Annotated in this window: 67 protein-coding genes, 1 pseudogene and 1 riboswitch (2 of these 69 running past the window's edge); of the genes and pseudogenes, 54 read left to right on the top strand and 14 right to left on the bottom strand. The window is 34.3% G+C overall.

What is annotated here, in order from left to right:
- From QJV49_RS12605 to whiA, 5 genes are all read left to right on the top strand, one after another.
- A protein-coding gene (locus QJV49_RS12605) for a fructose-specific PTS transporter subunit EIIC (RefSeq protein ID WP_225512166.1) crosses the window boundary here: on the top strand, positions 1-498 show its final stretch. It extends 1407 nt beyond the left edge of the window; only the last 498 of its 1905 coding nucleotides appear in the window; its start codon lies beyond the left edge, outside the window; the stop codon is at positions 496-498.
- 85 nt (positions 499-583) lie between these two features.
- Positions 584-2029 carry a cardiolipin synthase gene (gene cls, locus QJV49_RS12610; protein ID WP_225512165.1) on the top strand — a complete coding sequence of 482 codons (1446 nt, stop codon included), beginning with the start codon at positions 584-586 and terminating at the stop codon, positions 2027-2029.
- 79 nt (positions 2030-2108) lie between these two features.
- Positions 2109-2996: an RNase adapter RapZ gene (gene rapZ, locus QJV49_RS12615; RefSeq protein ID WP_225512164.1), complete on the top strand. Its 888-nt coding sequence runs from the start codon at positions 2109-2111 to the stop codon at positions 2994-2996.
- Positions 2993-3976, top strand: coding sequence for a YvcK family protein (gene yvcK / locus QJV49_RS12620; protein WP_225512163.1), 984 nt, complete (start codon positions 2993-2995; stop codon positions 3974-3976). The genes rapZ and yvcK overlap by 4 nt, the downstream gene beginning before the upstream one ends.
- Before the next feature lie 54 nt (positions 3977-4030).
- A complete protein-coding gene (gene whiA / locus QJV49_RS12625) occupies positions 4031-4948 on the top strand; it encodes a DNA-binding protein WhiA (RefSeq protein ID WP_225512162.1) in 918 nt (305 codons plus the stop codon).
- Between the two features lie 50 nt (positions 4949-4998).
- Here the strand turns inward: whiA and QJV49_RS12630 are convergent, their stop codons facing one another.
- Complete coding sequence (locus tag QJV49_RS12630) at positions 4999-5556, bottom strand: TetR/AcrR family transcriptional regulator (RefSeq protein WP_225512161.1); 558 nt, start codon at positions 5554-5556, stop codon at positions 4999-5001.
- A 155-nt stretch (positions 5557-5711) separates the two neighbouring features.
- Between QJV49_RS12630 and QJV49_RS12635 the strand changes: the two genes are divergently transcribed.
- The 4 genes from QJV49_RS12635 (at position 5712) to QJV49_RS12650 (ending at position 9667) form a co-directional block, all read left to right on the top strand.
- On the top strand, positions 5712-6590 hold the full coding sequence (locus QJV49_RS12635; protein ID WP_225512160.1) for an ABC transporter ATP-binding protein: 879 nt from the start codon (positions 5712-5714) through the stop codon (positions 6588-6590).
- A 10-nt stretch (positions 6591-6600) separates the two neighbouring features.
- On the top strand, positions 6601-8223 hold the full coding sequence (locus tag QJV49_RS12640) for an ABC transporter permease (RefSeq protein WP_225512159.1): 1623 nt from the start codon (positions 6601-6603) through the stop codon (positions 8221-8223).
- 141 nt (positions 8224-8364) lie between these two features.
- Entirely contained in the window at positions 8365-8736 is a 372-nt protein-coding gene (locus QJV49_RS12645) for a hypothetical protein (RefSeq protein WP_225512158.1), read from the top strand.
- A gap of 142 nt (positions 8737-8878) precedes the next feature.
- Positions 8879-9667 (top strand): formate/nitrite transporter family protein, encoded by a 789-nt coding sequence (locus QJV49_RS12650; protein ID WP_225512157.1) that lies wholly within the window; start codon positions 8879-8881, stop codon positions 9665-9667.
- 37 nt (positions 9668-9704) lie between these two features.
- Here the strand turns inward: QJV49_RS12650 and QJV49_RS12655 are convergent, their stop codons facing one another.
- Entirely contained in the window at positions 9705-10235 is a 531-nt protein-coding gene (locus tag QJV49_RS12655) for a DUF402 domain-containing protein (protein ID WP_003130958.1), read from the bottom strand.
- Positions 10236-10399: 164 nt separating this feature from the next.
- Entirely contained in the window at positions 10400-11305 is a 906-nt protein-coding gene (locus tag QJV49_RS12660) for a metallophosphoesterase (protein WP_225512156.1), read from the bottom strand.
- Positions 11306-11422: 117 nt separating this feature from the next.
- Here QJV49_RS12660 and prfB point away from each other — a divergent pair, with 117 nt between their 5' ends.
- From prfB to ftsX, 3 genes are all read left to right on the top strand, one after another.
- Complete coding sequence (gene prfB / locus QJV49_RS12665) at positions 11423-12520, top strand: peptide chain release factor 2 (protein ID WP_225512155.1); 1098 nt, start codon at positions 11423-11425, stop codon at positions 12518-12520.
- A 329-nt stretch (positions 12521-12849) separates the two neighbouring features.
- The gene (gene ftsE / locus QJV49_RS12670; protein WP_225512154.1) at positions 12850-13542 is read left to right on the top strand and encodes a cell division ATP-binding protein FtsE; all 693 of its coding nucleotides are present in this window, start codon (positions 12850-12852) and stop codon (positions 13540-13542) included.
- On the top strand, positions 13535-14470 hold the full coding sequence (gene ftsX, locus QJV49_RS12675; protein WP_225512153.1) for a permease-like cell division protein FtsX: 936 nt from the start codon (positions 13535-13537) through the stop codon (positions 14468-14470). Before ftsE ends, ftsX begins: the two co-directional genes overlap by 8 nt.
- Before the next feature lie 103 nt (positions 14471-14573).
- On the opposite strand, the gene nrdF is transcribed toward ftsX, so the two are convergent.
- The 5 genes from nrdF to plsY form a co-directional block, all read right to left on the bottom strand.
- The gene (gene nrdF, locus QJV49_RS12680) at positions 14574-15551 is read right to left on the bottom strand and encodes a class 1b ribonucleoside-diphosphate reductase subunit beta (protein ID WP_012897610.1); all 978 of its coding nucleotides are present in this window, start codon (positions 15549-15551) and stop codon (positions 14574-14576) included.
- 349 nt (positions 15552-15900) lie between these two features.
- Complete coding sequence (gene nrdE, locus QJV49_RS12685; RefSeq protein ID WP_225512152.1) at positions 15901-18069, bottom strand: class 1b ribonucleoside-diphosphate reductase subunit alpha; 2169 nt, start codon at positions 18067-18069, stop codon at positions 15901-15903.
- A 136-nt stretch (positions 18070-18205) separates the two neighbouring features.
- Positions 18206-18628, bottom strand: coding sequence for a class Ib ribonucleoside-diphosphate reductase assembly flavoprotein NrdI (gene nrdI, locus QJV49_RS12690; protein ID WP_225512151.1), 423 nt, complete (start codon positions 18626-18628; stop codon positions 18206-18208).
- A 1-nt stretch (position 18629) separates the two neighbouring features.
- A complete protein-coding gene (locus QJV49_RS12695; RefSeq protein WP_012897612.1) occupies positions 18630-18848 on the bottom strand; it encodes a redoxin NrdH in 219 nt (72 codons plus the stop codon).
- Positions 18849-19021: 173 nt separating this feature from the next.
- The gene (gene plsY / locus QJV49_RS12700) at positions 19022-19660 is read right to left on the bottom strand and encodes a glycerol-3-phosphate 1-O-acyltransferase PlsY (protein ID WP_225512150.1); all 639 of its coding nucleotides are present in this window, start codon (positions 19658-19660) and stop codon (positions 19022-19024) included.
- 276 nt (positions 19661-19936) lie between these two features.
- On the opposite strand from plsY, the gene parE reads away from it, so the two are divergent.
- From parE to parC, 5 genes are all read left to right on the top strand, one after another.
- Entirely contained in the window at positions 19937-21871 is a 1935-nt protein-coding gene (gene parE / locus QJV49_RS12705) for a DNA topoisomerase IV subunit B (protein WP_225512149.1), read from the top strand.
- Between the two features lie 92 nt (positions 21872-21963).
- A complete protein-coding gene (locus tag QJV49_RS12710; RefSeq protein WP_225512148.1) occupies positions 21964-22503 on the top strand; it encodes an isochorismatase family cysteine hydrolase in 540 nt (179 codons plus the stop codon).
- Positions 22496-23329 carry a PolC-type DNA polymerase III gene (locus QJV49_RS12715; RefSeq protein WP_225512147.1) on the top strand — a complete coding sequence of 278 codons (834 nt, stop codon included), beginning with the start codon at positions 22496-22498 and terminating at the stop codon, positions 23327-23329. Before QJV49_RS12710 ends, QJV49_RS12715 begins: the two co-directional genes overlap by 8 nt.
- On the top strand, positions 23326-23775 hold the full coding sequence (locus QJV49_RS12720; RefSeq protein WP_225512146.1) for a GNAT family N-acetyltransferase: 450 nt from the start codon (positions 23326-23328) through the stop codon (positions 23773-23775). Before QJV49_RS12715 ends, QJV49_RS12720 begins: the two co-directional genes overlap by 4 nt.
- 273 nt (positions 23776-24048) lie before the next feature.
- Entirely contained in the window at positions 24049-26523 is a 2475-nt protein-coding gene (gene parC, locus QJV49_RS12725) for a DNA topoisomerase IV subunit A (RefSeq protein ID WP_225512145.1), read from the top strand.
- Between the two features lie 25 nt (positions 26524-26548).
- Here the strand turns inward: parC and QJV49_RS12730 are convergent, their stop codons facing one another.
- Positions 26549-27454 (bottom strand): magnesium transporter CorA family protein, encoded by a 906-nt coding sequence (locus QJV49_RS12730; RefSeq protein ID WP_021464772.1) that lies wholly within the window; start codon positions 27452-27454, stop codon positions 26549-26551.
- A gap of 215 nt (positions 27455-27669) precedes the next feature.
- Here QJV49_RS12730 and QJV49_RS12735 point away from each other — a divergent pair, with 215 nt between their 5' ends.
- The 22 genes from QJV49_RS12735 (at position 27670) to radC (ending at position 46037) form a co-directional block, all read left to right on the top strand.
- Positions 27670-28641, top strand: coding sequence for a KxYKxGKxW signal peptide domain-containing protein (locus QJV49_RS12735; RefSeq protein WP_225512144.1), 972 nt, complete (start codon positions 27670-27672; stop codon positions 28639-28641).
- Positions 28641-28958 (top strand): hypothetical protein, encoded by a 318-nt coding sequence (locus QJV49_RS12740; protein ID WP_225512143.1) that lies wholly within the window; start codon positions 28641-28643, stop codon positions 28956-28958. Before QJV49_RS12735 ends, QJV49_RS12740 begins: the two co-directional genes overlap by 1 nt.
- Positions 28958-29551: a hypothetical protein gene (locus tag QJV49_RS12745; protein WP_225512142.1), complete on the top strand. Its 594-nt coding sequence runs from the start codon at positions 28958-28960 to the stop codon at positions 29549-29551. Before QJV49_RS12740 ends, QJV49_RS12745 begins: the two co-directional genes overlap by 1 nt.
- Positions 29552-29667: 116 nt before the next feature.
- Positions 29668-30132, top strand: a complete 465-nt coding sequence (locus QJV49_RS12750) for a hypothetical protein (protein ID WP_225512141.1) — start codon at positions 29668-29670, stop codon at positions 30130-30132.
- 66 nt (positions 30133-30198) lie between these two features.
- Positions 30199-30831, top strand: coding sequence for a hypothetical protein (locus QJV49_RS12755; protein WP_281449139.1), 633 nt, complete (start codon positions 30199-30201; stop codon positions 30829-30831).
- The gene (locus tag QJV49_RS12760; protein WP_225512139.1) at positions 30828-31022 is read left to right on the top strand and encodes a hypothetical protein; all 195 of its coding nucleotides are present in this window, start codon (positions 30828-30830) and stop codon (positions 31020-31022) included. Before QJV49_RS12755 ends, QJV49_RS12760 begins: the two co-directional genes overlap by 4 nt.
- Positions 31023-31030: 8 nt before the next feature.
- Positions 31031-31165 (top strand): hypothetical protein, encoded by a 135-nt coding sequence (locus QJV49_RS12765; protein ID WP_255597728.1) that lies wholly within the window; start codon positions 31031-31033, stop codon positions 31163-31165.
- 158 nt (positions 31166-31323) lie between these two features.
- A riboswitch (FMN riboswitch) is annotated at positions 31324-31440 on the top strand.
- 182 nt (positions 31441-31622) lie between these two features.
- Positions 31623-32711: a bifunctional diaminohydroxyphosphoribosylaminopyrimidine deaminase/5-amino-6-(5-phosphoribosylamino)uracil reductase RibD gene (gene ribD / locus QJV49_RS12770; RefSeq protein WP_225512138.1), complete on the top strand. Its 1089-nt coding sequence runs from the start codon at positions 31623-31625 to the stop codon at positions 32709-32711.
- Positions 32711-33361 carry a riboflavin synthase gene (locus tag QJV49_RS12775; RefSeq protein WP_225512137.1) on the top strand — a complete coding sequence of 217 codons (651 nt, stop codon included), beginning with the start codon at positions 32711-32713 and terminating at the stop codon, positions 33359-33361. The genes ribD and QJV49_RS12775 overlap by 1 nt, the downstream gene beginning before the upstream one ends.
- Positions 33362-33369: 8 nt before the next feature.
- Positions 33370-34566 (top strand): bifunctional 3,4-dihydroxy-2-butanone-4-phosphate synthase/GTP cyclohydrolase II, encoded by a 1197-nt coding sequence (locus QJV49_RS12780; protein WP_225512136.1) that lies wholly within the window; start codon positions 33370-33372, stop codon positions 34564-34566.
- 27 nt (positions 34567-34593) lie between these two features.
- A complete protein-coding gene (gene ribE, locus QJV49_RS12785; protein ID WP_225512135.1) occupies positions 34594-35058 on the top strand; it encodes a 6,7-dimethyl-8-ribityllumazine synthase in 465 nt (154 codons plus the stop codon).
- A gap of 102 nt (positions 35059-35160) precedes the next feature.
- Positions 35161-35613 carry a signal peptidase II gene (lspA, locus tag QJV49_RS12790; protein WP_012897620.1) on the top strand — a complete coding sequence of 151 codons (453 nt, stop codon included), beginning with the start codon at positions 35161-35163 and terminating at the stop codon, positions 35611-35613.
- A 60-nt stretch (positions 35614-35673) separates the two neighbouring features.
- Positions 35674-36579 carry an RluA family pseudouridine synthase gene (locus QJV49_RS12795; protein ID WP_225512134.1) on the top strand — a complete coding sequence of 302 codons (906 nt, stop codon included), beginning with the start codon at positions 35674-35676 and terminating at the stop codon, positions 36577-36579.
- A gap of 147 nt (positions 36580-36726) precedes the next feature.
- Positions 36727-37170 (top strand): divergent PAP2 family protein, encoded by a 444-nt coding sequence (locus QJV49_RS12800; protein WP_225512133.1) that lies wholly within the window; start codon positions 36727-36729, stop codon positions 37168-37170.
- A 138-nt stretch (positions 37171-37308) separates the two neighbouring features.
- A complete protein-coding gene (locus tag QJV49_RS12805) occupies positions 37309-38931 on the top strand; it encodes a glycosyltransferase family 39 protein (protein WP_259744243.1) in 1623 nt (540 codons plus the stop codon).
- 2 nt (positions 38932-38933) lie between these two features.
- Positions 38934-39890, top strand: coding sequence for a glycosyltransferase family 2 protein (locus tag QJV49_RS12810; RefSeq protein ID WP_225512132.1), 957 nt, complete (start codon positions 38934-38936; stop codon positions 39888-39890).
- Positions 39891-40015: 125 nt separating this feature from the next.
- Positions 40016-40702 carry a response regulator transcription factor gene (locus QJV49_RS12815; protein ID WP_023164051.1) on the top strand — a complete coding sequence of 229 codons (687 nt, stop codon included), beginning with the start codon at positions 40016-40018 and terminating at the stop codon, positions 40700-40702.
- A gap of 19 nt (positions 40703-40721) precedes the next feature.
- On the top strand, positions 40722-41237 hold the full coding sequence (locus QJV49_RS12820) for a DUF2127 domain-containing protein (RefSeq protein ID WP_058203693.1): 516 nt from the start codon (positions 40722-40724) through the stop codon (positions 41235-41237).
- Between the two features lie 3 nt (positions 41238-41240).
- Positions 41241-42566: a cell wall metabolism sensor histidine kinase WalK gene (locus tag QJV49_RS12825; protein ID WP_225512131.1), complete on the top strand. Its 1326-nt coding sequence runs from the start codon at positions 41241-41243 to the stop codon at positions 42564-42566.
- A gap of 6 nt (positions 42567-42572) precedes the next feature.
- Positions 42573-43229, top strand: a complete 657-nt coding sequence (locus tag QJV49_RS12830; RefSeq protein ID WP_225512130.1) for a phosphatase PAP2 family protein — start codon at positions 42573-42575, stop codon at positions 43227-43229.
- Positions 43230-43408: 179 nt separating this feature from the next.
- Positions 43409-45226 carry a glutamine--fructose-6-phosphate transaminase (isomerizing) gene (gene glmS / locus QJV49_RS12835; RefSeq protein WP_225512129.1) on the top strand — a complete coding sequence of 606 codons (1818 nt, stop codon included), beginning with the start codon at positions 43409-43411 and terminating at the stop codon, positions 45224-45226.
- A gap of 130 nt (positions 45227-45356) precedes the next feature.
- Entirely contained in the window at positions 45357-46037 is a 681-nt protein-coding gene (radC, locus tag QJV49_RS12840) for a DNA repair protein RadC (protein ID WP_225512128.1), read from the top strand.
- Between the two features lie 198 nt (positions 46038-46235).
- On the opposite strand, the gene QJV49_RS12845 is transcribed toward radC, so the two are convergent.
- The 4 genes and pseudogenes from QJV49_RS12845 to QJV49_RS12855 form a co-directional block, all read right to left on the bottom strand.
- The gene (locus QJV49_RS12845; protein WP_225512127.1) at positions 46236-47360 is read right to left on the bottom strand and encodes a site-specific integrase; all 1125 of its coding nucleotides are present in this window, start codon (positions 47358-47360) and stop codon (positions 46236-46238) included.
- A 121-nt stretch (positions 47361-47481) separates the two neighbouring features.
- Positions 47482-48330, bottom strand: a complete 849-nt coding sequence (locus QJV49_RS13210; RefSeq protein ID WP_309568400.1) for an SAP domain-containing protein — start codon at positions 48328-48330, stop codon at positions 47482-47484.
- Between the two features lie 93 nt (positions 48331-48423).
- Positions 48424-48621 (bottom strand): annotated as a pseudogene (locus tag QJV49_RS12850) (hypothetical protein); the annotation flags it as partial.
- 59 nt (positions 48622-48680) lie between these two features.
- Entirely contained in the window at positions 48681-49427 is a 747-nt protein-coding gene (locus QJV49_RS12855; RefSeq protein ID WP_225512125.1) for an XRE family transcriptional regulator, read from the bottom strand.
- 191 nt (positions 49428-49618) lie between these two features.
- Between QJV49_RS12855 and QJV49_RS12860 the strand changes: the two genes are divergently transcribed.
- The 4 genes from QJV49_RS12860 (at position 49619) to QJV49_RS12875 (ending at position 51275) form a co-directional block, all read left to right on the top strand.
- Positions 49619-49846, top strand: coding sequence for a hypothetical protein (locus QJV49_RS12860; RefSeq protein ID WP_225512124.1), 228 nt, complete (start codon positions 49619-49621; stop codon positions 49844-49846).
- A gap of 29 nt (positions 49847-49875) precedes the next feature.
- On the top strand, positions 49876-50601 hold the full coding sequence (locus QJV49_RS12865) for an ORF6N domain-containing protein (RefSeq protein WP_225512123.1): 726 nt from the start codon (positions 49876-49878) through the stop codon (positions 50599-50601).
- 12 nt (positions 50602-50613) lie between these two features.
- On the top strand, positions 50614-50949 hold the full coding sequence (locus QJV49_RS12870; protein WP_225512122.1) for a DUF771 domain-containing protein: 336 nt from the start codon (positions 50614-50616) through the stop codon (positions 50947-50949).
- 140 nt (positions 50950-51089) lie between these two features.
- Positions 51090-51275: a hypothetical protein gene (locus tag QJV49_RS12875; protein ID WP_225512121.1), complete on the top strand. Its 186-nt coding sequence runs from the start codon at positions 51090-51092 to the stop codon at positions 51273-51275.
- On the opposite strand, the gene QJV49_RS12880 is transcribed toward QJV49_RS12875, so the two are convergent.
- Positions 51266-51547, bottom strand: coding sequence for a hypothetical protein (locus tag QJV49_RS12880; protein WP_225512120.1), 282 nt, complete (start codon positions 51545-51547; stop codon positions 51266-51268). The genes QJV49_RS12875 and QJV49_RS12880 overlap by 10 nt on opposite strands.
- A gap of 149 nt (positions 51548-51696) precedes the next feature.
- Between QJV49_RS12880 and QJV49_RS12885 the strand changes: the two genes are divergently transcribed.
- From QJV49_RS12885 to QJV49_RS12935, 11 genes are all read left to right on the top strand, one after another.
- Positions 51697-51897: a helix-turn-helix transcriptional regulator gene (locus QJV49_RS12885; RefSeq protein ID WP_003132896.1), complete on the top strand. Its 201-nt coding sequence runs from the start codon at positions 51697-51699 to the stop codon at positions 51895-51897.
- Entirely contained in the window at positions 51897-52112 is a 216-nt protein-coding gene (locus tag QJV49_RS12890; RefSeq protein ID WP_225512119.1) for a DUF1408 domain-containing protein, read from the top strand. The genes QJV49_RS12885 and QJV49_RS12890 overlap by 1 nt, the downstream gene beginning before the upstream one ends.
- Before the next feature lie 114 nt (positions 52113-52226).
- Complete coding sequence (locus tag QJV49_RS12895) at positions 52227-52577, top strand: hypothetical protein (RefSeq protein ID WP_225512118.1); 351 nt, start codon at positions 52227-52229, stop codon at positions 52575-52577.
- A gap of 14 nt (positions 52578-52591) precedes the next feature.
- Complete coding sequence (locus tag QJV49_RS12900; RefSeq protein WP_225512117.1) at positions 52592-52987, top strand: hypothetical protein; 396 nt, start codon at positions 52592-52594, stop codon at positions 52985-52987.
- Positions 52988-52997: 10 nt separating this feature from the next.
- Entirely contained in the window at positions 52998-53702 is a 705-nt protein-coding gene (locus QJV49_RS12905) for an AAA family ATPase (protein ID WP_058205094.1), read from the top strand.
- Complete coding sequence (locus QJV49_RS12910; protein WP_225512116.1) at positions 53702-54223, top strand: single-stranded DNA-binding protein; 522 nt, start codon at positions 53702-53704, stop codon at positions 54221-54223. The genes QJV49_RS12905 and QJV49_RS12910 overlap by 1 nt, the downstream gene beginning before the upstream one ends.
- Positions 54224-54355: 132 nt before the next feature.
- Positions 54356-54682, top strand: coding sequence for an HNH endonuclease (locus tag QJV49_RS12915; RefSeq protein WP_281449140.1), 327 nt, complete (start codon positions 54356-54358; stop codon positions 54680-54682).
- The gene (locus QJV49_RS12920) at positions 54682-55428 is read left to right on the top strand and encodes a conserved phage C-terminal domain-containing protein (RefSeq protein WP_225513220.1); all 747 of its coding nucleotides are present in this window, start codon (positions 54682-54684) and stop codon (positions 55426-55428) included. The genes QJV49_RS12915 and QJV49_RS12920 overlap by 1 nt, the downstream gene beginning before the upstream one ends.
- A 9-nt stretch (positions 55429-55437) precedes the next feature.
- Entirely contained in the window at positions 55438-56328 is an 891-nt protein-coding gene (locus QJV49_RS12925; protein ID WP_225513219.1) for an ATP-binding protein, read from the top strand.
- Positions 56329-56336: 8 nt separating this feature from the next.
- On the top strand, positions 56337-56504 hold the full coding sequence (locus QJV49_RS12930) for a hypothetical protein (RefSeq protein ID WP_281449141.1): 168 nt from the start codon (positions 56337-56339) through the stop codon (positions 56502-56504).
- Positions 56491-56581: the start of a DNA cytosine methyltransferase gene (locus QJV49_RS12935; RefSeq protein WP_225513157.1), read on the top strand. The gene runs 1112 nt beyond the window's last position; only the first 91 of its 1203 coding nucleotides appear in the window; it begins with the start codon at positions 56491-56493; its stop codon lies off the right edge, out of view. Before QJV49_RS12930 ends, QJV49_RS12935 begins: the two co-directional genes overlap by 14 nt.

Below are 56581 nucleotides of genomic sequence, written 5' to 3' on the forward strand. Positions count from 1 at the left end.
CTTGTACTTGGTTTGGTTGTTGGTGGAATGATGGCTATTGACCTTGGTGGTCCAATAAACAAAGCTGCTTATATCTTTGCAACTGGTACTTTAGCAGCAACTGTTTCAACGGGAGGTTCAGTAACAATGGCTGCCGTTATGGCTGGTGGGATGGTTCCACCACTCGCAACTACAGTAGCTGTAATCTTGTTTAAAAATAAATTTACCAAAGAAGAACGCAATGCTGGTTTGACAAACATTGTTATGGGGCTTTCATTCATCACTGAAGGGTCAATTCCATTTGGTGCATCTGACCCCGCACGCGCAATTCCATCATTTATGATTGGAGCAGCAGTAGCCGGTGGTTTGACTGGTATGGCCAATATTAAATTGATGGCACCACATGGTGGCGTCTTCGTACTTGCTTTGACAAATAATCCGTTACTTTATCTCTTGTTCATCTTGATTGGAGCAATTGTTTCAGGCGTATTATTTGGAGCTTTGAAAAAAGCAAAATAAAGATGAATGAGAATAATAAGAGCGGTTTAATACCGCTTTTTTTGATATAATAGAAGGAGTAAACTAGGGGATTGGAAAACATTATATGAGTTTTATTGCACTTTTTGAGCTGGCGCTTTTTTTCCTTAATGTTATTTTATCCTTTGTCATTATTTTTAGGGAAAGAAAGTCAACAGCGGCAACTTGGTCATGGCTTTTTGTAGTTAATTTATTGCCTATCATAGGCTTTATTTTATATTTACTTATTGGACGTGGCATTTCACATTATCGAATTTTTAAAGACCGAAAAAGGTTTCAGCTAGGTTTTGAAAAACAATTAGAACATGCTGAAAAATCTTACACAGATCGATTATTCATTAAAAAAATGAGAAAAAATCATGTGTTTGGTCAGCTGATTCATATGCTTTATGTTGAAGAAAAATCAATTATTTCAACAAATACTGGTGTTAAAATTTTCAACGATGGACGTCAGAAATTTAACGCTTTGATTGATGATATTAATAAAGCAAAACACCATGTTCACATGGAGTATTATATTTTCCGGATGGATCGTATGGGGCATGAAATCTATGAGGCTTTACTTGCAGCTGCAAAGCGTGGAGTCGAAGTTAAACTTTTAATTGACGCTTGGGGTTCAAATAAAACTAAAATGTCTTGTTTCAAAGAGCTTCAAGAAGCTGGAGGACATGTGGCTCAATTTTTCCCATTAATTATGCCATTAGTTAATCCGAGAACAAACTACCGTTTGCACCGTAAAATCGTTGTGATTGATGGTGTAATCAGCTATACGGGAGGTTTTAATGTCGGTGATGAATATGCTTCAATTACGAAAAAATTCGGATATTGGCGTGACAATCATTTGCGATTGACAGGTGATATTGTTTATAGCCTACAGCATCGTTTTATTTTAGACTGGAATTCTCAACATCACTTTGAGGTAACCGAGGGAGAACCTTATTTTCCAGATTCGATTAATGAGGGTCATGTAGCGACTCAACTTGTGACTTCTGGTCCAGATGAAGATAAGGAACAAATCAAGTTAACTTATATGAAGATGATTTCTGGTGCAGAGCGAGAGATTATTATTCAAACCCCTTATTATATTCCTTCTGATGCTTTACATGAATCTATAAAATTAGCATTATTATCGGGTGTACAGGTTAAATTATTGATTCCAAACAAGCCAGATCATCCGCTGGTCTACTGGGCAACTTATTTCCATGCCGCTGATTTAGTTAAATATGGCGCAAAGGTCTATACTTACGAAAATGGATTTGTTCATTCTAAAACATTAATTATTGATGGAGAGTATGCCTCAGTTGGTTCGGGTAATTTAGATTATCGAAGTTTGCAATTATGTTTTGAAGCCAATGTTGTTATCTATGATTATGATATTTCTCAAAAATTAAGAAATGATTTTATGAAGGATTTGAAATTGAGTCACCCATTGACTTTGGAGCGTTATGAAGAACGTTCTAAGTTGGTTCGTTTTAAAGAAGGTTTGGCACGTTTAATTGCACCAATGCTCTGATACCTATTATTAAAAATTGAAGTAGTAAGATTTATTGAAGAAAAAATTTAAAAGAGTAAGATGAAAATGGAGGAAAGAGATGGAGAATAAACTCAATATTGTGATTATTACAGGTATGTCTGGGGCAGGTAAAACGGTTGCCATTCAATCCTTTGAGGACATGGGTTATTTCACAGTAGATAATATGCCACCAAATTTAATTGAAAAATTTGTCGGCCTTTTGAATACACCAGATAATAAGATCGATAAAGTTGCCTTGGTTGTCGATATGCGTTCACGCGCTTTCTTTGAAGATATTCAAAGTATTGTAACAGAATTGACGGATAACGGGTCTGTTAATTTCAAACTTTTATTTTTAGATGCAAATGATACTGAATTGGTTTCAAGATATAAGGAAACTAGAAGAAGTCATCCTCTTGCTATTGATGGTAGGACACTTGATGGAATTACTAAAGAACGTGAGATTTTAGCTGATTTAAAAAATCTTTCAGAAGTGGTTATTGATACAAGTGAATTGACTCCAAGAAATCTTCGGGCAAGAATTTTACAAAAATTTGCTTCTAGTACAGAATCTACGTTCAGAATTGAAGTTATGTCATTTGGATTTAAGTATGGTTTGCCTTTAGATGCCGATTTAGTCTTTGATGTCCGTTTCTTACCAAATCCACATTATATTGCTGAATTGCGTGATAAAAATGGAACCGATAAAGAAGTCTATGATTATGTTATGGAGCATCCGCAATCGGAAGAATTTTATCAAAATTTGATGAAAATGTTAGTTCCAATTCTTCCAGCTTATAAAAAAGAAGGTAAATCAGTTTTAACAATCGCTTTTGGTTGTACGGGAGGTCAACACCGGTCGGTTGCTTTTGCTGAAAGAGTCTCTGCGGCTTTGAAGGATAAATGGCATCTCAATGTCAGTCATAGAGATAAAGACCGTAGAAAGGAAACAGTAAATCGTTCATGAGCAATCCAAAAGTTGTAGTTATTGGTGGAGGAACTGGAATTCCAGTTGTCTTAAAAGCACTTCGTAAAGAAAAAATTGATTTAACGGCTATTGTAACTGTGGCAGACGATGGTGGGTCTTCTGGGCGAATTCGTTCAGCGGTGAATATTGCACCGCCAGGTGATTTGCGTAATGTATTGATTGCCATGTCAGATATGCCCAAGTTTTATGCTGATATTTTACAATATCGTTTTGATAAATCTGATGGTGAATTAGCTGGTCATCCTCTTGGCAATCTAATTATTGCAGCCGTTTCTGAAATGCAGGGTTCAACTTATCGTGCGATTCAAACATTAGCTCAATTTTTTCATGTGGAAGGGAAAATTTATCCTTCATCTGATGCCGCGTTGACCCTACATGCTGTTTTTAAAGATGAGCATGAGGTAACAGGGGAAAGTCATATTGCTAGCTATAAGGGATTGATTGACCATGTTTATTTAACCCAAACAGCTAGTGGTGATAGTCCGATTGCTTCCAAAAATGTAGTTAAATCAATTATGGAAGCAGATACCATTGTCTTGGGCCCTGGCTCACTTTTTACTTCAATATTACCTAATATTGTTATTCCAGAAATCTGTGAGGCCCTTTGGAAAACTTCGGCTAAAATTGTCTATGTCTGCAATATCATGACTCAGCGTGGCGAAACAGAACACTTTTCAGATGCTGATCATGTGCGAGTGTTAAATGAACATATTGGTACAAAAGTAATTGATACCGTCTTGGTGAATATTCAAGAAGTTCCTGAAGAATATATGAATACAAATAAATTTGATGAGTATCTGGTTCAAGTTGAGCATGATTTTGAGGCATTAAAAGCAGAAGAGGTCAACGTTATTTCTAATAACTTCCTTGAACTTCGTGATGGTGGAGCGTTTCACAATGGCGAAGCTGTTGCTAAAGAAATTGTCGCGATTTCACAAAGACAAGAGTTTAGACATTAAAAAGATTTGACAGAAAGAACAGAACAGGAAAAAATATCCTGAATAGAAAGAATTATGAGTTTCACAAGTGATGTAAAAAAAGAATTAACGAGTAATTTAGCAACAACCGGATCGCTTCTTGCACTTGTTAGGATGAATGGCTCTGTAGGAATTTTTAATGGATTAACTTTATCGATTACAACGGAAAATGCTGGGACAGCTAAATATATTTATCAAATGCTAGGAGAGCTTTACGATATTCATGCTGAAATTCGTGTCCATCAAAAGACAACTCTCTCGAAAAATCGTGTTTATACGGTTTTTATTACTGAGGGGGCAAGTGAATTATTAGATGAATTAAGTTTAGCAGATTCGTTAATGTTGGATAATGGTGTGCCAGATTTTGTTAAAAATGATGAATTTATCAAAAAGGACTATTTACGAGGAGCTTTTTTATCGGCAGGCTCTTTGCATAATCCTGAAAAAGGTGAGTATCAGTTATCAATTGCTAGTGTATATCAGGAACATGCGGAAGACTTACAAGAAATTTTTCGAGATTTTGGTTTAAATGCGCGTGTTATTGAAAGAAAAAATAGATGGATTCTCTATTTATCAAAAGCTGAAGAAATAATGGATTTCTTGACTTTGATTGGAGCGATGAAGGCAAGATTGAAATTTGAAGAGGCGAAGATTATGCGTGAAATGCGTGGTTTAGCTAATCGGCAGTCAAATTTTGAAAATGCTAATATTGCTAAATCAGTTATGGCGGCTCAAGAAGCAATTAATGCTATTCAATTTCTTAATGAGAGAAAAGAGTTAGAACAACTTCCAGAGAATTTAAAGGAAATTGCTCGTGTACGTCTAGAAAATCCTGAAGCAACAATTAAAGAGTTGGGAGAGTTGCTTGAACCACCTTTAGGGAAGTCTGGAGTAAATCATCGACTTAGAAAACTTGTTGAACAAGCTAATGAGTTAAGAAACATTGAGAATTAAATAAAAAATTAGCTAGATATTCTAGCTAGTTTTTTATTTGGTTATATATCTTATTTCCAACCATTGAGGAAAAAGCGAGAAATGATTTCGGATTTTTCTAAGAGTAAAGTCAATGATAAACCTTTTATTCCCGAATTGAAAATATTAAGAATTAAGAAAAAATCTTCTTGGCTATATTTCTTAGAAATTTTTCCTTCGGATTGTCCTTTTTGGAATAGTGTCAGATAAATTTGATTTTGTAAGGAGCGGGTGTCATCATCTAACAATTCTGGACTATTAGTATATTGTGTCATCATATTTTCTGAATAGATGGGCTGATAATGCTCAAGTCGGTGAACTTTTAGTTGGAGAATTGCTTGATAAGTCTGATTAAAATCCAGATTGTTTTCAAAAAGAGCTTTAATTTCCGAAGATAATTGATTGAGATCTTGTCTAATGACTTGGTTAATCAATTGATTTTTACTGTGAAAATATTTAAAAAGCGTCACTTTTGATACACCAGCTTTTTGGGCAATTTCATCAACGGTAATTTCTCTAATTGTTTTTTGGTTTAATAAGTGAAAAGTGGTTTCTAGAATCGCTTTTTTCTTTTTTTCTGTTTGATTCATAAAAGTTCCTTTCAACTTGATTGGATCGGGTATTTACTATCAAAAATTATAGCTTTTTTCTTGAACTATTTCAAATGTAAGCGTACAATATGAACTATAAGTAATGATTCAGTACATTTTATGATAATAGAGCATAAAATTCAGGAGGAAGAAAGATGGATAAGCTAGTTGAGGTAAAAGGACTTCAAAAAAACTTTGGTCAATTTCAAGCATTAAAAGATGTTACTTTTGAGGTAAATGCTGGAGAAGTTCTTGGATATATTGGCCCTAATGGTGCTGGAAAATCAACAACAATTCGAATTTTGCTTGGAATCATTCGAGCGACACAAGGAAAAGTTCAAATTTTTGGTAAGGATGTCTGGCAAGATTCAATTGAGATTCACAAAAAAATTGCTTATGTTCCAGGGGATGTTTACCTTTGGCCCAATTTATCCGGCGGAGAAACGATTGATTTATTTTTAAAACTTCATGGAGCAATCAATGAAGAAAAACGAGACCAATTAATTAAAAAGTTTGATTTAAATCCTAAGAAAAAAGTTCGCTCTTATTCTAAAGGAAATCGACAAAAGATTGCGCTCATTGCTGCTTTAGCAACTGAGGCTGAACTCTATATCTTTGATGAGCCAACGAGTGGTCTGGATCCGCTTATGGAAGCCGTTTTTCAAGAAGAAGTAAAAGCACTAAAAGCTGCTGGCAAAGCAATTATTTTATCAAGTCATATCTTATCAGAAGTTGAAAAATTAGCTGATAGAGTAGCTGTTATCCGAAAAGGAGAGATTGTTGAAACAGGTACACTTGATGACTTGCGACATTTGACCAGATATCAGTATAAAGTTGAGACGGAGAGAGAAGCTGTTGGCTTAAAAGAATTATCTTCTGTTCATGATTTACAAATTAAAGAGAACGAAGCGACTTTTCAAGCCGATTCTGATGCAATAGATGAGATTTTAAAAACGCTTTTGCTTTATGGAGTGAAGAAACTTGAAGCCACACCGCCAACACTTGAAGACTTGTTTATGCGACATTATCAATAGGAGGCTTATTATGAAACAACCACTTTATAATACAGGAGTTTTATTTAAGACTTTGATAAAAAGGGATTGGCTTAAGTTAATTTTCTGGATTTTAGCCATGCTTGCCTTTGCTGCTTCGGGTGCAGGGAAAATGGAAGTGGTCTCGAATCCAAAAACTGCTGGAACTCTTTATACAATGTTTGTCAAAAATCCAGCAATGGTCGGACTATTTGGTCCCACTCCAATAACTCATCCAGTCAATTATAGTTTAGGTCCTATATTTGGTCAAACAATGACTTTAATTACAGGACTCACTTTTGCTATCATTTCGATTATTTATGTTGTTAATCGAAGCAGAAAAGAAGAGGATGATGGAATTACAGAACTTTTCCGGTCTTACTCTATTGGAAAAATAGCAAATACAACTGCTTTGGTTATTGAACTTTTGTTATTACATTTAATACTGGCCGTCCTCTTGTCTCTTTCGATACAAGCTCAAGATGTCGCTGGGTTGAATCATTTAGAAAGTAATTTTCTATTTGCTTTCACAACAAGTGCTCAGGGTTTCCTTTGGGGAATGTTTGCTTTACTTTTCGGTCAAATTTTCTCTGAAGCAAGTACAACTAAAGGGATGACATTCGGTTTACTGGGTTTGTTCTATATTGTTCGAATGCTAACTGATGTAACAAGTCTTTCCATAGGTTGGTTCAATCCTCTGTCTTGGTCTTATCTAGCTTTTCCTTATGTTAAAGGTCATGAAAATTGGTTAGCTGTCTTTTTAACTTTTATTTTAGCTTTTCTACTTTTAGGAATATCCTATATCCTAGAGCTTAAAAGAGATGTGGGAGCGGGTTATTTTCCTGAAAGAAAGGCGCGACTTCGTGGGAAAAAGGGACATTTTGGATTTCCTGGTCTCGTTTTGAATCTTGAAAAAAAGATGATTATCGGTTGGCTTTTGGCAAGTTTTGTTCTGGGCTTAGTTTATGGTTCAATGTTTGGGCAAATGGACCACTTTATTTCAAGTAATAAAACCGTTAAGGAGCTTTTTGTTGGGAATGAAACAGCAGCGAGTGCGATTAGAGGAAACTTCATGGTCACTCTGTTTTCGATATTGTCAATCTTAATCGCAGCGTTTGGTGTCATTTTACTGACAAAAATGGTGAGTGAGGAAAGAAAAAATCGTCTCGAAGCTCTTTATGCTTTACCACTTTCACGACTAAAAGTGTATTCAACTTATTTACTGACAGCTATTCTGTCAGTAATTTTTGCTCAGTTTTTGGCGCTTTTGGGGATATTTATTGAACAGTTGGGCAATAAAAATACTTTGAGCTTCTTAGAAATTATGAAATCTGGCATGATTTGGCTTGTGGCTGTCATATTTGTTCTAGCTATACTTAGTCTGTTACTTGGGCTTGTTCCTCGTTTGGCAGAATTAATTTGGGTATATCTTGGTTTCTTACTTTTTATGACTTATCTTGGAAAATTATTATCTTTGCCAAAATGGCTTGAAAATTTAAGCATTTATAACTACATTCCTAAATTGCCAGTTGAGAAAATGAACCTTTCTACCGTTTTATTTATATTGATTTTATCTGTCTTATTAATTTCACTTGGTTTTGGTGCTTATAAAAGACGTGATTTAATCAGGGGATAAAACAATGAAAAAAACTATCATAATTGGTAGTTTTTTTCTGTAGATAAATATATTTTATAGTTTACTTTCAAAAGTGTAAGACTAGACTCTATTAATAAGTGTAAAATATTATATATAAATAATAAAATTTAGGAGAGAAATATGAAAAAAATTATTATTTTTGCTGCTGCTGCAAGTATATTAATATTTGGAATTTTTAATTATCTGAAGAGTCCGGGAAATAATTTGGGAGATTTGGCAACAAAAACTGTTACACCCAAAATATTGAAGCCCCAAAATAATAAAGTAAATGAAAAATCTTTAGATAATTTTGCAAAAAATGCACAAATCATCGTATCATCACCTGATAAAGATAAAGCCATAGATAGGGTGGTAGAAAATGAATTAAATAAAGCAGATAATAAATTTAGTAGAAACCAGTTGTATGCTTTATACAATAATTCTACGGATACAATAGAGGGTACTAGTCGCTCAATTGCGGATTTTATGAATGACATGTTAGGAGGCAGATAGTAAATAGCTTCCCTTTTTAATGTAAAATGAACAACAAAATGTCGTATAAGCTTGGTTTTACAGTATTTCTTAGCATTAATAAGAAATTTATGATAGAATGAATGAGTTATTTTATAAATACGCTTTCAGGAGAAAAATTATCATGATGAATCCGGCAGAAATTTTAACTGCGACCATTCACCACGGTCAAGAAAAAGTTAAACGTCCATTTCTAGAAAAAGCTGTGCTTGGTTTTATTGGTGGAGCAATGATTTCCTTTGGTTATTTACTTTATATTAGGGTAGTAGCTTCCGTTGCTGAGGAATTAGGAAGTCTTGCGAGTCTAATCGGAGCAAGTGTCTTTCCAATTGGATTAATCGTTATCTTATTGGGAGGTGGTGAGTTAATCACTTCAAATATGACAGCTGTATCAACTTCATTTTTTGCTAAAAAGGTAAGTTTGAGTGATTTGCTTAAAAATTGGTTGATTATTACTTTGTTTAATGTGATTGGAGCAATATTTGTCGCTTTTGTATTTGGACATCTCGTAGGATTGACTGCTACAGGAGACTATAAGACGGAACTTTTTAGTTTAGCTCAAGGAAAGATTAATGCGAGCTGGTCACAGGAATTTTTATCGGGGATTGGCTGTAATTGGTTTGTTGGTTTAGCTATGTGGATGTGTTATGGAGCTAAGGATGCGGCAGGAAAAATATTGGCTGTTTGGTTTCCAGTGATGGCCTTTGTTGCGATTGGTTTTCAACATAGTATTGCAAATGCTTTTGTAATTCCTGCGGCAATTTTTGAAAATGGAGCGAACTGGCTAGATTTTGCTCATAATTTCCTATTTGTTTATCTAGGGAATGTCTTTGGTGGATCAATTTTTGTTGCTGGTTTTTACAGTTTAGGGTATCGTAGACAGGCTAGAGAACAAGAAGAACTTAAAAATTAAAAATAAATAAAAAAAGTTACTGACAGAAAGTCAGTAACTATTTTTTTAACTGATGATAACGATTGTACCAAATCTCGACGTACTCTTTAGAAAAAGGTCCTTTTTCATTGTTAATCCAGTCAACAAGAATTTTGACATTTTCTTTTAGAATATGATCAATTTCCTTTGGATAGTGCATTTTGCGGCGGTGGCGTTCATATTCTTCAACATCGAGTAATTTTTTTTCTCCATCTTTGAAGACCTTCACGTCAAGGTCGTAATCAATATATTTCAGCGCTTCGTTATCGAGGACGAAGGGGCTCGCTAGATTGCAGTAGTAGCTAACGCCTTCCTCACGAATCATAGCAATGATGTTAAACCAAAACTTTTTGTGGAAGTAAACAATGGCAGGTTCGCGTGTCACCCAACGACGGTCGTCAGATTCTGTCACCAATGTGTGATCGTTTACTCCAATAATTGAATTTTCATTTGTTTTTAGAACCATCGTATCGCGCCAAGTGCGATGAAGATTCCCATCATGTTTATAGCTTTGAATCGTGATGAAGTCGCCTTCTTTCGGAATTTTCAAGGCTATTCTCTCTTTCTCAATTCAAAGTTCTCATCTATTAATATACCATTTTTTAAATGAAATTTACAGTAAAAATGTTTAGTTTAAGCAATAAATTACTAATAATTGTTCGGATTTTTTTATTTTTATGTAGTAGAACTGTGTTTTTATACTATCAAGAAATATTAGTCATCCAAGTCAAAAATTGTCAAGGCAGACTGAAATTCTTCCCGCAAATGTGCTTTGCGAAAATTTAACCAATCAGAACTTTTGCGAATCGCATTGTATCTTTTGCGCAAATGCCAATTTTCTGCAATTTGATATTGCGGATATTCTTCTAAAAAGTGATTAATCATCTGCCACTCATAGGGATAGCCTAGTGGATGAGCGTGATAGAGGACATTATCAATGGTTAATGGCAGGCGTCTTTGATGAAGATGACCAAAAACAACATCACTGATTTTGGGAAATTTCTTAAATGTTTCATGAAAATGCTGCGAACCCAAGTAGGCATTGAATCGGGCAAATTTTTCATAACGAGTATTGATAATAAATTGTTGATGAGGAACGAAATGAGTACTGACAATAATTCTATCAATCTTAGGATTTGCTGATAGTTCTGTCAGTAACTTTTCTAATTTCTGTAATTCAAGATTTGTTATCTTGATATCATCAAATTGACGATGAATTTTTCGATCAAAATAAAATGAATTTTTAAAAGCAATGATTTTTTTTATATCAATTTTTCCAGTCATGAAAGAATAATCATACCAGCCGTGGAAACTGACAAAAGCAGTAGAAGCAAAAGTTTTTACTTGAAAATTACTGACAGAAATTTCTTCTTCAGAAAGACCAACCATATCGTGATTTCCAAGATTGTAAGTGACTGACAGCTCTGTCAGTAATTTTATTTGCTTGAAAAATGGTTCGGAAATTCCAAGAAAATCATTCGAAATATCTCCAGCAAAATGTAAATCTGTAATCTTTAAATCCTTTAAAAGCAAGATGAAAATATCAATTTCTTCTTGGGAAAAATGATTAGAATCCATATGAAAATCAGAAATCACAGCCAATCGTCTTTTTTTAGTCATAGTCAAATTATAGCATGTGACACAAATTCTATCTAATAAATAAATTTTTTGATGAATCATTACCTGTTGAATAGCTTACTTTAGGCTTATAAGTGGTGAATATGGTATAATGCTACTATGGAATTATCAGAAATTAGAAATTTACTTGAAGGATATGCTGAGAAGATTAATGGCTTTCGTGAATCATTAGATCTTGACCGTTTGGAAGAAGAAATAGCTCTTTTAGAAAACGATATGGCACAACCTGAATTTTGGAATGATCAAGCAGCGGCTCAAAAAGTGATTGATGAATCAAATGCTTTGAAAGCCAAGTATGACAATTATCAAGCGATGAATAATATGCTTGAGGAAGCGCAAACTATGCTTGAAATGCTCCAAGAAGAAGCTGACGAAGAGATGCAAGCTGAGTTAGAGGAAATGACAATCGCTCTCGGTCAAAAAATTGAGTCTTATGAGCTTGAAATTATGCTCAATCAACCTTATGACCACATGAATGCTGTTCTTGAAATTCACCCAGGTTCTGGGGGAACAGAGTCGCAGGATTGGGGCTCAATGTTGATGCGGATGTACACTCGCTGGGGCGAAGCACATGGTTTTAAGGTTGAAATTCTCGACTATCAAGATGGAGATGTTGCCGGATTGAAATCAGTTGCCCTTCGTTTTGTTGGACGAAATGCTTATGGTTTTTTGCGAGGTGAAAAAGGAGTACACCGTTTAGTACGTATTTCACCTTTTGATTCAGCCAATCGTCGTCATACTTCATTTACCTCAGTTGATGTGATGCCGGAATTAGATGATTCAATTGAAGTAGATGTTCGTGATGCCGATGTTAAAATGGATACTTTCCGTTCAGGTGGAGCTGGTGGACAAAATGTCAATAAAGTCTCTACTGGTGTGCGTTTGACTCACATCCCAACGGGAATTGTTGTGCAATCTACAATGGATAGAACGCAATATGGTAACCGAGATAAAGCAATGGCGATGTTGAAATCTAAACTCTATCAATTAGAAATGGATAAAAAGCAAGCAGAAGTTGATGAACTTCGTGGCGACCAATCAGAAATTTCTTGGGGAAGTCAAATTCGTTCATACGTATTCATGCCTTATCAATTAGTTAAAGATACGCGTACTGGTTATGAAACGGGGCAAATCTCAAATGTAATGGACGGCGAATTAGATGGGTTCATTAACGCCTATCTCCGTTGGAATTTGTAGATTATAAATTAAAGCTTCGTGTGTTTGAAATATTTATGAAATATCAAAGTTATTAATGAAAAGGTTATAAAATAAAAGTGCTACCTAAAGCACTTTTATTTTGATATAATTATAAGAGTTAAATTGATGGATTCATTTTATGGAGCTGTCAGTAGAGCTAAAAGTTTTGTCTTTTTAGGAAAAAGAAAAGGTACAGGTGTGCCCGTTTTCTTGTTTTTTTGAGAGCAAAACTTAAAAACATACATAGTGATTAAAAAATGGATTTTACAAATGAGAATCTAACATGTTTGTTAGAACTTAGAAGAAAAATCTAGCACAGGAAAGGTACTATGAGTATTATAAAACTAAGCAACGTTTCCAAGAAATATTCTAACGGAACAACGGCTTTACGTAATATCTCGCTTGAAATTGAGCCGGGAGAATTTACCTATATCGTTGGTCCATCAGGAGCTGGGAAATCGACCTTTATCAAACTACTTTATCGTGAATTAAAGATTGACCGTGGGTCTGGAACAGTTGCGCAATATGATTTGTCTAAATTAAAACGTCGTGACGTACCTATGCTTCGTCGCTCAGTTGGAGTTGTTTTCCAAGACTACAAACTTTTACCAAAGAAGACCGTTTACGAAAACATTGCTTATGCCATGGAAGTTATTGGTAAAAGTCCCCGTGAAATTAAAAAACGAGTGAATGAAGTGCTTGACCTTGTTGGGCTGAAACACAAAATTCGTTCATTTCCAAATGAACTCTCCGGTGGGGAACAACAGCGTGTAGCAATTGCTCGTTCAATTGCCAATGCACCAAAAGTATTGATTGCTGATGAACCAACAGGAAACTTAGACCCTGAAAATTCTTGGGAAATCATGAATTTGCTTGAAAAAATTAATCTTCAAGGGACAACCATTTTGATGGCAACCCACAATAGCCAAATCGTTAACACATTAAAACACCGTGTTATCGCAATTGAAAACGGACGAATTGTCCGCGACCAAGAGGAAGGAGTTTACGGCTACGATGATTAGAAATTTCTTCAAACACCTTTTGGAATCGCTCAAAAACTTGAAACGTAATGGTTGGATGACAGTTGCAGCTGTTTCATCAGTAACAATTACACTAGTTTTAGTTGGACTTTTCCTTTCAATTATCTTGAATACTTCAAAAATATCTAATGGGATTGAAAACAATGTTCGGATTGTTGCCTACATGAAATTAGATGTTCATGATCAAGAGACAAAAATTCAAGATCCAAAAGATAATAAAAAAACAATCAATAATCCTGACCACCTTAAGATTTACGATTCAATCAAAAAAGTTCCTAATGTAAAAACAGTTGAATTTTCAAGTAAAGAAGCTCAATTGAAAGAACTAACAAAGGCTTTAGGAAATAACTGGAACCTCTTTAAAGGTGATGCTAATCCACTTTATGATGCCTATATTGTTGAAGCTGATAAACCAGCAAATGTAAAAACAGTCACTTCAAAGATTTCAAAACTTTCAGGAATTGAAAAAGCAACTTATGGTGGTGCTAATACTGCAAAACTTTTCCAAATTGCTCAAGGAATTCGAACTTGGGGAACTGCTGCCGCAGCTTTATTGATTTTCGTTGCTGTCTTCTTGATTTCTAACACCATTCGAATTACCATTCTATCAAGACAACGTGAAATTCAAATTATGCGTCTGGTTGGAGCTAAAAATGGTTATATCCGTTGGCCTTTCTTCTTGGAAGGGGCTTGGGTTGGACTTTTAGGTTCAATTATTCCAGGACTTATCGTTGCTTGGGCTTATCGTCTTGCTTTTGTTAGCTTGACACCAAGTCTTCAATCACAAAAACTTGCAATGTTTGCTCCTAAAGAGTTCATTCCTGCAATTGTTGGATTGATGGCCGTGATTGGTATTTTGATTGGTTCATTTGGAGCCCTCTTATCAATGCGTCGTTTCCTTAAAATCTAATAAAATTAAAAGAGAAGATAAATCTTCTCTTTTTTTTTGCTAAAAAAAGCTGTCAGTAAGTAAGTTTTTACTTATTTACTGACAGACTCTTAAACTTGTTTAATTAGATATCATAGTCTTCATCAGACATGGCTTCCACTTCGCCAAGGAGGTATGAATTACCAACTTGTGAGAAGAAGTCATGGTTTGATGAAGAAGTTGAAATTCCATTCATAACCACTGGATTAACGTCTGCTGCGGTATCAGGGAAAAGTGGATCTTGTCCAAGATTCATCAAAGCTTTATTGGCATTATAGCGTAAGAAAGTTAAAACTTCATCAGTCCAACCGACTTTGTCATAAAGTAAATGAGAATATTTTTCTTCATTTTCATAAAGTTGATAAAGCAATTCATACATCCAATCACGGAATTCACCTTGCTCATCTTCAGATAACTCATTAAAACCAAGTTGGAATTTGTAACCAATATAAGTGCCATGAACTGACTCATCGCGAATAATTAATTTAATAATTTCCGCTGAGTTAATCATTTTGTTATTTCCAAGATAGCGCAAGGGAGTATAGAAACCAGAATAGAAGAGGCAAGTTTCAAGGAAAACAGAAGCAACTTTCTTTTGCAAAGGCGTACCAGATTCATAAATTTTATTGATGATTTCGGCTTTTGTTTGCATATAAACATTGGTATCTACCCAATTAAAAAGTTCTTCAATTTCTTTTTTCGTGTTTAGAGTTGAAAAAATTGTTGAATAAGACTTTGCATGAACAGATTCCATAAATTGGATATTGTTGAAACAGGCAATTTCTTGAGGTGTTCTTGCATCATGTTTGAGCACTTCAGCACCATCAACAGATTGTAATGTATCAAGCAATGTCAAACCAGCAAAGGCCTTAGCAAAGGTATCACGTTCCAATTGAGGAAGTTTACGCCAGTCATCTAAATCGTTAGATACAGGAACACGAGTATCTAACCAAAATTGACTTGTTAATTTTTCCCAAGTATATTTGTCAATAGAATCCTCAATAGAATTCCAGTCAATGGCACTGTAATAAGTGGGGACAGTAAGATTTTCAGTTTCAGACATATTTTAAGATATGAGCCTGCTTTAAAAAGGGCAAACTCAATTCCTTTCTCTCATTTATTTACTGACAGAAAATATTGTCAGTATTTTTAGCTTAGTCATAAATTCTGTCAGTAAATTTTCACTTACTAACGAAGCTGTCAGTAAAAATAGGGACTCATTAGACCAAAAACTTTCGATAATTTATCAAAAGTTAATGTCAATAATCGTTTTAGAACATTTCGCAAATGCTTATCCCATTTTCATTCATTGACGATACTTTAAAGAATGAAAACAAGTAAGAAAATAGAAAGTTCACCTTAGCGGCTTCCGTAGAAGCAATAGGTGCTTTAGCACCAATGCTTCTGTTGTGTTAAATAACGCAACTTTCACATTGGTTGGCACCGACTTCTTCTTGGTCGTCAGTAAATGTACGAATGTAGTAAATTGTTTTGATTCCTTTTTTGTAAGCATAGTTACGCAAAATAGACAAGTCGCGAGTTGTCATTTTATTATTTGCCACTTTCCATTCATAGAGACCTTCAGGTAAAGTTGAACGCATAAATAAAGTGAGCGACAAACCTTGGTCAACATGTTCTGTAGCAGCTGCATAAACGTCAATTACTGCACGCATATCTGTATCATAAGCTGATTTGTAATAAGGAATTGTTTCAGTGGCAAGTCCAGCAGCTGGATAATAAATTTTCCCAACTTTCTTTTCTTGACGTTCTTCGATCCGATTGACAATTGGGTGAATAGAAGAAGAACAGTCATTAATATAAGAAATAGAACCATTTGGAGCCACTGCCATACGATATGAATTATAGAGTCCAGAAGTTTTTACTGTTTCACGTAAAGCAGTCCAATCCTCAATTGTTGGAACAGCAATATCTTTGAAAAGTTCTTGAACTTTAGGAGAAACAGCTGCAAAATAATCATGTGTCAAATATTTATCAAAATAAGAACCATCAGCATAGGCAGATTTTTCAAAATTCTTGAAGCTAGAGCCTTTTTCAACAGCTAATTTATTTGAAGCCACTAAAGTATAGTAATTCAATAACATGAAATAAACACTGGTAAATTCAACGGCTTCTTTGCTGTCATAGTGAATTTGATTTTGTGCCAAGAAAGAATGTAAGCCCATTGCTCCAAGCCCAATCGCATGCATTTCATCATTACCTTTACGAACAGTTGGAACAGTATCTAGGTTTGAAGTTTCAGAGATGAAGGTTAAAGCGCGAACCATTGCTTCAATAGAAGTTCCAAATTCATTGTTAGAAGTCATCATATTCAAAACATTAGTTGAACCCAAGTTACAAGCGACGTCAGTTCCAACAACCTTATAAGTTTGGTCATCGTTCAAAACAGAAGGCGTTTGGACTTGCAAAATTTCAGAACAAAGGTTAGACATTGAAATCACACCATCAACTGGGTTAGCTTGATTGACTGTGTCAACATTTACTATATAAGGATAACCAGATTCTTGTTGAAGTTTTGAAAGTTCTTGCTCAAGTTCACGGGCATTAATCGGTGTTTTACGAATTTCTGGATTGGCTACCATTTTATCATATTCAGCTGTAATATCGACTTCGGCAAAAGGCTTACCATAATATTTTTCAACAAAATATGGCTCAAAGAGATACATTGTTTCTCCCTTTTTAACCAATTCGTAGAATTTATCAGGAACAGTAACCCCAAGAGAAAGTGTTTTAACACGAATTTTTTCATCCGCATTTTCTTTTTTAGTTGACAAGAATTCCATAATATCTGGATGGAATAGTGACAAATAAACAACACCAGCACCTTGACGTTGCCCTAATTGATTGGCATAAGAAAAGGCATCTTCAAAAAGTTTCATGACAGGAACGACACCAGCTGCCACTCCATCATAACCTTTGATAGGTGCACCAGCAGCACGTAAATTAGTCAAGTTTAGACCAACACCACCACCATTTTTAGAAAGTTGCAAGGCAGAGTTAATAGTTCGTCCAATTGAATTCATATCATCAGTTAATTGTAGAAGGAAACAAGAAACAAATTCACCACGACGCTTACGTCCAGCATTTAGAAAAGTCGGAGTCGCAGGTTGATAACGACGATTAATCATTGCAAAAGCAAGATTATTAGCTAATTTTTCATCGCCGTCAGCCATATATAAAGCATTCATCAACACACGGTCTTCAAAATCTTCAAGGTAGAGAGAGCCATCATTGTTTTTCATAGCATACTGGTTATAAAATTTGTAAGCAGCCATAAATGAATCAAAATGAAATTCAAATTTACTCAATTCTTTACGAAGATTTGTAATGAATTCTGGATTATATTTTTCAAGAAACTCAGCTTCTAGATATTCTTCTTTAACGAGCCAATTGAGTTTATCGATATATGTATCGGCTTCATAACGATTAGGTTCGACATTTTCTTTAAAAAAAGCAGTAATTGCTTCTTTATCTTTAGCAAGAGGAATGCTACCATTAACGGGAATGTTAATCTCGTTATTAAGCTTGAAATAAGTTACATCTTTAAGTTGTTTTAGAGACATAAAAGACCTTTCTTAAAGTGTTCAACCATAAAGAATAGAGTGGTGAACCGGAATATTATAATAAGTTCAAACTAATTAATAGAAATAAAAAGTTAAAAATAAATAGGCTTCACTCAAATAGGGTGAAGCCATAAAATCACAGCGGATTTTTGAAGGTGACTTTCGCTCCTTTGTCAAGCTGTGTAGCGAGTTTTTCGACAGCAGCAACATCGGCTGGTGTACCATTAAACTCAAAATCATATAAAAGTGGAATTTGGTATTTTGCAGAAATTTCTTTAGCAGTAAAAATATAAATACCCGCAAAATTACGATTTCCTGTACCAATAATTCCTTGACAATGTTTATAATTATCATTATAAGCCATAAAGTCAAAAACAGGGTCCATAACGTCTATTGATTTAGAAACAGTTGGAGATTCTTCGGCATAACTTGGCGTTATCAAAAGAAAAGGTTCATTCATTTCTATATCATCGTCAGGACTAATTTCGACATTTGGTAAGTTTGTTTTGGAAACAAAGCGACGAGTTTGCCCAGTCACACTGAAATAAGCAAGTTTCATATTAAGCCAACTTTGCTAATTCGCTAGGACGGAAACCAGAGAAGGCAAAGTCATCTTTAGTAATGACAGGTGCAGCACGAAATCCCATTTCAATCACTTTTTCGACAAATTCAGGTTGTTCATCGATATTGATTTCATCGAAGGCAATTTCATGTTCTGAGAGCCATTTTTTGACCATTTTGCATTGCATACAATTGTTTTTAGAATAGACTGTAACCATTTTAAATCTCCTTTGAGGAAAAACTTATTTTATAAGTGAGAGTAAAAAGTCTTTGACTTTTTCTCAACTTTTTATAGTCTTATTTTATCGTAAAAAAAATATCTAGTCAAATTAAAGATACTAGATATTGTGCTAAATTATGTAAGAATATAAAAATAACACAACATATTGTGTTATTTTTCTTTTTGTTTAGATAAGTTTAAACCAAATGGGACAAGGGATTCACAATGATTTTTGATTCTTTTGAGATTTGTTCTATGTCGTAAAATAATAATAATTGCCAAAACAAAAATAATAATTGAGAATAAAAGATCGTAGGAGGTAAGAATAAATCCGATACTAGGAAAAATAAGAATTCCTAATAAAGCAAAGATAGCACCCACAACACTAGAAAGACTGATCATGCTAAAAAGCCAAAGGATAATGATAAAGACAACAAGAAGGTAAATCAAGAAGAAAGGACTGAAGCCAAGAATCACACCAGCAGAAGTTGCAACTGCCTTACCACCTTTAAAGTGGTCAAATATTGAAAAGGTATGTCCAATAACTGCCAGAAGACCAAAAATCAAAGGTGAAACGTTATTAATATGGAAAAAAAGAGGTAAAAGAGTAGCAAGTGTCCCCTTTAGTAAGTCAAAAGCAAAAACAGAAATTCCAGCTTTTACACCTAGAATTCTAAAGGTGTTGGTTGTTCCAGTATTTCCTGAGCCATAGTCATGGAGATTTTTTTTGAAAAAAATCTTGCCAATCCATAAGCCAAATGGAATTGCCCCTAAAAGATAGCTGGCAATGAGAAGAATAATAGTAAGCATAAGTTCTCCGAAGTTTATTTCGTTTAAAATCGATAATCTCTTTTAACTGTACAATTATATCATATTTTTAATAAAGATTACTGACAATATTGAAACATCTTCACTCACTTTTTGAAAAATTCTTACCATTAGATGATAAAATTGGCAGCAGTCCTTTGACAAAGCTTTCTGAACAAGGTACAATAATCAAGATGAATATTTTTTGTCAGTTCGTTGTCAATAAAAATAATAATGAAAATAGACAGAGAATATAGGCTTTCGATGAGAGGAATATAAATGGTAATAGATATTAATAACTATGATGACAGTGCGATTCAGGTTCTTGAAGGATTGGATGCCGTCAGAAAACGCCCAGGAATGTACATTGGATCAACTGACGGAACTGGTTTGCACCATTTGGTTTGGGAAATTGTAGATAATGCGGTTGATGAAGCTTTATCAGGCTTTGGTAATAGAATTTCGGTCACCATTAATGCTGACGGTTCTTTATCAGTAGAAGATGAGGGACGGGGAATGCCAGTTGGGAAACACGCCATGGGTATTCCAACTGTTGAAGTAATTTTCACTATTTTGCACGCAGGTGGTAAATTTGGTCAAGGAGGATATAAAACATCTGGTGGGCTCCATGGTGTGGGTTCTTCAGTTGTAAATGCCCTCTCGACTTGGTTAGAAGTTGAAATTACTCGTGACGGGATTGTTTATCGTCAGCGTTTCGAAAATGGTGGACATCCAGCGACAACTTTAGAGAAAATAGGCAAAGCGCCAAAGTCTAAAACAGGGACTAAGGTAACTTTCATGCCAGATAGTAGCATTTTTTCGACAACAGAATTTAAATATAATATCATTTCAGAACGATTAAATGAATCTGCTTTTCTTCTGAAAGAAGTAACCATTAGCCTCGAAGATAAACGCACAGATGAAAAAGAAGAATTTCATTATGAAAATGGGGTGCAAGATTTTGTTTCCTATCTTAATGAAGATAAAGACAGTCTGACTCCCGTTCTTTATTTTGAAGGAAAACAAGATGGTTTTGAAGTTGAAGTTGCCCTTCAATATAATGATGGCTATTCAGAAAACATTCTTTCATTCGTCAATAATGTCCGAACAAAAGATGGCGGAACGCACGAAGCAGGTTTGAAGACGGCAATTACGAAAGCAATGAATGAATATGCTCGTAAAGTAAATTTACTCAAAGAGAAAGATAAAAATCTCGAAGGTTCGGATTATCGTGAAGGTTTGACAGCCGTCTTGTCAGTTTTAATTCCTGAGGAACATCTCCAATTTGAAGGACAAACCAAAGATAAATTGGGCTCTCCTTTAGCTCGTCCAGTTGTTGATTCTTTGGTTTCTGAAAAACTAAGTTTCTATTTGATGGAAAATGGCGAATTAGCGCAAAATTTGATTCGTAAAGCAATCAAAGCCCGTGAAGCTCGTGAAGCAGCTCGTAAAGCGCGTGAAGACTCACGAAATGGAAAGAAATCTAAAAAAGACAAAGGGCTTTTGTCTGGTAAATTAACACCCGCTCAAACAAAAAATCCAAATAAAAATGAACTTTATTTGGTCGAAGGAGATTCTGCCGGAGGGTCTGCTAAACAGGGACGAGATCGTAAATTCCAAGCCATTTTGCCTTTGCGTGGTAAAGTCATTAATACCGAAAAAGCTAAGATGCAAGATATTCTCAAAAATGAGGAAATCAATACAATGATTTATACTATTGGTGCTGGCGTTGGGGCGGATTTTACCTTGGCTGACCGTAATTATGACAAAATCATTATTATGACCGATGCGGATACTGATGGAGCCCACATTCAAACGCTTTTATTGACTTTCTTCTATCGCTATATGAAACCATTGGTTGAAGCTGGCCATGTCTACATTGCCCTCCCACCACTTTATAAAATGAGTGAAGGAAAAGGTAAAAAAGAAAAAATTGAGTATGCTTGGACAGATGGAGAACTTGCAGAACTTCGCAAGCAATTTGGTAAAAATGCTAATTTACAGCGTTATAAAGGACTTGGAGAAATGAATGCTGACCAACTTTGGGAAACCACGATGGACCCAGAAACTCGGACATTAATTCAAGTGACCATTGATGATGCAGCACAAGCAGAAAAACGTGTTTCTGTGCTGATGGGTGATAAAGTTGAACCTCGTCGTAAATGGATTGAAAATAATGTGAAATTTACTATGGAAGAAGAAACAGTATTCTAAGTTACTTTCTTCAATAATTAACCTCGATTTTTCGAGGTTTTTTGCATTAATTTATGATAGAATGAAAGAGATTATAAACGAAAAGAGGAAAAATGCAAAAATCAGCTTTAATTATTATTGATTTGCAAGCATTCATTAAAAAATTAGCGAAAAATGCTGTCCCTTATGGTTGGGATAAAGTTATCGAGAATAATCGAGCTTTAATTGCTGCATTTTACCAAAAAAATCAGCCAGTTTATATTGTGACTGTTGAGCCAAAAATACTTTGGCAATCAGCTAAAAAAGCTTTTTCTCGGATGGTTTTGCAAGATGAATTAGATAAAAATCCAAGATTACATCAATTAGTAAAATATGGGCCGTCAGCATTTAAACATTCTGATTATGGCTTAGCTGATGAGTTGAAAAATAATTCTGTCAGTAAAATTTATGTTTCGGGCGTGTCTATGAGTAATGGTGTTTTAAAAACAGCCAGAGATGGAGCGGACTTAGGATTCGAAGTGATGATCATAGAAGACGCCTGCGCTGACAGAAAGTTAAAAAACTTCCAGAAAACAAAGACTGACGAAATACCAAAATTTGGGAAATTAATTAAAACAAAAGAAATTATCGAGGAAATGAATAAAAATGTCTGAGAAATATGTCGTATTTGACTTTGAAACTACAGGATTTTCTGCTCAAAAAAATGAAATTATTCAAATTGGAGCGGTAAAATATGATGAGAATAATCAAGAACAAGCTAGATTTAATCAGTTAGTCAAAAATCAACGCTCTTATGTCTCAACTGAAATCACACAATTGACTGGCATAAAACCAGCTGATTTGTTAAATCAACCAACGATTGAAGAAATTTTACCTGAATTTTTAGACTTCATCAAAGGTCATTTATTAGTGGCTCATAATGCCCCTTTTGATATTTCTTTTCTTTATCAGGCCATTATTGATTGTGCCATTACTGACGTTGAAGCTTTTCGTGTCTATGATACTTTGGCAGAAAGTAAAAAACTATTAACCATGTCTTCTTATGCTCTAGAAAATTTTAAAGACCTACTAGAGATGAATGATTTACGTTCGCATGACGCGCTCAACGACTGCTTAATCACGGCAAAACTTTATCAGTATTTACAGAAAATTGAAGAAGTTGAGCTGTCAGTAGAATCAGAAGTTACTGACGAAGAAGTTCAGCTTGATTTATTTGGTGATGATTCTGATGAAATTACTGACAGCATTCGTAGAAAATTGAATTTACCAATCACCAAAGCTTTGGTCTATTATCAGCAAAATCTTGAGCGAAAATGGGAACGTTTTGAAGTGCTTGGAATTTCGATTGAACGAGAGTACTCAGTAGGTTCGAGTTTAAATATTCGTTTACATAATTCAGAGAAAGTGAAAATTCATTCTGATTTTCTAAAAGAAATGCAAAAAGCCAATTTCGTGACGATTATGGAGGAAGATAAATGACAGCAATTTGGAAAGAAAAAAATTTTAATCAACTTACATTAGATGAAATGTATCAACTTTTAAGCTTGCGTACTGCTGTCTTTGTTGTGGAACAAAACTGTCCTTATCAAGAACTCGATGGCAAAGACCAAGTAGCCAAACACCTCTGGTTAGAAAATGAAAATGGACAACTGATGGCCCTTTGTCGTCTACTTCCCAAAGGGATTTCATTTGCAGAGTCTTCAATTGGGCGTGTCCTTGTTAATCCTGAATTTCGTGGACAAAATTTGGGAAGAGGACTTATTGAAAAAGCATTAGAAGTCCTTAAAGAAGATGGGGAAGAAGCAGTAACAATAGAAGCACAATATTATTTGCGTGATTTTTATGCTTCATTTGGTTTTGTTGAAAATTCTGAACCCTTTTACGAAGATGATATTAAACATGTCAATATGATTTTGAAATTCTAAGATGAAATAATTTACTGACAGCTTTGTCAGTAATTTTTTCACTTCAAATTAAGCTGTCAGTAGATTTTAAAGAGATAAACAATCTTATCAATTTTGACCAATAAATAATTTGTAAGTTTTTTTCGTTTTGATTTTGTGGTAGAATAGAAAAAGTGATTTTGTATTGTAGACTGACAGAGGAAAAGGACTGTCAGTAAAAATCAAACATTATTTATAAATTAGCAACTAATTAATTAAAAAAGTAAACAAATTTTCTAAAAAGAAAGTTAAAATATGTCAAACATTCAAACCTTACCATTAGAAGATATAATGGGTGACCGATTTGGTCGATATTCAAAATATATCATTCAGGAGCGGGCCCTTCCCGATATCCGTGATGGTTTAAAACCGGTACAACGCCGTATTCTTTATTCAATGAATAAAGACGGAAACACATTTGATAAGTCTTATCGTAAATCAGCGAAATCAGTCGGAAATGTCATGGGTAATTTCCACCCACATGGAGATAGCTCAATCTATGAAGCGATGATTCGGATGAGTCAAGACTGGAAAATGGGCGAACCTTTAATCGAAATGCATGGTAATAATGGTTCAATGGACGGTGACCCACCAGCCGCTATGCGTTATACTGAAGCCCGTCTTTCAGAAATTTCAGGCTATCTTTTAGCAGATATTGAGAAAGATACAGTAAGTCAAGCTTGGAACTTTGATGATACTGAGAAAGAACCAACAGTTTTACCAGCTGCTTTCCCAAATCTTTTAGTTAATGGCTCAACTGGAATTTCAGCCGGTTATGCGACTGATATTCCTCCTCATAATTTAGGGGAAGTCATTGATGCAACCATTCATATGATTGACCATCCTAAAGCTGATGTAGAAAAAATTATGGAATTCTTACCAGGACCAGATTTTCCTACTGGTGGGATTATTCAAGGAAAAGGAGAAATCAGAAAAGCCTACGAAAAAGGAAAAGGTCGCATTGTTGTTCGTTCAAAAGTAGATATTGAATCAATGAAAGGTGGACGTGAGCAACTTATTGTCACTGAAATTCCTTTTGAGCTTAATAAAGCAAACTTAGTCAAAAAAATTGATGATGTTCGTGTCAATGCTAAAGTGCCTGGAATTGCAGAAGTTAGAGATGAATCAGACCGTGAAGGACTTCGGATTGCAATTGAATTAAAGAAAGAAGCTGATAGCCAGCTTGTTTTGAATTACTTGTTTAAAAATACTGATTTACAAGTGAATTATAATTTCAATATGGTCGCAATTGATAATATGACTCCTGTTCAAACCGGTGTCTTACAAATGCTCCGTTCTTACGTCAAACACCGTGAAGAAGTGATCATTAAACGTTCGCAATTTGATTTAAACAAAGCAGAAAAAAGACTTCATATTGTTGAAGGTCTGATACGCATGGTTTCTATTTTAGATGAAGTGGTAGCAACGATTCGTGCTTCAGAAAATAAAGCAGATGCCAAAGAAAATATCAAAGTTTCATTTGGATTTACCGAAGAGCAAGCCGAAGCCATTGTTACTTTACAACTTTATCGTTTGACCAATACTGATATTGTAACTCTACAAAATGAACAAGCTGACTTAGAGCAAAAAATTCTCGAACTTAAAGCAATTATCAATGATGAACGTACTTTGTTTAATTTAATGAAACGCGAACTTCGTGAAGTTAAGAAAAAATTTGCCAAACCACGCCGTAGCGAATTACAAGATGAAGTTCAAACTATTGAAATTGAAGCGAGCGAATTGATTGTGGCAGAAGACACGGTAGTTTCAGTAACTCGTTCAGGTTATATCAAGCGAACTTCACCACGTTCATTTGCTTCATCAGCCCTTGAAGAAGTTGGTAAACGTGATGATGACGAGCTTCTTTACTATGCCAATGCTAAAACAACTCAACATCTCTTGCTTTTCACAAATCTCGGAAATGTCATTTATCGCCCAATTCATGAACTTTCGGATGTTCGTTGGAAAGACATTGGTGAGCATCTATCCCAAAGTCTCTCTAATTTTTCAGCCGATGAGAAAGTAATTTTTGTTCAGATTGTGGACGAATTTGCTGGTGAAAATCTAGTTGTTGTCACAAGAAATGGACAAATAAAGCAAATCGAACGTGAAAGTTTCTCCCCTTGGCGTACCTATCGTTCAAAATCTACTCCATATGCTAAACTTAAGGGAGAAGATGATGAAATTGTTTTAATCACTCCAGTACAATTTGCAGATCTTATGCTTATTTCTGAAAATGGCTATGCCCTTCGCTTTAATCTTGATGACGTTCCAGTTCTGGGTGCTAGAGCTGCAGGAGTCAAGGCCATGAATCTCAAAAATGGTGATAAAATTAAGTCCGCCTTCTTTGTTAACTCAAATAGTTGGTACCTTTTGACTCAACGTGCATTTATCAAACGGGTTAAGACGGATGATATTCCGGCCACCTCACGTGCTAACCGTGGCCTTCAAGTACTACGGACTTTGAAGAGCAATAATCACACCGTGTTTGCAGCCGGCTTAATCAATTCAACTGCTGATTTATCAGCATTGACAGAAGAATTAGATTTGTTCAGTCAAGCTAAAGCACCAGCGACAAAAGAAACTGATGAACAAGTATTAGAAGTTATCAGTGAGACTGACAAGAAATATGATATTAATTTGTGCGATTTATCATTATCAGATCGAACAAGCAATGGTCATCCAATCGCTGATGATCTTGAAAAAATTGCAAGTGTAAAAATAAAATAAAAAAAATCAGCTTTTGCTGATTTTTTTATTGTCTTCGACCAATAATATAACGAAAGAGTGCCGCATAAAGTAGCCAAAGAATGATACACGCTCCAATAATCCAAACCCAAGCATCTTTTTGGTTAGTAAGTGGAAGTGGTACGTTCATTCCAAAAAAACCGGTGATAACTGCTAATCCTGCCAAAAGTACAGAAACAATTGTCAAAGTTGTCATATTATCATTCAAATTATTATTAAGGACATTATTATAAGTTCCTGCTAATTGTTCAAGAATTTGAGCATTAAGTTGTGTCATACTGGCAAGCTGTTGTGCTTCGATAATTGCATCTTCAAGCTGCTCTTTTTCAGTTTCATTGAACTGTCTGTAAATACTTTTTGTTTTAAGTTGCTCAAGTAGTAAAGTATTTTGGTTGGCACTAGACACAATATACAACATTCCCGTTTCAATATCAGAAAGGGCCAACAAATTTTTCTTTGTTGTTTTTTCACGCAACTTTTGATTAATTTCTTCTTTTGATTTATCAATTTTTTCTAAGTAAGGAAAGAAAGCCTCTGAAATCAAAAATAAACTGATGAAAAGAAGATGATAAACCGTTTCTGGTTGATTTTGGAAACAATATTTTTTAATTTGATTAATTAAATATTCATTTTCTGGATGATAAAGAGTAATTAATCGATTTTTTTGTGCTACAAAAGTAATGGGAACCGTCTTATAATGAACTTCTGAATTGAGTAAATCCAGACTGTTGAAAATAAGTACAAAGTCTTGACTATCAGGAATGAACTCCGTGTGCGGACGTTCATTTTTATCTTCGGCATATTGAAGCGTTTCTAAGTCAATACCATAAGTCGCAAGTTCAGAAGTATTTCTAAGGTCTTCGACATTAAAAGAAAGCCAAGTGAGTTGTGGGTTTATTTTTATTTCTTGCATGATAAGATATCCTATGTTCTAATAGAGCCATTTTAGCAAAATTGTAATTTTTGAGCAAATAAATAAAAACAAAAATTTGATTAATAACTTTTATAGTCTGCTCATGATTTCATTGGATTACAAAAACATTTCCTAATTTTACAATTTGTTTTTCTTCTGATATAATGTTTGAATAGTCAGAATAGTAACATAATTAAAAATAGGAGATTTTAACATTGGAAAAACAAAAACATCCTTTCCGGACATGGAAGTCAGGTAAAATCTGGCTTTTTAGTAGCGGAATACTTTTAATTTTTGTTATTGGAAGTATAGGACTAACTGCTCAGGCAGACGAAGTCACTTCTAATACAGAAACAACAACACAAAGTAGTGATGTGACGACTCAAAGCAGTCCTGTAAGTCCAACTGTGAATTCTTCTCTTGCCGCTTCTGACTCGACAACTGAAGAACTAGCAGTAGTATCAAATATGGAAAATACAGCTCAAGCTTCAAGTTACACAAATATTTTAACTACTGAAAGTTCAACAGTTGACACAAATTTGGCTACTCAATCCAACCAAAGCTCAATCGCTATATCATTAACAAAAGCAAGTAGTGAAAGTTCAATAAATGAACCTGCGTCAACGATTGCAAATGAAACTACCACAACAGCAGATGTCACTACTCAAACCACAGCGACACAAGCTCAAACTAATAATCCAACGACGAGTTTATCATCAGAAAGTCAGGGAAAACCAACAAATCCCTCACAATCAAAAAGTCCAGAAATTACAAATATTCAAGTCACAGGAGCAGTAGATAACAATGCCACAGGTTCTGCTGTTTTTGACGGTGTGAATATCACGCTTCAAGGAAAAGACATTACCGATGATAACCTGCTTGATCCTAGTGGGCTACACTGGTCAGACCAAACACAAGTCATTGCTATAAAAGGCACAGCTACTGGACAACTCAATCAAGAAAATTTTGGAGTACAAGATGGTCCAATCATTCCCGCTACCACCTATACCATGAATGACGGAGATAGTGGGCGTATTACTTATGTCGGAAAAACACTGTCAGGACTTGACCTTGATATGATTTATACAGTAGCATCAAGTGACAAAGACAATTGGCAAGCCAATGATTCGCCTAAAATCAACTTACAGGCACTCTATAATTTACTCAACTATCGGAGGTTTAACTGATGTTCATAATTTACATACAAAATCAACAGTCCAAAAACGGTCTAAAATCCGTCTACAATGGAGTTTCTAGCTTTGTAGGTAATGTCTATAATAATTATGTTGCTCCTACTGTCAATTATGTGACCAATGCAGTTTCAAACGTCTATAATCGCTATGTTGCACCCGTTGTTAATACCGTGGTAAATGCAGGTAAGTCATTGATTCACACGGTTGGTGGATGGATCAATTCAGGAGTACATACGGTTGTAAATATTGCTTCCAATATAGGAAAAACGGTTTCCAAAGTGACCAAAACCATAGGAAGTTGGTTCCACTGATGATGAAAAGAAAAAAAGTCATACTGATTTTAACCGTCTCATTTTCATGTCTAGCACTTTTCATTGGTACATTATCATTTGTTGGAGGAAACCTAGGGAAATATTCCATATACTATGCCCAAAATCTTCCTCATGAAACAGGAACAAACTCCGTAATGACTGCTGTATTTAAGCATTTAGGAGATGTTTATATTCCGTACAATTCTTTGGATAATGATGGAAATAAAATGCTAGAAACCGAGGACAAAACCATTCATTATCAAACAGGAGGAATGTTCAGTCCTACTATGATAACTGTAAAATCTACAAAGGATGGCGATGTCTTGTTATCTTTGCAAAGTGATTCCCAATTTCCATATTGTATTTATGATTTTACAGAAAATACTTATTATGGTTTTAACCGAGCAGGAACTCTCGTTGCTGAATTTATTGATAGCAATACCAATGTTCTAAGTAGTCATCGGGTTTCGGCTTTAAATACGGTTAATAAGTTGCAAAATGAAATGTATGGCCCAATTATTTCTCATAGAAAAGTTCCAAAAATAAACCTTCAATTTATCTATAATTTTGTGAATGAAGGCAAATTCAAATAGGAAAATGGTTCAAGAGCCTATGGTAAAAATAAAAAAAGAAGCGTAAAGTTCTAATTGTTACGTTTAGCGTTTGTTTCACCGTGAATTTATCCTTGGTTGTGCTATTCCAAGGATGGGTGAATCTTGGAAAATATTCTGTTTATTATGCCCAGCATTTGCCTCATAAGGCAGGGACGAACCCTGTGATGGTTGCGGTATTTAATAATCTGGATGCCATATACATTCCGAATGCTAACTACAATGTTCCATTTGGAGGAGTGCGGGTGAAAACTAGCGAGGGGGATATTGATTATCGCTTTGAAGGATTAAAAAATAATGATATTTCGGTTTTCAAGAAAGGAGAATTATCTTTTAGTTTAAAACCTGAGGCAGGTGGTCTCGATTTAATTGACTTTGTAACTCCATATACATACAATTTTAATTCAAAGGGTGAATTTATTTCTGTGACTTATTCTGAAGAAACGACACCTAAGACAATAAAACCTACGCTACAATATATCATCATTGTTAAAGAAAAATTGAATGAAATGTACGGTTTTATTGTTTCTCATCGGCAAGCACCAAAAATAAATTTGCAGTGAATATATAATTTATTCAATTATAGGAGGTTTAATTCATGAATACAGTAAAAAAAGTTGCTAAATCAGTTGGTAATTGGTTTAAAAATCTATGGTGAAAAAAGAAAAGGGAGGTTTTTAAAAGTATTTCTGTCTATCATCATTTTTATTGTTTTTGTATTATTAATTAGTGGATATGGATACCGAAATTTAAGGGTTTATTCAATATATTATGCACAAAATATTTCTCATAAGTCAGGAACAGACCCTGTTATGTGTGCAGTTATCTTTAATTTATCAAGCGTCTATCTTCCACATGCGGATTGGAGCACAGAAATAGACAGATTCAAAGATAATCAACATTGGGTTCAGTCATATAATAGGTATTTCACATACAATTTTTCTCAATTTGATATAGAATATCACAGGGCAAATCAAGATTTTGTGAGTTTCAGTTGGTATTTTTTTGAGAATACATATAATTTAGTCATTTCTGATAAAAACAATAATATTTACAGGGCCTATGAATTTAATCGTTCGGGTAGATTGTTATCAATTGATATAGGAGATAAGAGTCGAACGATTCTTACAAATAAGAATAAAGAGATTTTATCCTATTGGAAAAATAAACTTTATGGTGATATCGTTCAAAAGAGAAAAAAGCCAATAATCAATCTTCAGTGGCTCTATAATTGGTTAAATTATAAGAGATTTAATTCATGAGAACAAAGGATGAAAATGATGAACAAAAATACACAGAAAACAGATACTACTCCGAAAAAGAAAAGAATTTTGCCATGGTTAATTCCTTTGATTATGGGGATATATTTTTATCTCTTGTGATTACCCTTTTTAGTGTTTCCAAAGTAGCGAAAATTTATCATAATGATATGCCTATGATAAAAAATGGATAATAGAGGGAATGGAGAGTGCAGAAGGAATAAAACTTACAAAATCAGAACATCAATGGGTTAAAGAGATGAATTTTAAAATGAGATTTGTTTTAAAGGACAAGACAGGAAAAATTCTTGGGGGCTTTGATTATAAAATTAAATAATATTTAACTATAGTGGACTTTAATAAAGTAGGGTGATGTTCGCTTGTACTATCTGTCTGTGAACTTTTAATGTTTGATTTTAATTTGTTAACTTAAAGAATACGTTTTTATTTCTTGACAATCTTTAAATTTAAATGCTATACTTTAGCTACAATTGAATAAATCTTCAGGGCAGGGTGTAATTCCCTACCGGCGGTATAGCCCGCGAGCTGCTTGCAGCATGATTCGGTGAAACTCCGAGGCCGACAGTATAGTCTGGATGAAAGAAGATAATAAAACCATAATACTCTATTCAGTATTATGTCTATTTAGCCTAAAACTCTGGAGTGAATTGATATAATTCACTCCATTTTTGGTTTTTTGAGCTGCTTTTTTGCTCAAAAAAAAATAGAAAATTTATCAAAAGACCCTGAAATTTTATTTTAGGGTCTTATTTTTTATTAGAAAGAATGAATAGATGAAAAAAGACGAATACTACATGGATTTAGCAATTGTACTTGCAAAAAAAGGAGGTGGTAATGTCAACCCTAACCCTCAAGTAGGAGCCCTTATTGTCAAAGAAGGGAGAATTATTGGTCAAGGCTATCATGAAAAATATGGGGAAGCTCATGCGGAAATCAATGCTTTTAAGCATTGTAACGAATCTCCCGAAGGAGCCACGCTTTATGTGACCTTAGAGCCTTGTGCGCATCAGGGAAAACAACCCCCTTGTTTTGAAGCGATTATAAAAAATAGAATTAAGCGTGTTGTTATCGGTCATTTAGACCCCAATCCCTTGGTTTCAGGAAAAGGAATTAAAGCAATGAAAGAAGCTGGAATTGAAGTTTCTATCAATGTCTTAGAAAAAGAATGTGAAGAATTAAATAAAATTTTCTTTTATTATGTTAGTCAAGGGTTTCCCTATGTCATGATGAAGTATGCAATGACTTTGGACGGAAAAATTGCGACATCAGCAGGTCAATCAAAATGGATTACAGGTGAAATTGCAAGACAGAAAGTACATCAAGACCGTTCACGTTTTATGGCAATTATGGTTGGTGTTGAAACACTTATTTTAGATGATCCAAAACTCTCTGTCAGGTTGGAAAATGGGAAAAATCCGATAAGAATCATTTGTGATACTCATTTAAGAAGTCCTTTAACTTCCAAGATTGTTTCTACAGCTACTGAAATTCCAACAATTATTGCTACAGCTGAGTCTGACCTCCAAAAACAAGCTCCTTTTCTTAAAGCGGGTTGTGAAATTGTCTTAGTTTCTTGCTTAGAAGGAAGATTGAATTTGAAAGAATTGACCAAAAAGTTAGGAGAAAAAGGGATTGATAGTATCATCTTGGAAGGTGGAGGGACATTAAATGCTTCGGCATTGAAAGCAGGGATAGTCCAAAAAGTTCAAACTTATCTTGCTCCTAAAATATTTGGTGGAAAAGACGCACCAAGTCCAGTTGAAGGGCATGGAGTTGAGCAACCCAATCAAGCCTATCTCCTAGAAAGGCCTCAAATAACCTATCTAGGAGAAGATATTTTATTAGAAAGTGAGTTTCTTTAATGTTTACAGGAATAATCGAAGAAATAGGGGAAGTGAGTCGTCTACAAAAAAGAGAAAAATCATCCAAAATTAGTATCCGTGCTTCCTTGATTTTAGAGGATATGAAACTTGGCGATTCTATTTCAACAAATGGTTTATGCCTGACCGTTTCTGAATTTAATCAAAAAGAATTTACAGCTGATATTATGCCGGAAAGTCTAAATCGTTCAAATCTTGGGGCTCTAAATGTGGGCGCCAAAGTTAACTTAGAACGAGCGATGCCATTAAATGGTCGGTTTGGCGGGCATATTGTTTCAGGACATATTGATGGACTTGGCCAGATTTTAGAAGTAAAAAAAGAAGAAAATGCCATCTGGTTTGAAATCAAAACGAGCTTAAATTTAATGAGATACATCGTCGAAAAAGGCTCAATTACGATTGATGGGATTAGTCTTACAGTTGCTCAGGTTAAGTCAAAATCTTTTAGTGTTTCCATTATTCCACATACGCTCAAAGAGACGATAATGGCAGATAAAAAAGTGGGCGATACTGTTAATTTAGAAAATGATATTTTGGGGAAATATATAGAAAAATTTTGGGGCGATAGTAGTTCTTCGATGAAAGAATCTTCATTAACTAAAGAAAAACTATTTAATATCGGATTTTTATAGGAGATAAAATGTTCCAACATAATAAAGTAGAAGAAGCACTTGCTGCACTTAAAGCAGGAGAAATGATTATCGTTAGTGACGATGAAAATAGAGAAAATGAGGGAGACCTTATCTGTGCGGCCGAATTTATCAGTCCAGAAATAATTAATTTTATGGCAAGAGAGGCAAAAGGATTGATTTGTGCACCACTCAGCGAAACTTATGCTAAGAATTTACAATTAGAGGCAATGGTAGAGAAAAATACGGATAATCATGGAACAGCTTTTACAGTTTCGATTGATCATATTGAAACTAGTACAGGGATTTCAGCTTTTGAACGAGCCTTAACCATAAAAAAACTTATTGATGCCGAGAGTTTACCAAGTGATTTTCGTAGACCAGGTCATGTATTCCCACTGATTGCCAAGAAAAATGGTCTTTTAGAACGAAATGGTCATACGGAGGCCACGGTTGACTTGTTGCGTCTGGCTGGTTTAAAAGAAGTAGGTGTCTGCGTTGAAATAATGGACGAAGATGGAACAATGATGCATAAAGAGAAACTGAAGGAAAAAGCGCAAGAGTGGGGCTTGAGATATATCACAATTAAAGCTATTCAAGAGTATCTTAAGCAAAATGAATTGCAAGTAGAACAGGTAACTAGAGCAAAACTACCGACGAAATATGGTATGTTTGATATTTTAGGATTTGTCAATAAAATAAATGGTGAGCACCATGTTGCTTTAGTTAAAGGAGATATTGGTGACGGTCAAGCTATTCTTTGCCGTGTTCACTCAGAATGCTTAACTGGTGATGCTTTTGGTTCCTTGAAATGTGACTGCGGTGAACAATTAGAAGAGGCATTAAAAAAAATAAACGATGAGGGGCGTGGCGTACTTTTATATCTTCGACAAGAAGGACGTGGAATTGGTTTGATTAATAAGCTTCGTGCCTACTCACTTCAGGATGAAGGATTTGATACAGTTGAAGCTAATTTAGCTTTGGGATTTAAAGAAGATGAGCGAGAATATTCGATTGGAGCACAAATTTTAAAAATAATTGGGGTGAAATCATTGAAATTAATGACAAATAATCCCCAAAAGATTAATGATTTTCAAAAATATGGTCTAGTCGCTGAAGAAAGAGTAGCTCTCCAAATCAAAGATAACCCCTTTGACCATGATTATTTAAAAGTAAAACAAAATAAAATGGGACATTTGTTTGACTAAAGTAAAAGAGAAAGTAAGGATAGAAATATGACAATTATTGAAGGAAATTTAAGAACAGACAATGCAAAATATGGGATTGTAGTTGCCCGATTTAATGAATTTATCAATGCAAAACTTTTGTCAGGAGCATTAGATGCACTGAAAAGACACGGAGTTAAGGAAGAAAAAATTGATATAGCATGGGTTCCTGGTGCATTTGAAATTCCCCTTATTGCCCAAAAAATGGCGGTTTCCAATAAATATGAAGCAATTATATGTTTAGGAACCGTCATCAGAGGCTCAACTTCTCATTATGATTTTGTTTGTAATGAAGTTTCTAAGGGGATCGCTCATGTTTCCTTAAACTCTAATATTCCGGTCATGTTTGGTGTGCTAACAACTGAAAATATAGAACAAGCCATTGAGCGTGCAGGCACAAAAGCTGGAAATAAAGGTTTTGAGGTAGCGGTTGGAGCAATTGAAATGGTTGATTTGATGAGAAAGATTGGCTAATTTATCTATAAGTGCATTTATATAAATGCGCTTTTTATTTTGAAATAAGCTAAAAACTGTTCTAGCGAGCTATCAGATTACGAAATATGCTATAATTAAAGCATGAAAAAACTACTGTCACTTGTTATTATCGTTGTTGGAATTGTTGCTGACCAAATTTTTAAAAATTGGATTGTTGCTAATATTCAGCTTGGAGATACAGAAAAAATTTGGCCTAATGTTCTTAGTTTAACTTATATCAAAAATGATGGAGCGGCTTGGTCTTCATTTTCAGGTCAACAATGGTTTTTCCTTGTCTTAACACCAATTGTCTTGGTTGTTGCCCTTTGGTTTTTATGGAAAAAAATGGCACAAAACTGGTATTTTATTGGATTAACTTTAATTATTGCGGGTGCTTTGGGAAATTTTATTGACCGAATTCGTCAAGGATTTGTTGTTGATATGTTCCAAACTGAATTTATCAATTTTCCAATTTTTAATATTGCGGATATCTTATTATCTGTTGGTTTTGTTCTTCTTTTCATTGCAATTTTGACAGACAAAGAAACAAAATAAATTGATTAAAAAATCACTGACAGAAAGTTTTATTTAACATTTATAAAAAGGAAAAAACACTTGCCTATCATAAAAATTAACGAAGAAAACAAAGACTTACGTCTTGACAAGGCGCTTGCCAATCAAACAGAATATTCACGGAGTTTACTGACAGAACTTATCAAAAATGATAAAGTATTTGTTAACAGTGAAGCCAAAAAAGCAAAGTATAAAGTAAAAGTAGGGGACAGGATTGAATTTGAAGTTCCAGAAGCGGAAGTTCTCGATATTGTTGCTGAAGATTTGCCATTAGAAATCATTTATGAAGATTCAGATGTTGCAGTAGTAAATAAACCTCAAGGAATGGTAGTTCATCCTGCAGCTGGTCATGCTTCAGGGACCTTGGTTAATGCAATTATATATCATATCAAAGATCTTTCAAGCATTAATGGTGTAATTCGTCCAGGAATTGTGCATCGTATTGATAAGGATACGAGTGGTCTTTTAATGATTGCCAAAAATGATAAAGCACACGAAAGTTTGGCAGCACAATTAAAAGATAAGACTAGTAAACGTCGTTATTTAGCGATTGTCCACGGTGAAATTGCTAATGATAAAGGAACCATTGAAGCACCAATTGGTCGTAATCTTAAAGATCGCAAAAAACAAGCCGTAGTTTCTGGCGGAAAACCTGCCGTGACTCATTTTGAGGTTTTAGAACGATTTTATGGATATACTTTGATTGCATTGCGCTTGGAAACTGGGCGTACACATCAGATTCGTGTACATATGAATTACATTGGTCACCCTGTGGCTGGTGATCCACTCTATGGACCTAATAAAACATTGACACCTAATAAAGGGCAATTTTTGCATGCTGAAACATTAGGTTTTGACCATCCAACAACTGGGGAATTTATGGAATTCCAAGTTGATGCTCCTGAAATATTCAACGAACAATTAGAAAAGCTTAGAGAACAAGTTTAAACTTGTTCTTTTTTGTATTAAAAAAAGAGCTATATTTACTGACAGACTTTCTATATTTGTCAGCAAATCAGACATCATTAAAAGATAGATGATGTATAATAGAGTTACCGATAGTTAGTAGGTTTTTATTAGTAAAAGGAGACTATTATGAACTTTTTTAATCAGATTTTTCATAATCAAATTTTAATGACAGCCATTGTGAGTTGGGCTCTGGCTCAGTTGATTAAAATAATTATCGAACTTATTCGGACACATCGTATTAATTGGCAATTAATTTTTGCAACAGGTGGGATGCCTAGTTCTCATAGTTCATTGGTTGTTGCTCTGGCAACGGCTACTGGACTGAGACAAGGATTTGACTCAACGCTTTTTGCCGTTGCTACTGTTTTGGCATTTGTCGTCTTATATGATGCCCAAGGTATTAGAAGACAGGCGGGAAATCAAGCGAGAATTATCAATCGGATGTTACAAAATGTCGAAAATGCCGGAATCAAAGTAGATAAAAATTTAAAAGAATTATTGGGGCATACACCAATTCAAGTGATGGGCGGAACAATATTAGGTATAATAGTTGCTATAGTAATGAATTAGGAAAAAATTTTGTTGCAATAAGAGTCGTTAGCATTAATTATGATGTAGTTTATAAATACGAAGAAAAAATGAGAAATTATCATCTAAAAACTAAGGTTATTATCAGAAACAAAAGCCAAGCTATGGTAAAATGGTAATGTGAATAATATAGTATTTATTAAGTATAAAAAAAGATTCTGTTTTGCTTTAATGATAGGAGTCTTTATTTTAATTAATGGGATTGCTATTTCTTTGACGAAAACGTGGAATTCAGATCACATCATTGCTCTTTTGTTAGGAAATATTCTTTTAATAGCAGCCTATTTTTATTTTATTGGAATTTATAAATTGTCAAAAAAACTTTTTGACTCGAAGGAAAAAAATGAAAATACTGACAAGTCTGTCAGTAAAATTGAGTTACTGACAGACTTGTCAGTAACAAAATATTATCGAATAAGCTTTTGGCTAGTAGCTTTGTTAACTTTTATCTTGCCGTTTCTTTTCATGATTCATGTGCCGGATAGTAAGCATGCTTGGGACTATTTCGTTATATTTAATTCTACGACAGAATTGCATGGTCAATCTTTTGGACTGTTACCTGAAACTGCTTCGCGTTTAGGATATTTTCTTCGTTATCCAAACAATCAATTTTTAGGTATTTTATTTAATCAAGTTTTCTCTCCTTTTGCAGGAAGTGTTGAACTAAAAATGTGGGTTGTGACAGCAGTGTCTGCACTATTGACAAGTCTCGGAGTTTTGGCTGGAACCTTGAGTGTTAAGGCTTTGAGCGGGAAAAGGCATGCGCTCTTATACAATGTTTGTGCCCTTGGGTTCTTACCTTTTTACGTTTATGGCGCACAACTTTATAGTGACACGATTACACTTCCTTTTGTATCCTTTAGTCTGTTGTTCTTTATTTATGCCATTAAATCACAAAAAATAACTCAACAAGTTCTATGGTACTTTTTGGCAACATTATTGGCAGTTATAGGTTATGAATTTAAGCCAACGGTGTTAATTGTACTCATTGCTGTTTTAATTTTCCTTGGACTTAATAAAAAATGGAAGCAACTTGTACTTTTAATTCCAATGTTTGCTATCTTATTTATTGGTGGACATTTCATGGTTAAAGCAACTATTGCGACCGAGCCAGCCTTTTCTCAAGAGGCTAATGAACGTCGTAATCTTCCAATGATGCACTGGATTGCTATGTCTTGGTCGCCAACTAATAAAACGGGTGGATTCAATAAGAAAGTGAGGCTCTATTCTGAATCTTTCCCAACTTATGAAGCGAAAAAAGAGGCTGATAAACAACTGTTCATAGATAATCTTAAGAAGATGGGACCTGTCGGAGTTGTGAGACAAATTGGACGTAAGTTAGCCTATACTTGGTTATATGGTGATTTGAATAGTTCGTTTTATACTTATCATCATGAAAATAAATTTATTAATCGTTACTTTGATTATTTATCAGGAACCTCATTTTCTTTGGATGGACCTGGTAATATAACAGGTTGGTTTATGTTAAAGGCTGTTCAAACCCTTTATTGGATTGGATTAGTTGTTCTGCTGTGGCGTCAAATCTGGCGAATTTTAATCAGCAAGAGAAATTGGTCAAATCCCTGGTTCATTCCAGCTTTGGCCTTTGTTGGATTGAGTTTTTTCCTTATTCTTTGGGAAACAAATTCACGTTACCTTTATCAATTTGCCCCTGTTATGATTGCTTTAGCAAGTTTAGGTTTAATAGATAAGCAGTTTAAAAAGAAAAAAATTAAGGAGTGAATATGACTAAGATTCTTTATATGGTCGTGCCATGTTACAATGAAGAACTGGTACTTGATGAAACTTCCGAACGTCTCAAGGCTAAATATGAACAATTGATTTCAAATAATATTATTAGTCCAAAAAGTAGAGTTGTTTATGTTAATGATGGTTCAAAAGATAAAACTTGGGAAAAAATTCAAGAAAAACATAATGAAAATCCGATGTTTAGTGGGATTAATCTCTCAAGAAATCGTGGACATCAAAATGCTTTGCTCGCTGGTTTAATGACCGTGAGAAATTTAGCAGATTGCGTTATTTCAATGGATGCAGATTTGCAGGATGATATTAATGCGATTGATGAGATGCTTGAAAAGTTTGAAAATGAGAACTGTGATGTTGTTTATGGTGTGCGGGATAATCGGGACACTGATACAGTTTTCAAAAGGAGAACCGCTGGAGCTTTTTATAAATTAATGCAAGGTTTGGGAAGTCAAAGTGTTCCTAATCATGCCGATTTTCGTTTAATGAGTCGCCGTGCCCTTGACGGTTTAGCTCAATTTCCTGAACAAAATCTCTTCTTAAGAGGAATGGTTCCTTTGGTTGGCTATAAATCTGATATCGTTTATTATAAGCGTGGGGAACGTTTTGCTGGTGAAAGTAAATATCCTTTGAAAAAAATGGTTAGTTTTGCGCTTGACGGAATTACATCAACATCGGCTGCACCGATGCGCTTAATTTTTTGGATTGGTTTAATTTGGTTTGTGCTAGCAATTGTAGGAGCAATTTATATTATAGCTCGCCATTTTATTAATGGTTCTGACGTTGCAGGTTGGGCTTCGACAATGTTGGCTATTGTTGGATTTGGTGGGGCTAATCTATTAGCTCTAGGTGTAATTGGTGAATATATCGGAAAAATCTTCTTGGAAGTTAAACAACGTCCTCGCTATTTGATTGAAGACTTCATAAACGAAGAATAAAAATGATAAATTATCATTAATTATTCAGAAAAACTGTATGGTTTTTTTGTTTTAGGCTTGTTATAATGAGCAAGTAAATAAAAATTTATGATTACATTTGCAATTAAAGAAAGGCAAGGTGCCAAATGAGCTACCATGTTTTGATTGTTGAAGACGAGCCGAGTCTGTCTGATTATGTCAAAAAAGAGTTGATTTTTGAAGATTATCAAGTTTCAACAGCTTTTGATGGTCTTTCTGCTTTGGAAATATTTGAAACTGCTAAGCCTGCTATTGATGTTGTTTTGCTTGATTGGATGATTCCAAAATTAGATGGCTTGACAGTGTTACGTCGAATGAAAAAAATTCAGCCTGATACACCAATTATCTTCTTGACGGCGCGTGATTATATTGGAGATAAAGTTGCCGGTCTTGATGCGGGAGCAGATGATTATATTACTAAACCTTTTGAAATTGAGGAGCTATTGGCTCGGCTGAGGTTGATTTTTAGGAAATGGTCAAATTCTTCTTCCAAGGTCTATGAACTTGATTACTTAAAAGTTGATTTAAGTGCTCATACAACAGAAGTGGCTGGTAAAACAGTCAATTTGACTCAGAGAGAATTTTCTTTGTTAAGCTATTTTTTAGAACATCGTGGTATAGTGGTAAGTCGAGCAGATATTTTGGATGATGTATGGGGCATGGATTTTGACGGTCAGGAAAATACCGTGGATGCTTATGTTCGCTACCTTCGTGCTAAAATTGATTTGCCAAATCATAAATCTCTCATTGAAACCGTTCGTGGTATAGGTTATCGTTTAAATAACGAAAACTGAGAGAGGAAAAGAGGTAGCCATGAATAAAGTAAAAAATAAAGAAGAATTATTAGATGTTAGTTTTAACACAATGCTTCTGGGTAAAAGTATTTTTGCTTTTGTTGAATTTATATCAGGTTTACTTTTAATCTTTGTTCCACTTGATTTAATTAAAGCAACTATTCACCATCTTGCACTGGCTATTTCTCTAAGCCCGTTCTCTACGATGATTACAAATGCAGGAGAAAGGCTGACCAATGATGCTACTTTATTTGCTATTGTATATTTACTTTTACATGGTGCACTAAAGTTGGTGACGTTGGCTCTGCTCTGGAAAAAGATTCTATGGTCATACCCCTTATCAATATTACTTTTAGTTGGTTTTATTCTTTATCAAATCTTTGAATTTTTTAATCATGGGTCAATTTCAATGCTCGTTTTATGTGCGGTTGACGTATTAATGATTATTTTAACCTTATTAGAATACCGTAAGTTAAAAGCACATATTTCAAAAGAGGGCTCATACTCTCCCTTAAAAAATAGTAAAGTAAATTAGCGAATGAAAGAAATAGAATCAAAAACAAGTGCCAAAATTATTACCGATACTTTTGTCCGTATTTTCTTAATTTTTAGTCTGTTGATTACAATCATTGTTTCCGGAATTGTTGCATTTACAAGTTTACAAATCCGTAAGAGTGAGGGAGCGGCACTTTTAAATTCCGTTCAAACGGCAGCAACTAATGGGCAAGTGAATTGGGACGAATTTAAACTTGATAGTGAAAAAGATGAAAAAGCTACATTTGTTCGACTGACAAGTCCTTCAGGTCAAAGAGAAGAGAGTCAAGGAACAACAAATTTTTTAAAATCACGAAAATTTTGGGGGAATTTTAGTCTATTAAGAGATGATATCTTTTTATATAGTTCAAAAACTTCTAAAAATGGAACCAAAGCCGAGTTATGGTTGAATATAAATGTTGTAGTTAAATCAATGATTAGAGCTATATTAGTTATTATTGCTGTCATGATTTTCCTCTTTTTCCTTGCTTTGATTTTAATTCAAAAAGCGGCCAGAACGATTAGTCAGCCTTTGACAGATATTGTGGTGGCAACTGATGGAAAGGATGTTAAACAAGTTCCTGTCAGTAAAAATCCTCTTGAAGTTCATCAGTTAAGTCAAAGTTTCAATCGTTTGCTCAATCGACTGAATCAAAAAATTGAAAATGAGCAACAATTTGTCTCGGATGCTTCACATGAGCTAAGAACGCCAGTTGCTGCAATTCGCGGACATGTGAATTTACTCAAAAGACGTTGGCATGAACATCCAGAAATTGTTGATGAGTCACTTTCCTATATTGATGAAGAATCAATGAGAATGAAAGTTTTAATCGAAAATTTACTGACCATTTCTAGAGGAAATCATTTAGAAATGAAAAAAGAAAGAATTAACTTAAGTAAATTTACTGACAAAGTGGTCAGTGAAATTCAACCCGCGCTTAGACAAAAAATAAACTTTGATATTCAAACAGACTTATTTATCAGCATAGATAAAATGGCGCTATACAAAATTATTATTATCTTTCTTGAAAATGCTGGAAAATATTCACCTTCCGACTCAGAAATTACAATAAATATTACTTTGGAAAATCATCAAGTTGATTTTCAGGTTGCTGACGAAGGCTTTGGCGTTCCAGAAGAAGAAAAAGATAATATTTTTGAACGATTTTATCGAATTGATAAATCCCGTTCAAGTGAAATTCCTGGAACAGGACTTGGCTTGGCAATTGCAAAGGAATATGCACAATTGAATGATGCCAAAGTCTTTGTTTCAAATAATTCTCCGAAAGGGTCAACTTTTCATCTCCTAATGGAGTCTATAGAAAACTAATTAATTATGAATAAAAAAATCTATTATATTTCGGGTGTTATTACCACCCTTGCCTTTTTAATTTTAGCTCTCTTTGTTAAAATTGATTTTACTCATGGTCCGTTTCCTTTTGATCGACCAATTCAAACTTGGGCTTTTCATTTACAAAGCTCTTCAGGACTCACTTACTTTTTCTCTCATATGACAAATATTTTTGGAGATAAAGGTGGAATAATTGTCGCAGCTCTACTTGCTTTGGCTTTATATCTTCTCTTTAAACAGAAAGAAGCGACAATCTGGTTTGCGACAACAGTTGTTTTAAGCCTTGCTTTAAATACTGTTATTAAAGTAATTATTGGTCGAGAACGTCCTGATATTCATCGGTTAGCGGCTTTTGCCAATGAAGCTGGGAAAAGTTTTCCAAGCGGACATTCCATTTTTGCAACAATTATTTTTGGAAGTATTTTCTTTATCTGTCTAGGTAAACTTAACAATCGTTCTTCTAAAATTTTATTAGGCATTTTATGTATTATATTAATTGCATTAGTAATGTTTTCAAGAATTTTTGTAGGGGTACATTATCCAAGTGACACAATCGGCGGATTTCTCGAAGGAATTAGTATTCTATTACTTACTTACCCCACATATATTAAGTATCAAGAAAAATCTAAAAAAACCAATTGATGTCAATTGGTTTTTATTAATATTTAAAAATAGTTATACCAATTTTTGTATATTTACGATTTATTAGAAGTTTTACACTTGACAATGACGAAAAAGTGTAATATAATGCTGTTTGTAAATATAAATTAGAAAAATAATTAACTATACCAATTTTGTGGTTGGTTAAATGGAGCTTTATTATGTGTGGGATTGTTGGCGTTGTAGGTAGTAAAAATGCAACTGATATTTTGATGCAAGGACTCGAAAAACTTGAATATCGTGGTTATGATTCAGCCGGTATTTTTGTAAATGGTCAAGAAACAGCAGCGAAATTAGTTAAATCTGTTGGACGCATTGCTGATTTAAGAGGGAAGTTAGGGATTGATGTTTCAGGAACAGCAGGTATTGGTCATACACGTTGGGCTACTCATGGTAAACCAACTGAAGACAATGCTCATCCGCATACCTCTACATCAGGTCGCTTTGTTTTAGTACATAATGGAGTGATTGAAAATTTTGTCGAACTTAAAAATGAATTTTTAATGAATGATACTTTTAAAGGACAAACCGATACTGAAATTGCGGTTCATTTAATTGCTAAATTTGCTGAAGAAGAAGGATTATCAACACTTGAAGCATTCAAAAAGGCTCTAAGCTTAATTCAAGGTTCTTATGCCTTTGCTCTTATGGATAGCGAAGATGCAGAAGTGATTTATGTTGCCAAAAATAAATCACCATTATTAATCGGGCTTGGTGAAGGCTACAACATGGTCTGCTCAGATGCTATGGCGATGATTCGTGAAACATCTGAATTTATGGAAATTCACGATAAAGAGCTTGTTGTGTTAACAAAAGATAATGTTACAGTTATGGATTACGAAGGTAATGTACTTTCACGTGAGTCATACACAGCCGAACTCGATTTATCTGACATTGGGAAAGGAACTTATCCTTTCTACATGCTCAAAGAAATTGATGAGCAACCCGCAGTTATGCGTAAACTCATTGCGACTTATGCAAATGAAGATGGAACAATGAAAGTTGATCAAGACATTATCAAGGGAATTCAAGAAGCTGATCGTATTTATATTATTGCCGCTGGAACGTCTTATCATGCAGGTTTTGGGGCAAAAATGATGCTTGAATCATTGACAAATACACCGGTTGAACTTGGTCTTGCTTCAGAATGGGGCTATGATATGCCTTTGTTGAGTCAAAAACCATTCTTTATTTTCCTTTCACAGTCTGGTGAAACAGCTGACAGTCGTCAGGTTTTAGTAAAAGTAAATGAATTAGGACTTCCAAGCTTAACAGTTACAAATGTTCCCGGTTCTACTTTATCACGTGAAGCAACTTATACAATGTTAATCGGTGCTGGACCAGAAATTGCAGTTGCTTCAACCAAAGCATATACAGGACAGATTGCAACTTTGGCTTTTCTTGCAAAGGCAGTTGGTGAGGCTGAAGGAGAAGTTAAAGCAAAAGAATTTGATTTGGTTAAAGAATTGTCTTTAGTCGCTCAATCAATTGAAGCCACTTTATCTGAAAAAGACGAAATTGCTGCAGTTGTAGCTGACTTATTGCCAACAACCCGCAATGCTTTCTATATTGGACGAAAACAAGACTATTATGTAGCAATGGAAGCTTCTCTAAAATTAAAAGAAATTTCTTATATTCAATGTGAAGGATTTGCTGCTGGAGAATTAAAACATGGAACGATTTCATTGATTGAAAAAGGAACTCCAGTACTTGCTTTAATTTCTAATAATGAAGAAGTAGCAGCTCATACTCGTGGAAATGTAATGGAAACAGTGGCTCGTGGTGCCTCAGCTATCACAATTGTTGAAGAAGGAGTGGCCCGTGAAGATGATACAATTGTTGTCAACCAAGTTCATCCTTATTTGTCAGCAATTTCAATGGTTATTCCAACACAATTAATTGCTTATTATGCTTCAATGCAACGTGGACTTGATGTTGATAAACCACGTAATTTAGCTAAAGCAGTAACAGTTGAATAATTTTTACTGACAGAAATTTCTGTCAGTAAAATGATAACTAAAATAAAAAAGTTCTGAGATTTATCAGAACTTTTTTGGTTAATTAATCTTTTGTCAGTGACAAAAGCAAGGTTTTTCCGTATATAATAGTATGTATGAACTAAGAGAAAATCCATATCCAATGCAACCTAGGGAACGCTTAGAATTTTTAGGGGAAGAATGCTTATCTGATGTTGAGCTGTTAGCGATATTATTGCGAACAGGTACTAAAAAGTATTCATCATTAAATTTAGCTTTAGAAATTCTTCGATATTTTGAAACTTTAGATAATTTGCGTAAAGCTTCAATTAATGAACTCAGAGAAATTTCAGGGATTGGACTGGCAAAAGCAATTGAAATTCGAGCGATGATTGAACTAGGAAAAAGAATACAAACTACTAATAGAAAACGTTATGGTCAAGTATTGAGCTCTAAAGAATACGGATTAAGTCTTGCTTTTGAAATGCAAAATTTTGAGCAAGAGCATCTTGTGGCGACCTATTTAGATGGTCAAAATAGAATTATTGAGAAAAAAACAATTTTTATAGGGGCGGTTAATCATGCAACCGCAAGCCCTAGAGAGATTCTTTATCATGCAATAAAAAATCTTTCAGTAGGACTGTTAGTTGCACATAATCATCCCTCAGGAAATTTACAACCAAGTCAGGCTGATAAAATATTTACTAACAAAATAAAAAAATCTTGTGAGGATGTGGGGATTAATTTTATTGATCATATTATTGTAGGAGCTGGTAATTATTTTAGTTTTCGTGAAGAAGAAATCAGAAAATGAAGGATGGTATAACAAAAAATTACTTCTCATCTATAAAAAAACGAAAAAGAACAGTCTATAAAAACTGTTCTTTTAATTTGAGCTAATTTAGTCTTCTTGAGATCCCATGAAAAACTACATAGTAAAGGGTATATATGCTTTAGATAATGGGTTTATTCTTAGTTTTTAATGATTTGTTGTATTTTTGTTGTAAGAAAATTATAACTCCAGTAGCAGCTCAATTATTTTATCCTTATCTTTATTTTCTAGCTCTTTTATAATATGAATATAGGTTTGCTGTGTGATAGCCACACTTGCGTGTCCTAGGCGTTTTGAAACAGTCATGATATCAACTCCATGATAGAGGAGAACAGAAGCATGAGTGTGCCTTAAACCGTGTACAGTAAGTGGAGTAGAAATCTTTAGTTTTTTCAATGCATGATCTAATGTATTTTGCAAAGCTGAGAGAGTTATTATTTTTCTATAAGGATGATAACAAACAAAGTCATGTATCGGTTTTATACCAAAACTTTCAAATAATGTTTTTTGCTGTTCTTTAAAATCTTTTAGCAATTGCATACTTTCATCATCTATAACAATATCTCTTATTCCAGCATCTGTTTTGGGCTTTTTGAAACCACCGACTTTGTTTCTGTAATTCCAAGTTCTGTGGCACTTAATGACATTATTATCAAAATTAATATCATCCCATACTAATCCAAAAGCTTCACTGGCTCTCATTCCAGTAATTGAAATTATAAACAGCATAGTGGGAGATGAATAGTTTGGATTAAGCCTATTTCTGAAATAATCTACTAATTGCTTGTATTCATCAAAATTTACAAACTTGTCTTGCTCTGCTTTATCATTTCCATTACCTTTAACTACTGCACGAGTGGTAAAATCTTTTTGCAGTCGTCCCTCTTCAATGAGTGGTTGAATAGATGCTCTAACTCTAGTATGAAACCCTTTTGTAGATGCTTTGGCGTGTGTTTCAGCAAATTTATTTAGCGCTCTTTGATAAGAAGATGCTGTTATTTCGGAAATTAAAACATTTGGCATATAGGTTTTTAAATATTTTAACGTTTGCTCATAACCTTTATAAGTCATTTCATCAATTGCATTTTTCTTATAAAGCTCCATCCAATCTTTAAAGTACTCGGAAATTTCTTGCTTGATGGGGTCAACAATGAATCCTTTTTTTAACTTGCTTTCTATATCCATTGCTTCAGCTTGGGCATCGGACTTTGTAGAAAAACCGCCCTTTGTTAGACGAGGAAGTCCTTGTTTTGTTCTTGAGATTGAATATTGCCAAGTCTTTCCGCGTTTTTGATATGTAGCCATATTTGATTTTTACTCCATTTCTATGATAAAATGAGTACGAGAAATCTCCATCAGTATTGATGAATTTCTTGTATTACATAGATTTAATCCGCCCTCGCCGTCCAAAGTTTGGGCGGATTTTTTATTTTCTCCAATCAGCCTTATACTTGTCAGGCAAATTAGAATATAAGCGAGAAATCAAAATGTTAAATTCCTCAATATTTCCACCCAAAATGTCATTCAATAATTCAATTGCATCATCAACTGAATTTACGATTGAAATCGGAAACTTAGGATAAATATCTTTCCAAATATTTCGAAGGTGAATTTCCAAATCTACCAGATCTAATTTAGTTTCTTTCATTACTTTATGCATAAGGTTTTGACGCCATTTTGGAACACCATATATTTCTAAAAAATTAAAATTTGTCAGACCACAGATATCTATGCAGAAAGCAATGAGAAGGTAGCGCATATCATTCGTAAGTTTGCATAATTCATTCACGGTTTGGATTGCTGTATTAAATTGTTTTTTTGATATCGCACTGTCTAAGGTAATTAATAGTTGCTTCTCTCTTTCTTTTTTAGATAGAATGCTTTTAATTTCAGTGGAATCTTTCTTGTTTTTAGTTGAAGAAGTTCTAAATTCGGTGGATAGTAGTTTATCCCGTTTATGGAGATATTTAACCCCCTTGTCAGAGACATAGTAAACTCTTTGTTTAATAAGAGGCTCTAAAAATTTAGGAGAAAAATTTTCTTCTATCCTTGCAACTAACTCTCTCTTGTTTCCAGAGGTTTTCAATTCTTTTGTTTTTAAAATATTTTTTAATTGTATAATAGTGAGTCCAGCCAATGCTTCAAAGGGTTCAGCATAATGGATATATTCTTTATTAATAAGATTAATTATTGAATTTTCTTTTATTCCATATTCAAACCAAAAACGCTCTGGAAATCTTGTTGAGACTGGTTTCTTATGACACCAATTTAACACTTCTATCTCAGCAGCTGTAAGCTCCGGTTTAGTATTAGAGATTTGAGGAGCGTTTGGAAAGGTTGTAACTTCCTTGGATAACTCTTTTTTGCTTTTAAATAAATCCCAAATCGAGAAAGTTGTTTTCTTATAAACTTTATTATACGCCGCTTTTTTCGGATTTTTATAAATACCAGTCCCCTTTTTCCCATAAACTGGTATGACAGTCTTTTTTACTGATCTTTTGATTTTACCTGTTGTTCTAGCTTTAAAGCTTTTTTTTATACTAGGTTTTCTAACTCCAAATTTCATAAGTTCTCCTATTCGATATTTAAATGAAATTCAAGACATTACTCGTCGTTTTTTATTGTTTAAATGTTTTCTGGAGTAAACCAATCAACTACTTCGCCGACGATGTTCCAGTATTCCCCATCTTCAGGAGGAACTGGCAAGAAACGATCACGATACTTCTCGTTAATAGAATGAAGAACAAGTTCGTTTTCAACAATGCTAACTTCTTTAACCCAAGAAGTTCCATCATAATCTACTACATATATTCCACCTTGAGGAGTATCATAGTTTTGTCTAATTAGAATGACATCGCCGTCGTGTAAAGTAGGTTCCATTGAATCTCCATCAACAACTGTAGCAAAGTCAAAACGAGGTAAATTATTTCTTGAAGTATAGTAAGTAGTTTTTTCGTTTTCTCCATAATGAAATCCAAAACCAGCTGAAACTTTTTCTACAGTCTCAATAGGAATAAGCTTATTTTTTTCCGTTGTTTTATTAATATCTAATACATTGTTCTTTTGTTCGTCAAGTTGATTACTTGCAAAATTTAAAACTTTTTTTTGACGCTTTGAATTAAGTAAATCAAAAATATCATTTAATTCTTTTTTTATAGGGTCTATTTTATTTTCTGAATCTCCTATCCCTAAAATATCGAGTGGGGAAATTCCAAGAGCTTTAGAAAGAGAAACAATCTTATCTCTACCCATATTTTCAATCATACCGTTTTCCCATTTTCTAACGGTTGATTTACCAACGCCTACAATTTCACCAACTTGTTCAAGAGTTAATTTCTTTTCTAGCCGTTTTTCTTTCAATATGTTTTCCATGGTTCAAAATCTCCTTTTTTACATTATAGCACTAAAGTGTCGTAAAGTACACAAAAAAAGCAAGTAAACCATAAAAATATTTATTTTAATAAAAAAGTGTATTTTAAGACACAAAATGCTTGACATGGTATTTTTATAATGATATACTGAAAGTGTCTTAAGGGACACAAAGAAAAGAAAGGCGGTGAACAATGAAATCAAATCAATTTCTTGGACGTTTAAAATCAATGGGTAAAAATGTTGATTGGCTAGAAAGCCAAATGACTAAGAACGGAGAACAAGTTTCTCGTTCCGCGATTTATAAAAAGCTTCGTGGAGAGTCTGAGTTTACAGCTCAACAAATAAAAGTTATCAGTAAAATAATGAATTTTACAAATGATGAAATGCTTGATATTTTTTTTGAAGAATTAGTGTCCTAAAAGACACCGATAAAAGAAAGGGTTTAAAAATGAATGAATTACAAATTACAGAATTAAATGGTCAACGAGTTTTGACTACTCAACAAATTGCTGATGGTTACGGAACAAAAAAACGGACTATCGTTGATAATTTCGGAAATAATAAATCACGATTTAAAGAAGGTAAGCATTTCTTTTTATTAGACGGAGAAGAACTGAAAAAATTCAAAGACAACAACGAAAATTTCGGTGTAGTCGGAAATCGAGCCCCTAAACTTTACCTCTGGACAGAAAAAGGAGCGTTGCTTCATGCGAAATCTTTAGGAACTGATGAAGCTTGGGACATGTACGATATTTTAGTTGATACTTATTTCAAAGTTCAAGAACAACAAGCTCCGCTTACTTTAGACCAACAAATTGCAGCTATCGCAACAGGTTACGGAAGTGTGAAAGAGGAGCTTGTAGAAGTCAAAGATAGAGTATTAGACCTTGAAGAAAATGCTCCGCTTAGTGCTGGTGAATATAACTATATCGGAAGTCGAATTACACAGCGTGTAAATGAAGTAGCTCACGGTTATAGTAGCATCACCCAAAAGCAACGTGGTGAGCTTTATAAAGATATTAACCGAGGAGTTAAAGTTGTCACAGGAATATCTACACGAACTCAATTGAGAGCAAAGCACTTTGATACAGCTATGGATTTCATCAATAATTGGGAACCATCCACAGCTACGAAAATGCAACTTAGACAAACCAGCTTTGACTTTGAAGCTTAGAAAGGAAATCATATGGAACAAACACTTGAAGTACAAGCGACTATTTCAGTTTTAATTCCAGAAGATAAGATTCTTGTAGATAAAGTTGAATATCAAGAGCTTAAAGAAAAAGACTTTGACGGTTGGGTTGGTATGGATGTGTTCATAGAAAAATCCAACCGTAGTGTTCCAACAGTTTCCAAAGTTTTAAGAAAACCTGATTTAAGAAAAAGAATTTCAGTTGAAAATGGAGGTTGGGTATATTATCCAAACGGCAAAGGAGATAACTGGTCATTTAGGTTTAAAGAAATGATGGAATTTATAAACAATGAATTTTATCAGAAATTTAATGGAGGAAGTGTCGCATGACCTACACATACATAGTCAACCCAGAAACGGGTGAAATACTGTTTGACCTGGTGCACGACTTAATCACACAAAACATTCGAGCAATAAAGCTCATTGCAAAGAAATTAAATGCGGTGCTCCGCTAGAAAAGAGAACGAATCATGAAAACAAAAACATTATTTATAGATGAAGAAGTTCAAGGCGAAAAAATTGGAGATTTGAACACAGAACAACTTATTAAACAGGTTGTAAAAAATATTGACGATGATGTCATCTCAGTAGAAATAAAAAAACGCCACAAAAGTGACGAATTAAATGAATGTATAACTGATCCAAGTCAATCGTAAATATTTTGATTAATAAAATTCCATTGACTTTGCGTTAACCATCCATTCTTATTGTTAACAATCTCTGTAATAAAAAACTTATCTCCATTATCCAAATAAGGGCTTAACTTATCAATCATTTCACTTGGAGATAAATTGGAGCGAAATAAGTAAGAAGATTCCCAATATTTACAGCATACTGTTGCTATATCATTTTCAATCGTCTTAATAACATCATCATAATTTTGACCTGGGCTATTCAGGTCATAGGTTAACATGTAAGGTTTACTCAATGTATATACCTTCTTTCGGTTTATATTTTGAATAAATCCGCAGCCGCGGTAATTCATTCTACTATATTATACTGCTATAAATCATTTCAGTCAACATAACATACTATATATTGTGTTTAATTATGTAAAAAACAGGAAAGGAACACTAAATGTTGTGGTCAAAGATAAAAACTAAACTTGTTGAGAAAAATATGACCGAGTATGAACTTGGAAAAGTTACAGGACTTGGCGCTCAACAAATTCATCAATTTAAAAAAAGAAATTCTGAAAATCCTCGTTGGCTAACAATGGTCAAAATAGCGGATGCACTAGACATCAGCTTAGATGAATTCAGAGAGAAAGGCAAATAATGCACACACAAATTATTAATGGACGAGAAGTCCTGACAGTTCCAACAGTCATTGGATATAAGCATTATGACTTAGAAAAAAGAGAAGTAATTGGAGAAGTTATTGAATCTACTTATCGAAGAAAAGATGGAACAATGTACATTATCCGCAGATCACGAACAGAACGAGAAAAAGCTGCTATGCTCAATTCGTGCTTGTCTGACTGGGGATATTAGTATGAGCAAACAACAAAAAAGCCCTGCATGGCACGCAGAGCAAGTAGGAAATTCGCCAAAACTTCTACTTAAATTATACCACGAATGCCTAGAAATTTGAAATGGAGAATTTAAATGAGCATTGATGAAAATACTAATTTAACTAAAACAGTGACAATCCCAATTGAAGAATATAAAGGACTGATTGAACGCATGTCTTTTATTAATCCTAAAAAAGTAGCTAGAGAAAAAACTCCTTGGGAAGAGTTGGATGAAGAAGTTCAAGAATTCTTTACCTCTCCAAATGGTCGCATGCACCTTAAATGCTTAAATGCAATCGTAACTGGTCTATCTTGTACAAGTCTTTATAAAACTTGGCGGACAATGGTAACTCTTCATTCTGGTTCATATACAAGATGGTACACAAATCAGGATGTTGATACTGCTAGAGAGATTTTCGAAGAAATGAAAGCATGTATTAGATAGAAACGGAGAACATTATGGATTTACAACTTATACCAGTAGATGGAGATGGTCAAAGGGTTGACTTGAATCCATCAGCTATAAAAGATATGGATAATATCACACTCACAGAGTTCTTAGCTCAGGCAAAGATTATAGCTGACCTTTATAAAAAGGGCGAAACTGAGGTTAAAAAGCGACTTGATGAAGGTCAACAATTCAATCGTTTGAGTTATGGTAAAGCAGCACAACAAAAGGTTCTTACCATGACTAATAAACAAAAATATGACTTGGTTAAAGCTCATGGTTGGGATTGTGTAGAGCCAATTACTTTAACTAAACTCAAGAGCAAGTTCGGAGATGGAATCGAACAAGAGCTTGAGCAGTCCATTGTTTATAAAGGTAAGAAAGCACCTCTTAAATGGGATGCGTGAGGTTCAATAAATGAAAATTACAAAAGCAACTGATATCAGTAGAACTCAATATTGGAGAGTATTGCTTTATGGTAAACCTGGACTCGGAAAAACTTCTGCAGTAAAGGGATTAACTGGTAGAACATTAGTTTTATCTCTTGATAACTCTCATAAAGTATTAAGTGGTATTCCAAATATTGATGTGAGAACAATTGATGATGAAGGATTAGAATCGTTTAACAGGAACGAACCAATCGAAGATATCAATATTTTTCTAAAAGAACTTGATGTTGTCATAAGTGATTACGATAACTTGGTCATTGATAATGTGACGAGTTTTCAATCAGACTGGCTTATTGAACGAGGGAGAAGTTCAAAAGGTGGTATTCGTAACGAAATCCAAGACTATGGGGATTGGACGAATTATTTCTTGAGAATAATGACCAAAATTTATGGACTTCCAATAAATGTCTATGTTACAGCTTGGGAAGACACTCAGGAAATTTCACTTGAAGATGGCCGAGTAATCACCCAGTTTGTTCCAAAAATAAGAAAGCAAGTATTAAGTGAATTACTTGGTTGGACGGATGTAGTAGGTCGGATTAAAGTAAACCCAAATACTGGAAATCGTGGAGCAATTTTAGAAGGTAACGATGGTGTTTACGCTAAAAACAGAATTGACAGTCGAACAGCTTGTCCGATTGATGAATTATTTAAATTTGAAGGAGAAAAATAATGCAATATAACAGAAATAACGTAAGTAGTCTTGGCGGGAAACAATTTGAAGCGGGCGTTCATATCGCTAAAATAGCAAAAGTTGAAGCAGGTAAGAGTAAAACAAACAAGGAAATGTTCAAATTTACTCTTGAAGGAATGAATGGAGAATCCACAAATAGTTACCTAGTGTTTGGGGAACAGTGGTCTGATTCAAACCTTCAACGAATTCTTGCAAGTATTGAAGATAATGGCCAACAAATCGCACCAATTGATTATGGATATAACCGTGAAACAGTCCAATTTTTAACAAATCATAAAGTATTTATACAAATGAAAGAACGCACAGGTACGTATGTCGACAAAAACGGTAAAACTCAAAATAGTACTGGTACAGAGCATAAAGCGTTCTTAACTCACGAAGAATATATAAAATTTGGTGGCGGTACACAGCAAACTAATATTCAAGGCAATAATGCTCAAGGAGATCCGTTTGGAAATTCAGCACCAATGAATATTTCAGACGAAGACCTACCATTCTAATAAGTTAGTGCTGGAGGGTGGCGTAACGACCGTAAAGTCCATGAGTATTCAGTGCCTGCACATAAACACTCATTGCCAGCTTTTAATTTGAAAAATAAAACTTGAAATAAATATAGAAGAAAGGAAGAATACATGGAATTTGAAACGTGGAAAAAAATTGAGTTTATTAGCTCTCCAAAAATTGTTGGTATTCCAGTAGGAGAATATGAGATTAGCAGCCATGGAAATTTGAGACAAGTTATAAGTGATAATATTCGCAAGAAAGTAAAAATAAATACCACATCAGACCAGCGGCCAAGATATGGTTTTACACTCGATAACGGAAAACGAGTAATGCCATTTATACATCAATTGGTAGCACAGGCATTCATTCCAAACCCTGAAGGACTACCAAACGTTAAACATATTGATGGTAACAAATCAAATAATTATGTTGGAAATTTACGGTGGTCTAAGTAATGGCACAAAGAAGAATGTTTAGTAAAAAAATTGTAGAAACAGATTTCTTTATGGAAATGTCACCAACAGCAAAATTACTCTATTTTTACCTAAATATGAGTGCTGATGATGATGGTTTCGTTGGAAATCCTAAAACAATTAAATTGATTAGTGGAGCTACTGATGATGACTTGAAAATACTTATTGCTAAACAGTTTATCATCCCGTTTGATAGTGGAGTCATTGTAATCAAAGACTGGAAGATTCACAATTACATCCAAAAGGACAGATACAATCAAACTCAATATTTAGATGAAAAAAAGCAACTTTTAGTTGAAGAAAACGGAACGTATACAAAATGTATACAAGATGTATCCAGTTTGGATACACAGGTAAGGTTAGGTAAGAGTAAGGATAGGTTAGGTAAGAGTAATAATACTATGTCAGATAAATCTGACGATGTTATTCCTTATTCTGAAATCATTTCTTACTTGAATGAAAAAACAGGGCGAAGTTTTAGAACCACTGAAGCTCACAAACGCTTTATCAAAGCAAGGTGGAATGAGGATTATAAACTAGATGACTTTAAGAGGGTCGTTGATAATAAAGTTGCTGACTGGACAGGTAAAACAATAAACGGTCAACCAGCAGAAAAATACTTACAACCTTCAACGCTGTTTGGAACGAAGTTTGATAATTACCTTAACCAGGCACCAATGCGCCAAGAACAAGCACAGCCTTATGATGATCTTGGATTGCCATTTTAGGAGGAAGAAATGGAAAGTATCGGAGATGTTATTGGAAAATTTGTTGATATGGATAAATTTAATGCAATGGCTGACAGAGTTATCGCTCGTCCAGAAATAGAAAAATTCATTTCAGATAATAACATGACTAGCGATGAAGTTTCAAAAAGTTATTCTAAATTCTACGAATATCTTAAAGAAAAAAATAAATTTGAGAATAACGAAAAAACAACAATGAACGGGCATGAACCATTTTTGATTATGAATTATGGTTATGCCGATGTTGTATATCGTGAGACTGAAGAAGTGATTAAACGTAGGAAAAAAGCTGAGTTTGTCAAAAGGCTTAATCGCAATAGCATTGTAAGAGATATGACAATAAAAAAAGCAAGTTTTGAAAATTTTAATGCAGTAACTGATGAAGAAAAGAGAGCTTTGGCGTTCGCAAAAGAAGTATCTGAATATTATTATACTGGCGGTGAGGGAAATACTGTAGTAAGCGGGCCAGCAGGAACAGGTAAAAGTCACCTAGCCATGAGCATCTTAAAAGATTGTTTGCAACATACTGATTTGACCGTTATTTTTGCAAGTTGGTCAGAAGTTCTTCACTTAATCAAAGATAGTTTTGATAATAAAGACAGCTTTTATTCAACTGAATACTTCATGGAAGTTTTTAGAAATACTGACTTATTGGTTATTGATGATATTGGAAGTGAAAAAATAACAGAATGGTCCATGTCTTTACTGACAGAAGTTTTGGATGCAAGGACTAAGACTATTATTACCACTAATCTAAAAAGTGATGAAATAAGAAAAAAATATCATAACAGGACATATAGCCGTTTGTTCAGAGGTATTGGAAAAAAAGCATTCAATTTTGAAAACATTAAAGATAAGCGTGTTAGTCAATTGCCATTCTAGGAGAAGCGATGAAAACAATAATCATTGAACAGTGGGAAAACGAGCATTACCCACTTGGAAGAATAAAAAAGCAGAAGTTGGCAGAGAAATCAGAGCATGAGATTATTTTTATCCTTAATCGCATGGCTCAGATGCCTGCAATTGCTAGATTTGGAGAAGAAAATGAAATTTCTTGATTTATTTGCCGGCATTGGTGGATTTAGACTTGGACTTGAACAAGCTGGACATGAATGCGTAGGCTTTTGTGAAATCG

This window comes from Lactococcus sp. NH2-7C (assembly GCF_029953655.1).
Classification (GTDB): domain Bacteria; phylum Bacillota; class Bacilli; order Lactobacillales; family Streptococcaceae; genus Lactococcus; species Lactococcus lactis.

What these genes read in the sequence shown, in the direction of transcription:
- parC (WP_225512145.1), top strand. Translation starts at nt 24,049, where the DNA reads ATGTCAAACATTCAAACCTTACCATTAGAAGATATAATGGGTGACCGA.
- QJV49_RS12640 (WP_225512159.1), top strand. Translation starts at nt 6,601, where the DNA reads ATGAAACAACCACTTTATAATACAGGAGTTTTATTTAAGACTTTGATA.
- ribD (WP_225512138.1), top strand. Translation starts at nt 31,623, where the DNA reads ATGAAAAAAGACGAATACTACATGGATTTAGCAATTGTACTTGCAAAA.
- yvcK (WP_225512163.1), top strand. Translation starts at nt 2,993, where the DNA reads ATGAGCAATCCAAAAGTTGTAGTTATTGGTGGAGGAACTGGAATTCCA.
- QJV49_RS12855 (WP_225512125.1), bottom strand. Translation starts at nt 49,427, where the DNA reads ATGGAAAACATATTGAAAGAAAAACGGCTAGAAAAGAAATTAACTCTT.
- radC (WP_225512128.1), top strand. Translation starts at nt 45,357, where the DNA reads ATGTATGAACTAAGAGAAAATCCATATCCAATGCAACCTAGGGAACGC.
- QJV49_RS12905 (WP_058205094.1), top strand. Translation starts at nt 52,998, where the DNA reads ATGAAAATTACAAAAGCAACTGATATCAGTAGAACTCAATATTGGAGA.
- QJV49_RS12765 (WP_255597728.1), top strand. Translation starts at nt 31,031, where the DNA reads ATGGAGAGTGCAGAAGGAATAAAACTTACAAAATCAGAACATCAATGG.
- prfB (WP_225512155.1), top strand. Translation starts at nt 11,423, where the DNA reads ATGGAATTATCAGAAATTAGAAATTTACTTGAAGGATATGCTGAGAAG.
- QJV49_RS12930 (WP_281449141.1), top strand. Translation starts at nt 56,337, where the DNA reads ATGAAAACAATAATCATTGAACAGTGGGAAAACGAGCATTACCCACTT.
- QJV49_RS12885 (WP_003132896.1), top strand. Translation starts at nt 51,697, where the DNA reads ATGTTGTGGTCAAAGATAAAAACTAAACTTGTTGAGAAAAATATGACC.
- QJV49_RS12925 (WP_225513219.1), top strand. Translation starts at nt 55,438, where the DNA reads ATGGAAAGTATCGGAGATGTTATTGGAAAATTTGTTGATATGGATAAA.
- QJV49_RS12635 (WP_225512160.1), top strand. Translation starts at nt 5,712, where the DNA reads ATGGATAAGCTAGTTGAGGTAAAAGGACTTCAAAAAAACTTTGGTCAA.
- QJV49_RS12800 (WP_225512133.1), top strand. Translation starts at nt 36,727, where the DNA reads ATGAACTTTTTTAATCAGATTTTTCATAATCAAATTTTAATGACAGCC.
- nrdF (WP_012897610.1), bottom strand. Translation starts at nt 15,551, where the DNA reads ATGTCTGAAACTGAAAATCTTACTGTCCCCACTTATTACAGTGCCATT.
- ribE (WP_225512135.1), top strand. Translation starts at nt 34,594, where the DNA reads ATGACAATTATTGAAGGAAATTTAAGAACAGACAATGCAAAATATGGG.
- QJV49_RS12715 (WP_225512147.1), top strand. Translation starts at nt 22,496, where the DNA reads ATGTCTGAGAAATATGTCGTATTTGACTTTGAAACTACAGGATTTTCT.
- glmS (WP_225512129.1), top strand. Translation starts at nt 43,409, where the DNA reads ATGTGTGGGATTGTTGGCGTTGTAGGTAGTAAAAATGCAACTGATATT.
- nrdE (WP_225512152.1), bottom strand. Translation starts at nt 18,069, where the DNA reads ATGTCTCTAAAACAACTTAAAGATGTAACTTATTTCAAGCTTAATAAC.
- QJV49_RS12780 (WP_225512136.1), top strand. Translation starts at nt 33,370, where the DNA reads ATGTTCCAACATAATAAAGTAGAAGAAGCACTTGCTGCACTTAAAGCA.
- ftsE (WP_225512154.1), top strand. Translation starts at nt 12,850, where the DNA reads ATGAGTATTATAAAACTAAGCAACGTTTCCAAGAAATATTCTAACGGA.
- parE (WP_225512149.1), top strand. Translation starts at nt 19,937, where the DNA reads ATGGTAATAGATATTAATAACTATGATGACAGTGCGATTCAGGTTCTT.
- QJV49_RS12875 (WP_225512121.1), top strand. Translation starts at nt 51,090, where the DNA reads ATGAAAACAAAAACATTATTTATAGATGAAGAAGTTCAAGGCGAAAAA.
- QJV49_RS12830 (WP_225512130.1), top strand. Translation starts at nt 42,573, where the DNA reads ATGAATAAAAAAATCTATTATATTTCGGGTGTTATTACCACCCTTGCC.
- cls (WP_225512165.1), top strand. Translation starts at nt 584, where the DNA reads ATGAGTTTTATTGCACTTTTTGAGCTGGCGCTTTTTTTCCTTAATGTT.
- QJV49_RS12660 (WP_225512156.1), bottom strand. Translation starts at nt 11,305, where the DNA reads ATGACTAAAAAAAGACGATTGGCTGTGATTTCTGATTTTCATATGGAT.
- QJV49_RS12650 (WP_225512157.1), top strand. Translation starts at nt 8,879, where the DNA reads ATGATGAATCCGGCAGAAATTTTAACTGCGACCATTCACCACGGTCAA.
- QJV49_RS12900 (WP_225512117.1), top strand. Translation starts at nt 52,592, where the DNA reads ATGGATTTACAACTTATACCAGTAGATGGAGATGGTCAAAGGGTTGAC.
- QJV49_RS12775 (WP_225512137.1), top strand. Translation starts at nt 32,711, where the DNA reads ATGTTTACAGGAATAATCGAAGAAATAGGGGAAGTGAGTCGTCTACAA.
- plsY (WP_225512150.1), bottom strand. Translation starts at nt 19,660, where the DNA reads ATGCTTACTATTATTCTTCTCATTGCCAGCTATCTTTTAGGGGCAATT.
- nrdI (WP_225512151.1), bottom strand. Translation starts at nt 18,628, where the DNA reads ATGAAACTTGCTTATTTCAGTGTGACTGGGCAAACTCGTCGCTTTGTT.
- QJV49_RS12740 (WP_225512143.1), top strand. Translation starts at nt 28,641, where the DNA reads ATGTTCATAATTTACATACAAAATCAACAGTCCAAAAACGGTCTAAAA.
- lspA (WP_012897620.1), top strand. Translation starts at nt 35,161, where the DNA reads ATGAAAAAACTACTGTCACTTGTTATTATCGTTGTTGGAATTGTTGCT.
- QJV49_RS12870 (WP_225512122.1), top strand. Translation starts at nt 50,614, where the DNA reads ATGGAACAAACACTTGAAGTACAAGCGACTATTTCAGTTTTAATTCCA.
- QJV49_RS12815 (WP_023164051.1), top strand. Translation starts at nt 40,016, where the DNA reads ATGAGCTACCATGTTTTGATTGTTGAAGACGAGCCGAGTCTGTCTGAT.
- QJV49_RS12745 (WP_225512142.1), top strand. Translation starts at nt 28,958, where the DNA reads ATGATGAAAAGAAAAAAAGTCATACTGATTTTAACCGTCTCATTTTCA.
- QJV49_RS12845 (WP_225512127.1), bottom strand. Translation starts at nt 47,360, where the DNA reads ATGGCTACATATCAAAAACGCGGAAAGACTTGGCAATATTCAATCTCA.
- QJV49_RS12710 (WP_225512148.1), top strand. Translation starts at nt 21,964, where the DNA reads ATGCAAAAATCAGCTTTAATTATTATTGATTTGCAAGCATTCATTAAA.
- whiA (WP_225512162.1), top strand. Translation starts at nt 4,031, where the DNA reads ATGAGTTTCACAAGTGATGTAAAAAAAGAATTAACGAGTAATTTAGCA.
- QJV49_RS12865 (WP_225512123.1), top strand. Translation starts at nt 49,876, where the DNA reads ATGAATGAATTACAAATTACAGAATTAAATGGTCAACGAGTTTTGACT.
- QJV49_RS12890 (WP_225512119.1), top strand. Translation starts at nt 51,897, where the DNA reads ATGCACACACAAATTATTAATGGACGAGAAGTCCTGACAGTTCCAACA.
- QJV49_RS12720 (WP_225512146.1), top strand. Translation starts at nt 23,326, where the DNA reads ATGACAGCAATTTGGAAAGAAAAAAATTTTAATCAACTTACATTAGAT.
- QJV49_RS12920 (WP_225513220.1), top strand. Translation starts at nt 54,682, where the DNA reads ATGGCACAAAGAAGAATGTTTAGTAAAAAAATTGTAGAAACAGATTTC.
- QJV49_RS12760 (WP_225512139.1), top strand. Translation starts at nt 30,828, where the DNA reads ATGAGAACAAAGGATGAAAATGATGAACAAAAATACACAGAAAACAGA.
- ftsX (WP_225512153.1), top strand. Translation starts at nt 13,535, where the DNA reads ATGATTAGAAATTTCTTCAAACACCTTTTGGAATCGCTCAAAAACTTG.
- QJV49_RS12915 (WP_281449140.1), top strand. Translation starts at nt 54,356, where the DNA reads ATGGAATTTGAAACGTGGAAAAAAATTGAGTTTATTAGCTCTCCAAAA.
- QJV49_RS12730 (WP_021464772.1), bottom strand. Translation starts at nt 27,454, where the DNA reads ATGCAAGAAATAAAAATAAACCCACAACTCACTTGGCTTTCTTTTAAT.
- QJV49_RS12825 (WP_225512131.1), top strand. Translation starts at nt 41,241, where the DNA reads ATGAAAGAAATAGAATCAAAAACAAGTGCCAAAATTATTACCGATACT.
- QJV49_RS12895 (WP_225512118.1), top strand. Translation starts at nt 52,227, where the DNA reads ATGAGCATTGATGAAAATACTAATTTAACTAAAACAGTGACAATCCCA.
- QJV49_RS12695 (WP_012897612.1), bottom strand. Translation starts at nt 18,848, where the DNA reads ATGGTTACAGTCTATTCTAAAAACAATTGTATGCAATGCAAAATGGTC.
- QJV49_RS12820 (WP_058203693.1), top strand. Translation starts at nt 40,722, where the DNA reads ATGAATAAAGTAAAAAATAAAGAAGAATTATTAGATGTTAGTTTTAAC.
- QJV49_RS12810 (WP_225512132.1), top strand. Translation starts at nt 38,934, where the DNA reads ATGACTAAGATTCTTTATATGGTCGTGCCATGTTACAATGAAGAACTG.
- QJV49_RS12910 (WP_225512116.1), top strand. Translation starts at nt 53,702, where the DNA reads ATGCAATATAACAGAAATAACGTAAGTAGTCTTGGCGGGAAACAATTT.
- QJV49_RS12860 (WP_225512124.1), top strand. Translation starts at nt 49,619, where the DNA reads ATGAAATCAAATCAATTTCTTGGACGTTTAAAATCAATGGGTAAAAAT.
- QJV49_RS12645 (WP_225512158.1), top strand. Translation starts at nt 8,365, where the DNA reads ATGAAAAAAATTATTATTTTTGCTGCTGCTGCAAGTATATTAATATTT.
- QJV49_RS12630 (WP_225512161.1), bottom strand. Translation starts at nt 5,556, where the DNA reads ATGAATCAAACAGAAAAAAAGAAAAAAGCGATTCTAGAAACCACTTTT.
- rapZ (WP_225512164.1), top strand. Translation starts at nt 2,109, where the DNA reads ATGGAGAATAAACTCAATATTGTGATTATTACAGGTATGTCTGGGGCA.